This is a genomic window from Streptomyces sp. NPDC001056, from assembly GCF_053598955.1.
Window position 1 is genome coordinate 1 of record NZ_JBSFLI010000038.1, and the last position, 55,091, is coordinate 55,091.

General features: G+C 71.2%; 60 protein-coding genes (1 of these 60 running past the window's edge). 38 read left to right on the forward strand and 22 right to left on the reverse strand.

What is annotated here, in order from left to right; genetic code table 11:
• The 5 genes from ACWDD7_RS31680 to ACWDD7_RS31700 form a co-directional block, all read right to left on the reverse strand.
• Positions 1–487 (reverse strand): ATP-binding cassette domain-containing protein (locus ACWDD7_RS31680; RefSeq protein WP_351876167.1); only part of this gene is annotated, 487 nt, incomplete at its 3' end.
• 25 nt (positions 488–512) lie between these two features.
• The gene (locus ACWDD7_RS31685; RefSeq protein WP_392217517.1) at positions 513–1,550 is read right to left on the reverse strand and encodes an ABC transporter ATP-binding protein; all 1,038 of its coding nucleotides are present in this window, start codon (positions 1,548–1,550) and stop codon (positions 513–515) included.
• Between the two features lie 47 nt (positions 1,551–1,597).
• Positions 1,598–2,578 (reverse strand): ABC transporter permease, encoded by a 981-nt coding sequence (locus tag ACWDD7_RS31690; RefSeq protein ID WP_450459929.1) that lies wholly within the window; start codon positions 2,576–2,578, stop codon positions 1,598–1,600.
• A 99-nt stretch (positions 2,579–2,677) separates the two neighbouring features.
• On the reverse strand, positions 2,678–4,438 hold the full coding sequence (locus ACWDD7_RS31695; RefSeq protein WP_351876174.1) for an ABC transporter substrate-binding protein: 1,761 nt from the start codon (positions 4,436–4,438) through the stop codon (positions 2,678–2,680).
• 80 nt (positions 4,439–4,518) lie between these two features.
• Positions 4,519–5,547, reverse strand: a complete 1,029-nt coding sequence (locus tag ACWDD7_RS31700; protein ID WP_351876177.1) for an ABC transporter permease — start codon at positions 5,545–5,547, stop codon at positions 4,519–4,521.
• A gap of 473 nt (positions 5,548–6,020) precedes the next feature.
• On the opposite strand from ACWDD7_RS31700, the gene ACWDD7_RS31705 reads away from it, so the two are divergent.
• The 5 genes from ACWDD7_RS31705 to ACWDD7_RS31725 are packed head-to-tail and all read left to right on the forward strand — an operon-like array spanning position 6,021 to position 11,596.
• Entirely contained in the window at positions 6,021–7,640 is a 1,620-nt protein-coding gene (locus tag ACWDD7_RS31705) for a peptide ABC transporter substrate-binding protein (protein WP_450459930.1), read from the forward strand.
• A gap of 5 nt (positions 7,641–7,645) precedes the next feature.
• Positions 7,646–8,569 (forward strand): ABC transporter permease, encoded by a 924-nt coding sequence (locus ACWDD7_RS31710; RefSeq protein WP_351876183.1) that lies wholly within the window; start codon positions 7,646–7,648, stop codon positions 8,567–8,569.
• A complete protein-coding gene (locus ACWDD7_RS31715; protein ID WP_392217511.1) occupies positions 8,562–9,542 on the forward strand; it encodes an ABC transporter permease in 981 nt (326 codons plus the stop codon). Before ACWDD7_RS31710 ends, ACWDD7_RS31715 begins: the two co-directional genes overlap by 8 nt.
• Before the next feature lie 7 nt (positions 9,543–9,549).
• The gene (locus tag ACWDD7_RS31720) at positions 9,550–10,533 is read left to right on the forward strand and encodes an ABC transporter ATP-binding protein (RefSeq protein ID WP_450459931.1); all 984 of its coding nucleotides are present in this window, start codon (positions 9,550–9,552) and stop codon (positions 10,531–10,533) included.
• The gene (locus ACWDD7_RS31725) at positions 10,517–11,596 is read left to right on the forward strand and encodes an ABC transporter ATP-binding protein (RefSeq protein ID WP_351876192.1); all 1,080 of its coding nucleotides are present in this window, start codon (positions 10,517–10,519) and stop codon (positions 11,594–11,596) included. The genes ACWDD7_RS31720 and ACWDD7_RS31725 overlap by 17 nt, the downstream gene beginning before the upstream one ends.
• Positions 11,597–11,724: 128 nt before the next feature.
• Here the strand turns inward: ACWDD7_RS31725 and ACWDD7_RS31730 are convergent, their stop codons facing one another.
• Positions 11,725–13,839, reverse strand: a complete 2,115-nt coding sequence (locus tag ACWDD7_RS31730; RefSeq protein WP_351876194.1) for a S9 family peptidase — start codon at positions 13,837–13,839, stop codon at positions 11,725–11,727.
• Between the two features lie 177 nt (positions 13,840–14,016).
• Here ACWDD7_RS31730 and ACWDD7_RS31735 point away from each other — a divergent pair, with 177 nt between their 5' ends.
• The 4 genes from ACWDD7_RS31735 (at position 14,017) to ACWDD7_RS31750 (ending at position 15,442) form a co-directional block, all read left to right on the forward strand.
• Positions 14,017–14,211 (forward strand): hypothetical protein, encoded by a 195-nt coding sequence (locus ACWDD7_RS31735; protein ID WP_037659963.1) that lies wholly within the window; start codon positions 14,017–14,019, stop codon positions 14,209–14,211.
• Between the two features lie 89 nt (positions 14,212–14,300).
• Positions 14,301–14,669 carry a hypothetical protein gene (locus ACWDD7_RS31740; RefSeq protein WP_450459932.1) on the forward strand — a complete coding sequence of 123 codons (369 nt, stop codon included), beginning with the start codon at positions 14,301–14,303 and terminating at the stop codon, positions 14,667–14,669.
• Positions 14,666–15,190: a helicase-related protein gene (locus tag ACWDD7_RS31745; RefSeq protein ID WP_450459933.1), complete on the forward strand. Its 525-nt coding sequence runs from the start codon at positions 14,666–14,668 to the stop codon at positions 15,188–15,190. Before ACWDD7_RS31740 ends, ACWDD7_RS31745 begins: the two co-directional genes overlap by 4 nt.
• Before the next feature lie 30 nt (positions 15,191–15,220).
• The gene (locus tag ACWDD7_RS31750; protein ID WP_450459934.1) at positions 15,221–15,442 is read left to right on the forward strand and encodes a methyltransferase; all 222 of its coding nucleotides are present in this window, start codon (positions 15,221–15,223) and stop codon (positions 15,440–15,442) included.
• 13 nt (positions 15,443–15,455) lie between these two features.
• Here ACWDD7_RS31750 and ACWDD7_RS31755 read toward each other — a convergent pair whose 3' ends face one another.
• Both ACWDD7_RS31755 and ACWDD7_RS31760 read right to left on the reverse strand, forming a co-directional pair.
• Complete coding sequence (locus ACWDD7_RS31755; protein ID WP_351876209.1) at positions 15,456–15,644, reverse strand: DUF397 domain-containing protein; 189 nt, start codon at positions 15,642–15,644, stop codon at positions 15,456–15,458.
• Complete coding sequence (locus tag ACWDD7_RS31760) at positions 15,641–16,504, reverse strand: helix-turn-helix domain-containing protein (protein WP_351876212.1); 864 nt, start codon at positions 16,502–16,504, stop codon at positions 15,641–15,643. The genes ACWDD7_RS31755 and ACWDD7_RS31760 overlap by 4 nt, the downstream gene beginning before the upstream one ends.
• Before the next feature lie 106 nt (positions 16,505–16,610).
• Here ACWDD7_RS31760 and ACWDD7_RS31765 point away from each other — a divergent pair, with 106 nt between their 5' ends.
• The 11 genes from ACWDD7_RS31765 to ACWDD7_RS31815 all read left to right on the forward strand — a co-directional run bounded on the left by ACWDD7_RS31765 (position 16,611) and on the right by ACWDD7_RS31815 (position 27,056).
• Positions 16,611–17,087: an ATP-binding protein gene (locus ACWDD7_RS31765; protein ID WP_450459935.1), complete on the forward strand. Its 477-nt coding sequence runs from the start codon at positions 16,611–16,613 to the stop codon at positions 17,085–17,087.
• A 218-nt stretch (positions 17,088–17,305) separates the two neighbouring features.
• Positions 17,306–18,214 carry a helix-turn-helix domain-containing protein gene (locus ACWDD7_RS31770; protein ID WP_450459936.1) on the forward strand — a complete coding sequence of 303 codons (909 nt, stop codon included), beginning with the start codon at positions 17,306–17,308 and terminating at the stop codon, positions 18,212–18,214.
• Positions 18,215–18,835, forward strand: a complete 621-nt coding sequence (locus tag ACWDD7_RS31775) for a Uma2 family endonuclease (protein WP_450459937.1) — start codon at positions 18,215–18,217, stop codon at positions 18,833–18,835.
• A 153-nt stretch (positions 18,836–18,988) separates the two neighbouring features.
• A complete protein-coding gene (locus tag ACWDD7_RS31780; protein WP_285559603.1) occupies positions 18,989–19,684 on the forward strand; it encodes a hypothetical protein in 696 nt (231 codons plus the stop codon).
• A 10-nt stretch (positions 19,685–19,694) separates the two neighbouring features.
• Complete coding sequence (gene mshB / locus ACWDD7_RS31785; protein ID WP_450459938.1) at positions 19,695–20,555, forward strand: N-acetyl-1-D-myo-inositol-2-amino-2-deoxy-alpha-D-glucopyranoside deacetylase; 861 nt, start codon at positions 19,695–19,697, stop codon at positions 20,553–20,555.
• Complete coding sequence (locus tag ACWDD7_RS31790) at positions 20,552–20,983, forward strand: DUF6113 family protein (protein ID WP_351876227.1); 432 nt, start codon at positions 20,552–20,554, stop codon at positions 20,981–20,983. Before mshB ends, ACWDD7_RS31790 begins: the two co-directional genes overlap by 4 nt.
• 198 nt (positions 20,984–21,181) lie before the next feature.
• Positions 21,182–23,428 carry a hypothetical protein gene (locus tag ACWDD7_RS31795; RefSeq protein ID WP_450459939.1) on the forward strand — a complete coding sequence of 749 codons (2,247 nt, stop codon included), beginning with the start codon at positions 21,182–21,184 and terminating at the stop codon, positions 23,426–23,428.
• Positions 23,429–23,576: 148 nt separating this feature from the next.
• A complete protein-coding gene (locus ACWDD7_RS31800; RefSeq protein WP_351875004.1) occupies positions 23,577–24,512 on the forward strand; it encodes an ABC transporter ATP-binding protein in 936 nt (311 codons plus the stop codon).
• Entirely contained in the window at positions 24,509–25,246 is a 738-nt protein-coding gene (locus tag ACWDD7_RS31805) for an ABC transporter permease (RefSeq protein ID WP_351875001.1), read from the forward strand. Before ACWDD7_RS31800 ends, ACWDD7_RS31805 begins: the two co-directional genes overlap by 4 nt.
• A gap of 5 nt (positions 25,247–25,251) precedes the next feature.
• Positions 25,252–26,445, forward strand: a complete 1,194-nt coding sequence (locus ACWDD7_RS31810; RefSeq protein WP_450459961.1) for a sensor histidine kinase — start codon at positions 25,252–25,254, stop codon at positions 26,443–26,445.
• Positions 26,442–27,056: a response regulator transcription factor gene (locus ACWDD7_RS31815; protein ID WP_351874999.1), complete on the forward strand. Its 615-nt coding sequence runs from the start codon at positions 26,442–26,444 to the stop codon at positions 27,054–27,056. The genes ACWDD7_RS31810 and ACWDD7_RS31815 overlap by 4 nt, the downstream gene beginning before the upstream one ends.
• Positions 27,057–27,075: 19 nt before the next feature.
• Here the strand turns inward: ACWDD7_RS31815 and ACWDD7_RS31820 are convergent, their stop codons facing one another.
• Both ACWDD7_RS31820 and ACWDD7_RS31825 read right to left on the reverse strand, forming a co-directional pair.
• The gene (locus ACWDD7_RS31820) at positions 27,076–27,942 is read right to left on the reverse strand and encodes a SirB1 family protein (protein WP_450459940.1); all 867 of its coding nucleotides are present in this window, start codon (positions 27,940–27,942) and stop codon (positions 27,076–27,078) included.
• A 29-nt stretch (positions 27,943–27,971) separates the two neighbouring features.
• Positions 27,972–28,991, reverse strand: coding sequence for a GNAT family N-acetyltransferase (locus tag ACWDD7_RS31825; protein ID WP_351874993.1), 1,020 nt, complete (start codon positions 28,989–28,991; stop codon positions 27,972–27,974).
• Between the two features lie 140 nt (positions 28,992–29,131).
• Between ACWDD7_RS31825 and fdxA the strand changes: the two genes are divergently transcribed.
• Together fdxA and ACWDD7_RS31835 are read left to right on the forward strand one after the other, a co-directional pair.
• The gene (gene fdxA / locus ACWDD7_RS31830; RefSeq protein WP_014674796.1) at positions 29,132–29,452 is read left to right on the forward strand and encodes a ferredoxin; all 321 of its coding nucleotides are present in this window, start codon (positions 29,132–29,134) and stop codon (positions 29,450–29,452) included.
• 119 nt (positions 29,453–29,571) lie between these two features.
• Positions 29,572–30,666 carry a bifunctional succinyldiaminopimelate transaminase/glutamate-prephenate aminotransferase gene (locus tag ACWDD7_RS31835; RefSeq protein ID WP_351874990.1) on the forward strand — a complete coding sequence of 365 codons (1,095 nt, stop codon included), beginning with the start codon at positions 29,572–29,574 and terminating at the stop codon, positions 30,664–30,666.
• A 58-nt stretch (positions 30,667–30,724) separates the two neighbouring features.
• Here the strand turns inward: ACWDD7_RS31835 and ACWDD7_RS31840 are convergent, their stop codons facing one another.
• Positions 30,725–31,144, reverse strand: a complete 420-nt coding sequence (locus ACWDD7_RS31840; RefSeq protein ID WP_351874987.1) for an ATP-binding protein — start codon at positions 31,142–31,144, stop codon at positions 30,725–30,727.
• 290 nt (positions 31,145–31,434) lie between these two features.
• Entirely contained in the window at positions 31,435–32,424 is a 990-nt protein-coding gene (locus ACWDD7_RS31845; protein ID WP_351874984.1) for a heavy metal transporter, read from the reverse strand.
• 97 nt (positions 32,425–32,521) lie between these two features.
• On the opposite strand from ACWDD7_RS31845, the gene dapE reads away from it, so the two are divergent.
• Both dapE and ACWDD7_RS31855 read left to right on the forward strand, forming a co-directional pair.
• The gene (gene dapE, locus ACWDD7_RS31850; protein WP_351874981.1) at positions 32,522–33,601 is read left to right on the forward strand and encodes a succinyl-diaminopimelate desuccinylase; all 1,080 of its coding nucleotides are present in this window, start codon (positions 32,522–32,524) and stop codon (positions 33,599–33,601) included.
• Between the two features lie 106 nt (positions 33,602–33,707).
• Positions 33,708–34,484 carry an LOG family protein gene (locus ACWDD7_RS31855; RefSeq protein ID WP_351874978.1) on the forward strand — a complete coding sequence of 259 codons (777 nt, stop codon included), beginning with the start codon at positions 33,708–33,710 and terminating at the stop codon, positions 34,482–34,484.
• Here ACWDD7_RS31855 and folP read toward each other — a convergent pair.
• Positions 34,481–35,341 carry a dihydropteroate synthase gene (gene folP / locus ACWDD7_RS31860; RefSeq protein ID WP_450459941.1) on the reverse strand — a complete coding sequence of 287 codons (861 nt, stop codon included), beginning with the start codon at positions 35,339–35,341 and terminating at the stop codon, positions 34,481–34,483. The genes ACWDD7_RS31855 and folP overlap by 4 nt on opposite strands.
• Before the next feature lie 138 nt (positions 35,342–35,479).
• On the opposite strand from folP, the gene ACWDD7_RS31865 reads away from it, so the two are divergent.
• Both ACWDD7_RS31865 and ACWDD7_RS31870 read left to right on the forward strand, forming a co-directional pair.
• Entirely contained in the window at positions 35,480–35,836 is a 357-nt protein-coding gene (locus tag ACWDD7_RS31865; RefSeq protein WP_392217488.1) for a DivIVA domain-containing protein, read from the forward strand.
• Positions 35,833–36,456 carry a DNA-3-methyladenine glycosylase I gene (locus tag ACWDD7_RS31870; protein ID WP_392217487.1) on the forward strand — a complete coding sequence of 208 codons (624 nt, stop codon included), beginning with the start codon at positions 35,833–35,835 and terminating at the stop codon, positions 36,454–36,456. Before ACWDD7_RS31865 ends, ACWDD7_RS31870 begins: the two co-directional genes overlap by 4 nt.
• On the opposite strand, the gene chcB is transcribed toward ACWDD7_RS31870, so the two are convergent.
• Positions 36,422–37,225 (reverse strand): 2-cyclohexenylcarbonyl CoA isomerase, encoded by an 804-nt coding sequence (gene chcB, locus ACWDD7_RS31875; RefSeq protein WP_450459942.1) that lies wholly within the window; start codon positions 37,223–37,225, stop codon positions 36,422–36,424. The genes ACWDD7_RS31870 and chcB overlap by 35 nt on opposite strands.
• A 373-nt stretch (positions 37,226–37,598) precedes the next feature.
• Here chcB and ACWDD7_RS31880 point away from each other — a divergent pair, with 373 nt between their 5' ends.
• The gene (locus ACWDD7_RS31880) at positions 37,599–37,766 is read left to right on the forward strand and encodes a DUF3117 domain-containing protein (RefSeq protein WP_018544333.1); all 168 of its coding nucleotides are present in this window, start codon (positions 37,599–37,601) and stop codon (positions 37,764–37,766) included.
• Positions 37,767–37,873: 107 nt separating this feature from the next.
• Here ACWDD7_RS31880 and ACWDD7_RS31885 read toward each other — a convergent pair whose 3' ends face one another.
• Positions 37,874–38,572, reverse strand: a complete 699-nt coding sequence (locus tag ACWDD7_RS31885; RefSeq protein WP_392217534.1) for an O-methyltransferase — start codon at positions 38,570–38,572, stop codon at positions 37,874–37,876.
• A gap of 235 nt (positions 38,573–38,807) precedes the next feature.
• Between ACWDD7_RS31885 and sigE the strand changes: the two genes are divergently transcribed.
• The 5 genes from sigE (at position 38,808) to ACWDD7_RS31910 (ending at position 43,789) form a co-directional block, all read left to right on the forward strand.
• Positions 38,808–39,521: an RNA polymerase sigma factor SigE gene (gene sigE / locus ACWDD7_RS31890; RefSeq protein WP_351874963.1), complete on the forward strand. Its 714-nt coding sequence runs from the start codon at positions 38,808–38,810 to the stop codon at positions 39,519–39,521.
• Positions 39,518–40,564 (forward strand): zf-HC2 domain-containing protein, encoded by a 1,047-nt coding sequence (locus ACWDD7_RS31895; protein ID WP_450459943.1) that lies wholly within the window; start codon positions 39,518–39,520, stop codon positions 40,562–40,564. The genes sigE and ACWDD7_RS31895 overlap by 4 nt, the downstream gene beginning before the upstream one ends.
• A 91-nt stretch (positions 40,565–40,655) precedes the next feature.
• Positions 40,656–42,287: a S1C family serine protease gene (locus ACWDD7_RS31900; RefSeq protein ID WP_450459944.1), complete on the forward strand. Its 1,632-nt coding sequence runs from the start codon at positions 40,656–40,658 to the stop codon at positions 42,285–42,287.
• Between the two features lie 82 nt (positions 42,288–42,369).
• Positions 42,370–42,819: a sec-independent translocase gene (locus ACWDD7_RS31905; protein WP_351874954.1), complete on the forward strand. Its 450-nt coding sequence runs from the start codon at positions 42,370–42,372 to the stop codon at positions 42,817–42,819.
• Positions 42,820–43,123: 304 nt separating this feature from the next.
• Complete coding sequence (locus ACWDD7_RS31910; RefSeq protein ID WP_351874951.1) at positions 43,124–43,789, forward strand: hypothetical protein; 666 nt, start codon at positions 43,124–43,126, stop codon at positions 43,787–43,789.
• Between the two features lie 49 nt (positions 43,790–43,838).
• Here ACWDD7_RS31910 and ACWDD7_RS31915 read toward each other — a convergent pair whose 3' ends face one another.
• The 3 genes from ACWDD7_RS31915 to ACWDD7_RS31925 are packed head-to-tail and all read right to left on the reverse strand — an operon-like array spanning position 43,839 to position 46,909.
• Positions 43,839–44,972, reverse strand: coding sequence for an Mrp/NBP35 family ATP-binding protein (locus ACWDD7_RS31915; protein WP_351874948.1), 1,134 nt, complete (start codon positions 44,970–44,972; stop codon positions 43,839–43,841).
• Positions 44,973–45,015: 43 nt separating this feature from the next.
• Complete coding sequence (locus ACWDD7_RS31920) at positions 45,016–45,618, reverse strand: DUF1003 domain-containing protein (RefSeq protein WP_450459945.1); 603 nt, start codon at positions 45,616–45,618, stop codon at positions 45,016–45,018.
• Complete coding sequence (locus tag ACWDD7_RS31925) at positions 45,608–46,909, reverse strand: magnesium transporter MgtE N-terminal domain-containing protein (protein WP_351874942.1); 1,302 nt, start codon at positions 46,907–46,909, stop codon at positions 45,608–45,610. The genes ACWDD7_RS31920 and ACWDD7_RS31925 overlap by 11 nt, the downstream gene beginning before the upstream one ends.
• 247 nt (positions 46,910–47,156) lie before the next feature.
• Here ACWDD7_RS31925 and ACWDD7_RS31930 point away from each other — a divergent pair, with 247 nt between their 5' ends.
• Complete coding sequence (locus ACWDD7_RS31930; protein ID WP_450459946.1) at positions 47,157–47,900, forward strand: hypothetical protein; 744 nt, start codon at positions 47,157–47,159, stop codon at positions 47,898–47,900.
• A gap of 60 nt (positions 47,901–47,960) precedes the next feature.
• Here ACWDD7_RS31930 and ACWDD7_RS31935 read toward each other — a convergent pair whose 3' ends face one another.
• Positions 47,961–48,476: a hypothetical protein gene (locus tag ACWDD7_RS31935; protein WP_450459947.1), complete on the reverse strand. Its 516-nt coding sequence runs from the start codon at positions 48,474–48,476 to the stop codon at positions 47,961–47,963.
• Between the two features lie 22 nt (positions 48,477–48,498).
• On the reverse strand, positions 48,499–49,626 hold the full coding sequence (locus ACWDD7_RS31940; RefSeq protein ID WP_450459948.1) for a magnesium and cobalt transport protein CorA: 1,128 nt from the start codon (positions 49,624–49,626) through the stop codon (positions 48,499–48,501).
• A 502-nt stretch (positions 49,627–50,128) separates the two neighbouring features.
• Between ACWDD7_RS31940 and ACWDD7_RS31945 the strand changes: the two genes are divergently transcribed.
• A complete protein-coding gene (locus ACWDD7_RS31945) occupies positions 50,129–50,713 on the forward strand; it encodes a suppressor of fused domain protein (RefSeq protein ID WP_450459949.1) in 585 nt (194 codons plus the stop codon).
• A gap of 30 nt (positions 50,714–50,743) precedes the next feature.
• Here ACWDD7_RS31945 and ACWDD7_RS31950 read toward each other — a convergent pair whose 3' ends face one another.
• Complete coding sequence (locus ACWDD7_RS31950) at positions 50,744–52,021, reverse strand: MFS transporter (RefSeq protein ID WP_450459950.1); 1,278 nt, start codon at positions 52,019–52,021, stop codon at positions 50,744–50,746.
• A 191-nt stretch (positions 52,022–52,212) separates the two neighbouring features.
• On the opposite strand from ACWDD7_RS31950, the gene ACWDD7_RS31955 reads away from it, so the two are divergent.
• The 3 genes from ACWDD7_RS31955 to ACWDD7_RS31965 all read left to right on the forward strand — a co-directional run bounded on the left by ACWDD7_RS31955 (position 52,213) and on the right by ACWDD7_RS31965 (position 54,508).
• On the forward strand, positions 52,213–52,854 hold the full coding sequence (locus ACWDD7_RS31955; protein WP_351874925.1) for a DUF6758 family protein: 642 nt from the start codon (positions 52,213–52,215) through the stop codon (positions 52,852–52,854).
• A 116-nt stretch (positions 52,855–52,970) separates the two neighbouring features.
• Entirely contained in the window at positions 52,971–53,828 is an 858-nt protein-coding gene (locus tag ACWDD7_RS31960) for a PHP domain-containing protein (protein WP_450459951.1), read from the forward strand.
• 74 nt (positions 53,829–53,902) lie between these two features.
• A complete protein-coding gene (locus ACWDD7_RS31965) occupies positions 53,903–54,508 on the forward strand; it encodes a MarC family protein (protein WP_351874919.1) in 606 nt (201 codons plus the stop codon).
• A 100-nt stretch (positions 54,509–54,608) separates the two neighbouring features.
• On the opposite strand, the gene ACWDD7_RS31970 is transcribed toward ACWDD7_RS31965, so the two are convergent.
• Positions 54,609–54,761 carry a hypothetical protein gene (locus ACWDD7_RS31970; RefSeq protein WP_086805833.1) on the reverse strand — a complete coding sequence of 51 codons (153 nt, stop codon included), beginning with the start codon at positions 54,759–54,761 and terminating at the stop codon, positions 54,609–54,611.
• Positions 54,762–54,988: 227 nt separating this feature from the next.
• On the opposite strand from ACWDD7_RS31970, the gene ACWDD7_RS31975 reads away from it, so the two are divergent.
• Positions 54,989–55,091, forward strand: the beginning of a protein-coding gene (locus ACWDD7_RS31975; RefSeq protein WP_285559675.1) for an NYN domain-containing protein. 803 nt of this gene lie beyond the right edge of the window; only the first 103 of its 906 coding nucleotides appear in the window; its start codon is at positions 54,989–54,991; its stop codon lies beyond the right edge, outside the window.

A 55,091-nucleotide genomic window follows, 5' to 3' on the forward strand; every position in this document is an offset into this window, starting at 1 on the left:
GGCCGCCGGAGAACTCGTGCGGGAAGCGGTTGTAGTGCTCGGGGTTGAGACCGACGATCTCCAGCAGCTCGCGCACGCGCTTCTCGCGGCCGCCCGCCGGGTTGATGTCGTTGATCTCCATCGGACCCGAGACGATCTTGCCGACCGTCTGCCGCGGGTTCAGCGAGGCGTACGGGTCCTGGAAGATCATCTGGATCTCGGAGCGGATCGGCGCCAGTTCCCTGCGGCCCGCGTGCGTGATGTCCTGGCCCCGGTACGAGATCTTGCCGGCGGTCGGCTCCATGAGCCGGGTGATCAGCCGGCCCGTGGTGGACTTGCCGCAGCCCGACTCGCCGACCAGGCCAAGGCTCTCGCCCTCGGAGACCTGGAAGTCCAGACCGTCCACGGCCTGCACCGCGCCGACGGTCCGCCGGATGGGGAAGCCGCCCTTGATCGGGAAGTGCTTCGTCAGCCCGGAGACGTCCAGGAGGGGGTTCGTGTTGCTCATGATCGTGAAGTCCCGTCTGCGTCCGTCAGTTGTGCCGGGTCGCGGCGAAGTCGGCGAAGAGTTCCTGCTTCTGCTCGGCGGTGAGGTGGCAGGCCGAACCACGGCCGTCCACGATCTCCAGCAGAGGGCTCTCGCTGGAGCACCTGCCGCCCGAGACCTTCTCGGTGAAGGCGCAGCGCGGGTGGAACCGGCAGCCGGTCGGCGGGTTGAGCAGCGAGGGCGGCGCACCCGGGATCGGCGTCAGCGGCACGTCGACCGGGCCGTACAGGCTCGGCATCGAGTTCAGCAGGCCCAGCGTGTAGGGGTGCTGCGGGTCCCGCAGGACCTCCTCCTTGGTGCCGCGCTCCACGCACCGGCCGCCGTACATCACCAGCACGTCGTCGGCGATGTCGGCGATCACACCCAGGTCGTGGGTGATGAAGATGATCGCGGTGCCGAACTCCTGCTGGAGGTCCTTGAGCAGGTCCATGATCTGGGCCTGCACGGTCACGTCGAGGGCCGTGGTCGGCTCGTCGGCGATCAGCAGCTCGGGGTCGCAGACCAGCGCCATGGCGATCATCGCGCGCTGGCGCATACCACCGGAGAACTGGTGCGGGTAGTCGTCCACCCGCATGTCCGGCTGCGGGATCCCGACCCGGCGCAGCATCTCGATGGCGCGCTTTCGGGCCTCGGTCTTGGAGCAGCCCGTGTGCTTGCGGTAGGTCTCGGCGATCTGCGTGCCGACCGTGTGGTACGGCGACAGCGAGGCCAGCGCGTCCTGGAAGATCATGGACATCTTGTTGCCGCGCAGCCGCTCCAGCTCGCGCTCGGAGGCGGTGAGCAGCTCCTGGCCGTCGAGGAGGATCTCGCCCTCGATCGACGTACGGGCGGGGTCGTGCAGGCCGAGGATGGTCAGGTTGGTGACCGACTTGCCGGAGCCCGACTCGCCCACGATGCCGAGCGTCTGACCCTTGGCCAGGTCGAAGCTGAGACCGTCGACGGCCTTGACGACGCCGTCCTCGGTCGAGAAGTGGACCTTTAGGTCCTTGATCGAGAGGAACGGCTGCTGATCGGTGCTCGTCACGGGGACGCTCCTGGGGGTGATGCGAGGGGTCGGGAATGGGGCGGAGGTCAGGCGAGCCGGATCCGCGGGTCGATGAGGGCGTAGACGGCGTCGACGACGATGTTGAAGACCACGATCGCGCCGGCCGACAGCAGGGTCACACCCAGGACCATGGGCAGGTCGCTCTTGTTGACGGCGTCCAGCGCGAGCCGGCCGACGCCCTGGAGGCTGAAGACGGACTCGGTGATGATCGCGCCGCCGATGAGCGTGGCGAGGTCGATGCCGAAGATGGTGACGATCGGACCCATCGCGCCGCGCCAGGCGAACCGGAAGAAGACGGTGCGGCGGGACAGACCCTTGGCGCGGGCCGTGCGCACGTAGTCCTCGCTCAGCGTCTCGACCAGCTGGGAGCGCGACATACGCGTGTAGTTGGCGGTCCAGATCAGCGCCAGCACCAGCCACGGCAGCAGCAGGCCGGAGGCCCACTCGGCCGGGTTGTCGGTGAGCGGGGTGTACGACGGGTTGTCGAGGATGCCGAGCTTCGCGACGAGGAAGTACATCGCGATGTAGCCGACGAAGTAGATCTGCAGCGAGGAGGCGATCAGCGAGCCGGAGCTGGCCACCTTGTCCTGCCACTTGCCCTGCTTGACGGCGGCGATCATGCCCGCGCCGACACCGAAGATGATGAAGACGACGGCGGAGCCGAAGGCGAGCGAGAGCGTCAGCGGCAGCCGGTCCAGGATGGTGCCGAGGACGGGCTGGCGGTTGGCGAACGAGTAGCCGAGGCAGGGCGCGGCGCAGTCGCCGAAGTCGCCGTAGCTGCGGCCGACGAAGATGCCCTTCAGCCAGTACCAGTACTGGACCGGGACCGGGTGGTCGATGCCCAGGTTGTGCCGGACCTGCTTGAGCATGTCGGGCGTGCAGTTCTTGCCGCACGACATCATGGCGGGGTCACGCGGAATGGCGTAGAAGAGCCAGAAGGTGACGGCGCTGATGACCAGCAGGATGACCAGCGCGCCGAGGACTCGGCGAACAAGGAAGCGGAGCATGGGGCGTGACTTTCCGGACGGGGCGCCGTCGCCGGGATAGGGGAGTGGGCCGTAGGGGGGCGGCCAGATCGTGGCCGCCCCCCGGTGGGTACTACGCGGTTACTTCATCGCGTACAGCTTGGTGAGCGCGACGCAGGTGTTGCCCGGGTCGTACACGACGTTGCCGACCTTGGAGCCGTGCATCCAGTTGCGGATGGCGTGGTAGTCCGGGACCACCGGCGCGATCTCCATGATCTGGCGGTCGACCTCGCCCCAGGCCTTGTTGGCCTGCGTGACGTCCGCGATCTTGGAGGCGGCGTCGATCGCCTTGTTGACGCCCGGGTCGTTCAGCTGGGCGTAGTTGCTGCGGCCGTCGCCGATGTTCTTGCCGTCCCAGCAGGGGTAGAACACGGAGTAACCGTTCGGCCAGTCCGGGCTCCAACCGGCCGCGAACAGGTCGTAGGTGTTGTCGATCTTGCCGATCTGGGTGTAGAAGGTCGACTTGTCGACCTGCTTGTTGACGACCTGGAAGCCCGCCGCCTCCAGCGCGTTCTTGATGGCCACAGCGGTCTTCACCGCCGTGTCCGAGGCCTGGTAGGCGATGACCAGCTTCTGGCCGACCTTGCCGGCCTCCTTCAGCAGGGCCTTCGCCTTGACCGGGTCGCCACCGGGCTTCTTCTCGGTGCCGTAGAGGTCGAACTTCTCGTAGCCGGGGGTGACCGGGCTGAGGATCGTGGTCGCGATCGCGGTGCTGGCCGCGCCGCCGCGGATGGTCTGCAGCTGCTGGTGCGGCCACGCGTAGTTGATGGCCTGGCGGACCTTGACGTCCTTGATCCGGGTCATGTTGATCGGCCAGTAGTAGGTGACCGTGTCCACCTGGGTCAGGACGCGCTTCTTCAGCGTGGCGTTGGTCATGACCTGCGCGATGCGCTCGGGCGCGACCTCGTTGAAGATCGACATCGCGTACTGGTCGTTGCCCTTGTCCGCGATGTAGCGGTCGGTGGAGGCGACCAGCTCGAAGCCGAACTGGAAGACGTACTTGTCCGGGTACGCGTTGCGGATCGGGTCCGTCTTCGGGTCCCAGTGGTCGTTGCGCACGTAGGTCAGCGACTTGCCGATGTCACGGCTGCCGATCCGGTAGGGGCCGAGCGCGAACGGCTGCTTGTCGTACTTCTCCTTGGTGTCGTGCTTCTTGTTCACGAGACCGTAGCCCGGCATGGCGAGCGTGTAGTTGAAGTCCGTGCGGGCCTCGGTCAGGTTGAAGGTGACCGTGTTGCCCGAGATCTCGAGCGAGTCGAGGTGCTTGCCGTCGTACGGGCCCTTGTACTTGTCGCCGCCGACCATCCACTGCTGCACGTAGCGCGGGCCCTCGGTCACGAAGGACGCGAAGAGGCGCTCGAACGTGTGGCGGACGTCGTCCATGGAGAGGGCGGAGCCGTCCTCCCACTTGATGCCGTCCTTGATGGTGAACGTCCAGGTCTTGCCGCCGTTCTTCATGGTGCCGGCGTCCGTGGCGACGTCACCGACGAGGATGGCGCCACCCTTGTCGTCCACCTTGTAGCCGGTCAGACCGCGCAGGATCGGGCGGGTGATGGCACCCTCGGTCGCGACGTAGACCTGCGCCGGGTCCAGGTGGTCCATGTCGAACTGGTCGAGCGAGTAGATCGTCCCGCCCTTGACCGCGCCCGGGACCTCGGGGGCCGGACCCGTCGAGTCGGCCTTGGTGCCGACCGGGATGTTCATGGTCTTGGCGTCGCCGACCGACGGCACGTTCTTGTCGGTGCCGGAGTCGCTCTTCCCGCTGCTGCAAGCGCTCAGCACAGTCGTGGAGGCCGCGGCCACACCGGTGGCGATCAGGAAGTTTCTACGTGAAAAAGACATGCTGAGCCTGCCTATAGGGGTCGATTCGGACGGTCGTAACCAGCCGGACGCCATCGAGCCGGACCGGGTGGAAGGAAGTGCTACCGCTTGGACTTGGGGTCGAGCGCGTCACGCACGGAGTCGCCGAGCAGGTTGAAGGCGACCACGAAGAGCACCATCGAGATGCCCGGGAAGAGCATGAAGGTGAGGTCCTGGGAGTAGAACGTGGATCCTCGCGCGATCATCACGCCCCAGTCCGGGGTCGGGTCGATGATGCCGACACCGAGGAAGGACAGGCCGGCCTCCGTGGTCACGAGCGTCGGCAGCAGCAGAGTGCCCTGGATGATGATCGGTGTCCACAGGTTGGGCAGCAGCTCCTTGAACACGATGCGCATCGGAGACGCGCCCGTGACCTTCGCCGCCTCCACGAACTCGCGCTCACGCAGGGCGAGTACCTGGCCGCGCAGCAGACGCGCGATGGTGGCCCAGCCGAACGCGGTCAGCACCACGATCAGGGCGACGGCGCGCAGCCACGTCGGGATGTTGTCGTCGGGAGCGACGAAGATGCCGTACACGACCGGCATGAACGCGATGAAGAACAGGGTGGACGGGAACGACAGCAGGATGTCGATGACCCGGCTGACGAGGTAGTCGGTCTTGCCGCCCAGGTAGCCCGCCGTGATGCCGACCACGACGCCCAGCGTGACGGTGAGGATCGTGGTGGCCACCGCGATGCCCAGCGACGTCCGGATGGCGTACAGCAGGAACGTGAACACGTCCCGGCCGAGCTGCGGCTCGACGCCGAACCAGAACTGCGAGCTCATGCCGCCGTTCGGGCCCGCGGGGTACGCGAACGCGTCCAGCAGGCTCGGGTCCTGGCTGGCGTACGTCGTGTACGGGTTCTTGCCGTACAGCTTGGCTATCAACGGCGCCGCGATCGCGATCACGAAGAAGAAGATCACGACATAGGCGGATATGACGCCCGTCTTGTCGCGCTTGAAGCGCTTCCAAGCGAGCCGCCCCGGAGAACGGCTCTCACTGCCCTTCGGACCGCTCGAAGTGGTCGACTTCGCGACGGTCTCGTCGGTCACCTCAAGCGGGGTGGCCGCGGATGGAGTTGGGGAGGTCATGGTGCTCCTGGCCCAAGGGAGGGTCTGATGACTCCGCAGGGCGCTCCCCTACGGGCTACGCCGGACTTTTTCAACGCAATTCATTCAAGGTCAATAAATTCTCGGCCGACTTGGGTCTGTCTTTACCTTCTTTGCCTCTGCTTGGTGAAACTGTAGCTACGCGGGTAGCGCGATGTAATCAATCCGTGCTTCACATCGGACCAACCGGGCTAATCGGGCAAGAAGTTCGTTATGCGGACGGTCGAGTGTCGAAATACGTACATCGGCCGATCCGAATCCAACGTTTCGGCAACGTTACGCGGAGATCTGTTGCGTGGTCCCTACAAGATCATCGGGTGCCCGGGGGAGGGTGCCTGCATTCGGCCGACGTGTCCCTCTAAAGGTCCCTCGATCCGGTAATGCGCATGCGGTATGTGTCATATAGCCCGATATTGACCGGTAGTGAATTCGGTGATCGCCACGAGGAGGCGCCCATGCGGGGAGTGACGCGCGTCGGACGGGCCGCCTGCGCGATCGCCACCGGGCTGATGATGGCCGGATGCGGTGGTGGCGGAGGCTTCGGCGGGGCCGGGGTGCTCACCTCCTCCTGGGGTGATCCGCAGAACCCGCTGGAGCCGGCCAACACCAACGAGGTCCAGGGCGGCAAGGTACTCGACATGGTCTTCCGGGGCCTGAAGAAGTACGACCCCCGTACCGGCCGGGCCGTGAACATGCTCGCCGAGCGCATCAGCACCCCCGACTCGCGCACCTTCACCGTCACCGTCAAGGGTGGCTGGCGGTTCAGCAACGGGGAGCCGGTCACCGCCCGCTCCTTCGTGGACGCCTGGAACTACGGCGCGAGCCTGAGGAACAACCAGAAGGACGCGTACTTCTTCGGCTACATCGACGGCTACGACAAGGTCCATCCCGACAGCGGCCGGCAGCGCGCCGACACCCTGTCGGGGCTCACGGTGACCGGGCCGAGGACCTTCACCGTCCGCCTGAACCAGAAGTTCGCCGGCTTCCCCGACACCCTCGGCTACGCCGCCTACGCGCCCCTGCCGCGCGTCTTCTTCACCGACCACGCGGGCTGGCTGCGCAAGCCGGTCGGCAACGGGCCCTACCGGATCGCGTCCTACACCAAGGGCTCCGCGATGACGCTGAAGAAGTGGAACGGTTACCCGGGCCCCGATCCGGCCCGCAACGAGGGCGTGACCCTGCTCGTCTACACCGACAGCAACACCGCGTACACCGACGTGCTGGCCGGCAACCTGGACCTCGTCGACGACGTGCCCGCCACCCAGCTCAAGAACGTGCGCACCGACCTGGACGGCCGCTACATCAACACCCCGGCCGGCATCCTGCAGACCCTCGCCTTCCCCTACTACGACCCGAAGTGGAACACCGAGGGGGCGCGCAAGGTCCGCACCGGGCTGTCCATGGCGATCAACCGCGCGCAGATCACCGGGACCATCTTCCGCCGCACCCGCACCCCGGCCACCGACTGGACCTCCCCGGTCCTCGGCACGGCCGGCGGCTTCCAGGACGGGTTGTGCGGACACGCCTGCGACTACGACCCGGCGGGGGCCCGCAGGCTCATCCGGGAGGGCGGCGGCATCCCCGGCGGCAGGCTGAAGATCACCTACAACGCGGACACCGGCTCGCACAAGCAGTGGGTGGACGCCGTGTGCAACTCCATCAACAACGCCCTCGGCGACGACAAGGCATGCGTCGGCAATCCCGTCGGCACCTTCGCCGACTTCCGCAACCAGATCGGGCAGCACCGGATGACCGGACCCTTCCGGGCCGGCTGGCAGATGGACTACCCGTTGATCCAGAACTTCCTCCAGCCGCTCTACTACACCGGCGCCTCCTCCAACGACGGCCGCTGGTCCGACCGGCGGTTCGACCGGCTGGTGGACCGGGCCAACGCCGAGACCGACCGGGCGGCCTCCGTGCGGCTGTTCCAGGAGGCCGAGAAGGTCGTCCGCGACAACATGGCGGCCATCCCGCTCTGGTACCAGAACGGCAGCGCGGGCTACACCGCCCGGCTCTCCCGGGTGACGCTCAACCCGTTCAGCGTGCCGGTCTACAACGAGATCAAGGTCGGCTGAGCCGCGTGGGCCGCTACGTCGCGAGGCGACTGCTCCAGATGGTCCCGGTCTTCGTCGGGGCCACCCTGCTGATCTTCCTCATGGTCAACGTGATGGGCGATCCGATCGCGGGCCTGTGCGGCGAGCGCGCCTGCGACCCGGCGACCGCCGCCCAGCTCAAGCGCGAGTTCGGCCTCGACCAGCCGCTGTGGCGCCAGTACGCCACCTACATGGGCAACGTCTTCACCGGCGACTTCGGTACGGCGTTCAACGGCCAGCCGGTCACCGAGCTGATGGCGGCGGCGTTCCCGGTCACCATCCGGCTCACCGTCGTGGCCGTCCTCTTCGAGATCGTCATCGGCATCGCGCTCGGCGTCGTCACCGGCCTGCGGCGCGGCCGGCCCGTCGACACGGGCGTGCTGCTGGCCACCCTGGTCGTCATCTCCGTGCCCACCTTCGTCACCGGCCTGCTGCTGCAACTGCTGCTCGGTGTCGCCTGGGGCTGGATCAGACCGTCCGTCTCGCCGGCCGCGACCTTCGGGGAACTGATCGTGCCGGGGCTGGTCCTCGCCTCGGTCTCGCTCGCCTACGTCACCCGGCTCACCCGCACCTCCATCGCGGAGAACAGGCGCTCCGACTACGTGCGCACGGCGACCGCCAAGGGCCTGCCCCGACGCCGCGTCATCGCCCGCCACCTGCTGCGCAACTCGCTGATCCCGGTGGTCACCTTCATCGGCACCGACATCGGGGCGCTGATGGGCGGCGCGATCGTCACCGAGCGGATCTTCAACATCCACGGCGTCGGCTACCAGCTCTACCAGGGCATCCTGCGCCAGAACACCCAGACGGTCGTCGGCTTCGTGACCGTCCTGGTGCTGGTGTTCCTGCTCGCCAACCTCCTCGTCGACCTCCTGTACGCCGTACTCGACCCGAGGATCCGCTATGCCTGAACAGCCCTACGAGCCCGAGGGCGCCATCGCCGGGACCGGCATGGGCGGTGCCATGGACCTGGGCGCGAGCGAGGCGACCACGCTGGAGCGGGCGCCGGGCGGGCCGCCGGGCGCCGGGCCCGAGGGCAAGCCCCGCTCGCTGTGGTCCGACGCCTGGCGGGACCTGCGCCGCAACCCCGTCTTCCTGCTGTCCGCCCTGGTCATCCTCTTCCTGGTGTTCGTCTCCCTGTGGCCCTCGGCGATCGCCTCCGGCAGCCCGCTCGGCTGCGACCTGGCCAAGTCCCAGGACGGCCCCGGACCCGGCGCGCCCTTCGGGTACGACGGGCAGGGCTGCAACGTCTACACACGCACCGTCTACGGCGCCCGTACGTCCGTCACGGTCGGCGTCCTGGCCACCCTGGGGGTCGCCGTGCTCGGCTCCGTCCTCGGCGGTCTGGCGGGCTATTTCGGCGGCTGGTGGGACGCGCTGCTGTCCCGGGTCACCGACATCTTCTTCGCCGTCCCCGTCGTCCTCGGCGGGCTGGTGCTGCTGTCCGTGGTCACCAGCAACACGGTCTGGCCGGTGATCGGCTTCATGGTGCTGCTCGGCTGGCCGCAGATCTCCCGCATCGCGCGCGGCTCGGTCATCACCGCCCGCCAGCACGACTACGTCCAGGCGGCCCGCGCCCTCGGCGCCTCCGACTCCCGCATCCTGCTGCGCCACATCGCCCCGAACGCGGTCGCCCCGGTCATCGTCGTCGCGACCATCGCGCTCGGCACGTACATCTCCCTGGAGGCGACCCTGTCCTACCTGGGGGTGGGCCTGAAGCCGCCCAGCGTCTCCTGGGGGATCGACATCTCGGCCGCCTCCCCCTACATCCGCAACGCCCCGCACGCCCTGCTGTGGCCCTCGGGCGCCCTCGCCGTCACCGTCCTGGCCTTCATCATGCTCGGCGACGCGGTGCGCGACGCCCTCGACCCCAAGCTGAGGTGACGGCGCCGTGCTGCTCGACGTCCGCGATCTGCACGTGGAGTTCAGGACCCGGGACGGGATCTCCCGGGCCGTCAACGGGGTGTCGTACGGCGTGGACGCGGGGGAGACCCTCGCGGTGCTCGGTGAGTCCGGGTCGGGCAAGTCGGTGACCGCACAGGCCGTGATGGGGATCCTCGACATGCCGCCGGGGCGGATCACCGGCGGGGAGATCCTTTTCCGGGGCCGGGACCTGCTGCGGATGAAGGAGGAGGAACGGCGGCGACTGCGGGGCGCCGGGATGGCGATGATCTTCCAGGACGCGCTGTCGGCCCTCAACCCGGTGCTGTCCGTGGGCGACCAGCTCGGCGAGCTGTTCGTGGTGCACCGGGGGATGTCGCGGAAGGCCGCGCGGGCGAAGGCGGTCGAACTGATGGACCGGGTGCGCATCCCGGGCGCCGCCCAGCGGGTGCGCGACTACCCCCACCAGTTCTCCGGCGGTATGCGCCAGCGCATCATGATCGCCATGGCGCTGGCCCTGGAGCCCGCGCTGGTCATCGCCGACGAGCCGACCACCGCCCTCGACGTCACGGTGCAGGCCCAGGTCATGGACCTGCTCGCGGAGTTGCGGCGCGAGTACCGGATGGGGCTCGTCCTCATCACCCACGACCTGGGCGTGGTGGCGGACGTCGCCGACCGGATCGCGGTGATGTACGCCGGGCGGATCGTGGAGTCGGCGCCGGTGCGCGACATCTACAAGGCGCCCGCCCACCCCTACACGCGCGGCCTGCTGGACTCCGTCCCGCGCCTGGACCTCAAGGGACGGGAGCTGTACGCCATCAAGGGCCTGCCGCCGAACCTGGCGCGCGTCCCCCCGGGCTGCTCCTTCCATCCGCGCTGCCCGATGGCCCGGGACGTCTGCCGCACCGACGTGCCCCCGCTCTACGAGGTGTCCGGGGACCGCGGCAGCGCCTGCCACTTCTGGAGGGAGTGCCTGGATGGCGGCGAGCAGTGAACCGATCCTGGAGGTCAGCGGGCTCGTCAAGCACTACCCGCTCACCCGGGGCGTCGTGTTCAGGAAGCAGATCGGCGCGGTCAGGGCGGTCGACGGCGTCGACTTCACCCTCGGCCGGGGCGAGACCCTGGGCATCGTCGGCGAGTCGGGGTGCGGCAAGTCGACGGTCGCCAGGCTGCTGTGCAACCTGGAGCGGCCGACCGCCGGGTCCGTCCGGTTCAAGGGCGAGGACATCACCCGGCTGTCCGGGCGCGCCCTGAAGGCCGTGCGCCGCAACATCCAGATGGTCTTCCAGGACCCCTACACCTCCCTCAACCCCCGGATGACGGTGGGGGACATCGTCGGGGAGCCGTACGAGATCCACCCCGAGGCCGCCCCCAAGGGGGACCGGCGCCGCAGGGTCCGGGAACTGCTGGACGTGGTGGGGCTCGACCCGGAGTACGTCAACCGCTATCCGCACCAGTTCTCCGGCGGCCAGCGCCAGCGCATCGGCATCGCGCGGGGGCTCGCGCTGCGCCCGGAGGTCATCGTCGCCGACGAGCCGGTGTCCGCGCTGGACGTGTCGGTGCAGGCCCAGGTGATCAACCTGCTGGACCGGCTCCAGGCGGAGTTCGACCTCTCCTATGTGTTCATCGCCCACGACCTGTCGATCGTGCGGCACATCTCGGACCGGATCGGGGTCATGTACCTGGGCCGGATCGTGGAGACCGGCCGGGAGGAGGAGATCTACGAGCATCCGACGCACCCCTACACCCAGGCGCTGCTGTCGGCGGTGCCGGTCCCGGACCCGGAGGCCAGGGAGCACCGCGAGCGGATCATCCTCGGCGGGGAGGTGCCCTCGCCCACGGACATCCCGTCCGGGTGCCGCTTCCGCACCCGGTGCTGGAAGGCGCGGGAGCGGTGCGCGGTGGAGGTGCCGGCGCTCGCGGTGCCGGCCGTCTTCCGCCAGGGGCCGGCCGCCCACGACTCGGCGTGCCACTTCGCGGAGGAGAGGCGGGTGGTGCCGCCGGAGGGGCCGGGGAAGCCCGAAGCCACCGGAGTGAACGGCAACGGGCCGGGGTGACATCGTGCACCCCGGCCCGTTCACGGCACCCGCACGGCCGTACGCTGTGCAGCCTGCCGCGTCCGTATATCGGAGCTGCTTCCGTCAAGTTGCCTGTTCGTTAACGCATTTGACGGCTGCCGTCCGCGTCACGCCAGGGACCGCCGCAGGAAGTCCAGCTGGAGGTTGAGCAGGTTCTCCGCGACCGTCTCCTGCGGGGTCATGTGGGTCACCCCGGACAGCGGCAGCACCTCGTGCGGCCGGCCCGCGGCCAGCAGCGCGGAGGACAGCCGCAGCGAGTGCGCGACCACCACGTTGTCGTCCGCCAGGCCGTGGATGACCATCATCGGGCGGTGCGGCTCGACCGCGTCGACCAGGCCGGCGTCGTCGATCAGCGAGTTGCGGCGGTAGACCTCCGGCTGCTCGTTCGGGTCGCCCAGGTAGCGCTCCTGGTAGTGGGTGTCGTACAGCCGCAGATCGGTGACGGGCGCGCCGACCACCGCCGCGTGGAAGACGTCCGGGCGGCGCAGCACCGCCATCGCGGACAGGTAGCCGCCGAAGGACCAGCCCCGGATCGCCACCCGGCCCAGGTCCAGCGGGAACCGCTCGGCGAGCGACTGGAGCGCGTCGACCTGGTCCTGGAGCACGACCTCGGCCAGGTCGTCCTTGATCTCCTTCTCCCAGGCGGGCGAGCGCCCCGGGGTGCCCCGGCCGTCGGCGACCACGACGGCGAAGCCCTGGTCGGCGAACCACTGCGAGGTGAGATGGGCGTTGTGCGCGGCGACCACCCGCTGGCCGTGCGGACCACCGTAGGGGTCCAGCAAAACCGGCAGGGGAGTGTCACCGGGGTAGTCCCGTGGCATAAGCACGGCGCACGGAATTCGGCGTGCGCCCCCCTCGGTGAGAGTGAGCCGGGGGGACAAACCGGGGTCTTCGGCGTACGACCGGACAGTCGCCGTCACTTTTCCGTCACGCAGCACCTGGACACGGGCGCCCGGCCTGTCCAGCGTCGTGGACACCAGCACCGTCACGTCGCCGGCGCGCACCGCCGAGTGCACACCGGGTTCCCGGGACACGCGCTCCACGCCCAGCTCGTTCACCCGGTACACATGGATCTCGCCGATCTCGGGCGCCTCGGCGTCGGCTCCGGCGGAGGCGGAGACGAGCACGTCCTCCGTGCCCACGTCCAGCACGGCACGGATGTGCAACTGGCCGCTGGTCAGCGGACGTTCTCCGACGGCCAGCACGCGGGCCCCGCCCTCGTCGGCGATCCTGACCAGCTGTCCGGAGGGGCTCCAGCAGGGCACCCCGGCGAACAGTTCCAGCCAAATTGGGTCCTCGTCGGCGTGCACCATCCGGGTGGTCCCGGTGTCCGGGTCCACCGCCAGGTACAGCAGTCCGCGCTGGTCCCGGGACTGCACCAGAACCAGCGGCGCCCCCGCCTCTGACCAGTGCACTCGGGCCAGATACGGGTAGCGGGCGCGGTCCCAGAGCACCTCCGTGCGCGACCCGTCGAGGCCGAGCACGAACAGCCGTACGTCCGCGTTGGGAGTGCCGGCCGCGGGGTAGGCGACGTTACTTGGCTCACGCTCGGGGTGTGCCGGATCGGAGATCCACCACCTGGTCACCGGCGTGTCGTCCGCGCGGGCCACCAGCAGCCGGTCCGCCTCCGGAGCCCACCAGAAGCCCCGGGTGCGGCTCATCTCCTCGGCCGCGATGAACTCCGCGAGGCCGTAGGTGACCTGCTCGGTCTCCGGCTCGGCGAGCGCGCGGTCGCCCTCGCCGTCGGCGCCCACCACGCGCAGGGCACCCCGCGCGACGTAGGCGATGTGCCGGCCGTCGGGCGCCGGACGCGGGTCGATCACCGGTCCCGGGACGGGGAGTTCACGGGTCTCGCCGGTCGTCAGGCGCGTCGTGAAAAGCCGCCCTGACAAGGTGAAAGACGCCAACTCGACGGTGGCGTCGGTGGCGTAGCCGACGATGCCGGCCCCGCCCTCCCTGGTGCGCTCCCGACGGGCCCGTTCCTCGGGCGAGAGCTGTTCGGAGGCGCCCTTGAGCAGGGCGCCCGGGTCGGCGGCGAGCCGCTCGGTGCCGTCCGGAAGGTCCATCACCCAAAGGGAGTTGGCCCGGTCGGTACCGGAGCTCGAACGCAGGAACGCGACACGGGCGCCGTCGGGTGCCACGGTGAACCCGCGCGGCGCGCCGAGGGTGAACCGCTGGGTCCTGGCGTGCCTGCGGGGAAAGGAGTCGGACTCGGTCGTCATACCCCGACCATATTGGCCATGCGCCCCCTTGTGCGGCCGTGCGCCGAGCGATGCGCGAGTACGGATAGTTATGATCACTACCGCTGTGTGGGTATGAACCTGCCGGTGTCCGCATGGACTTGCTCTACCGATCTTTCCGAACAGCCGTGTCCCTGGGATCTTTGGAGGTGAGCCGCCGTGGCACTCTCGATTTCGGCGGTGGTGCTGCTGGCGATCATCGTCTTCCTGCTGATGAAGAAGTCGGGGCTGAAGGGCGGCCACGCGGTGGTCTGCATGCTGCTCGGCTTCTATCTCGCCTCCTCGACCATCGCGCCCACGATCAGTCAGCTGACGACGAACGTGGCGAGCATGATCGGCAGCATCAAGTTCTGACCTGTTCTGCTTCGGCCCGCTGCCTGACTTCGTAAGCTTGACCGTCCTGGGACGAGTGAGGCTGGGGGCAGCGGGTGGACGAGCAGGGCGTGGACCGGAGACTGAGGGAACTGGCGAAGGCGTCACCCAACTTCGGGCGGCTGTACGGGTACCAGCCTCTCCTGGCGATCTACGGCTCGCAGGCCGAACTCACCGTTCTGACCAACCCGAACGCGGCCTACGTCAGCGCCGGTCAGTTCGGTGAGGTCCTGGCCGAGGAGTTCGTCACCCGTACGGGCACCCGGGTCGAAGGCACCCGCCAGGTCGACCGCTTGAACGCACTCACGCGCGCCGGCGTGCTCGTGGGCTGGAGCCGTGCGGCTTTCGACAAGCTGCGCCGAGGCCGGAACGACGCCGCGCACAACCACCTCTGGACGAGGACTTCGCCTACACCACCTCGCAGCTGGGTCGCTCGGTGATCACCGAGGACGAGATCCGCGCCGTGCTGACGACGTACAAGAACAACTGGCAGCGCTGGTTCCCATGCCGGGCAGATCTTCCCAAGACGCTGGTCTTCGCGGCGGGCGACGACCACGCCGAGGAGGTGCTGAAGCAGGTCAAGGAGGTCTTCGGGCGGGGCGATGAGTTCGCGAAGAAGATCACCTACCGGTCGCGGGCGAACGGTGACGACCCCGACTCCCTCATCAACGACCTGCGGAACGCGCCCCGCCTGCGGGTCGCGGTGACCGTCGACATGATCGCCACGGGCACGGACGTGAAGCCGCTGGAGTGCGTGATCTTCCTGCGCTCGGTGAAGAGCCCGGTCCTCTTCGAGCAGATGAAGGGCCGGGGGGCCCGCTCCATCGACCCGGACGACCTGAAGAAGGTGACTCCGGAGGCGGCTTCCGACCTGACGAAGGACCGTTTCGTCCTCATCGACGCGGTGGGCGTCACCGATTCGCCTCTGGTGGACGCCCGCCCCCTGATCCCGGCCGGGTAGGCGGCTACGAAGTCGTCCAGGTGCGCGCGGGTGAGCGGCACCGCGGCTCGCCGGGCGATCGCGCGTGACAAGGTCAACCTCGACATCACGTGGATGAAGGACCCGGCCCTCGACGACGCCGACAGCGGTCTGCCGCCCGAGGTGATCGCCGAGGAGATCGTCCGCGACCTCCAGTCCGCCCTGAACGAGTTCACGGCCATCGCCCGCTCCCTGGGCGGCGAGGTGGACGTACCGGAGGTCGAGGTCGAGTAATCGGCCGGTCGGGTCAGTCTTCGGAGGCGTACGACACGAAGCGAGCCCAGGCCCCCGGCGCCAGCGTGAGCCGGGGGCCCTCGACGTTCTTGGAGTCGCGGACGTGGATGGTGCGGGGCGCTATGGCGATCTCGACGCAGGAGTCGCCGTCGGGGCCGTCGCTGTAGCTGCTCTTGAACCACGTCAGCGTGCGGGTGGTCAATTTACTTCTCCCAGCAGTTGCTCGATGAGGGTCAGTGACTCCCCGGGCGGCAGAGCCTGAGCCCGGATGGTCCCGTACCGCAGTTCAAGAACGCGTAGTTCCTTGAGGTTCGAGACCGGACGTCCGTTGAAAGCGCCGTCCGCGCGTCCCACCGCCGTGCCGTCCTCGAACTTCAGCAACTCGATCCTGCCGCTCATGCCAGGGTGTGGCGGGCTGTCCAGCGGCATCACCTGAAGCGTGACATTGTTCAACCGCCCCGCTTCCAGCAGGCGTTCGAACTGCTGTCGCCGCACCATTGTGCCTCCGACACTGCGGCGCAGAGTCGACTCCTCCAGGACGAACCCGAGGGCCGGTGCGGGTGACCGCTCGAAGATGGACTGCCTGGCCATGCGGGCGGCCACACGCCGTTCCAAGTCCTCCGGCGTGTAGGCGGGCAGCCAGCACTCCAGCAAGGCTCGCGCGTGCTCGGGCGTCTGTAACAGGCCGGGGATGCTGCTGCACACGTACACGCCGATTTCGACCGCCTTCGCCTCCGATTCCGCCATGTCCCGCACCTTCTTGGGATACCGGACCTTGGCCACGTCCTCCTTCATCGCCGAGATCAGCCCACCCGCCCTCAACACCCTGTCGGCGTTGTCCAGGTACCCGGGCTGGGGGATCCGCTTCCCGCCCTCGACCTTGTAGATCAGGTCCTCGCCGTAGCCGATGGCCTTGCCGAACTCGCCGGCCCTCATCCCCGCCGCCTCCCGGCGCAGCTTCAACTGTCGTCCCACCGTGGCGATGACCGCGACGCCCCACTCGTCATCCGGATCCACCTCCCAACCCGGCTCGTCCGACTCGCCCTTGAGTTCGTCCGTCATCACCCCTCCTGACACGTGCCGACGCTCCGGACAACCACCGGACAGTCACCGTACGCAACGGCGTAATCACTCATCACGGTAGGCGTAGTCGGCCACTCTGAGTGACGTGAATCAGAAATTCGCCGACCCCAGCGCCCGAAACGTCGAACTCGGCAGCGCCGTCCCCTACTTCACCGTCCTGCTGTCCTCCACCCCACGCGGAGCCCGCCTGGCCCGGCTGCTCGCGGCCGACCAGCTCCGAAGCTGGGGAATTCCATCGGAGTCCGCGACGCACATCGTGGCGGAGCTGGCCGCCAACGCCGCCACCCACGGCCGTCTGCCCGGCCGCAGCTTCCGCCTCACGCTCTACGTGGTCGGCCACACTCTGCGCATCGAAGTCGCCGACACGCGCGGTGACCGTCTGCCCGAGCTTCAAGTACCGGACGCGCACGCCGGGTCCGGTCGTGGCCTGCTGATCGTGGACGCGCTCGCCGACCGCTGGGATGTCGCCGAGGGCCCTTTCCCGCGCAAGACCATCTGGGCCGAACTGTGCCTTCAGACACCGGAACCCGCCCCCACGGGTTCCGGTGACACCGGCGGCTGAAAGCCAAGAACGGACGGGGAAAAGAACCCACCAAACCCCACCCCTCCCGCCCGAGCCGGTCGCTCACTCGGCCGGGTGAATATGCCTGCGTCAGCTGGATTTCACCGCCCCAGCTACCCATACGCTCAGCGCAACACCACCGCAGACATGCGACGGCCCTCGCCGGGAAGGCAATCCCAGTGCGAGGGCCTGACCACCGAGGAAGAGGCAACTTCCCGATGGATACCCAGGACCCTAGCGCGCCCCCGCGCGCCCAGTCCGGCATTGGCGGCAACAAGCACCCGAACCGGGGCCCTCAAGCCGCCGCACGCTCCGGCTCCGGCGGGCTCACCCACGACAACACCCGCCACACCACCCGCTTCACGGTGATCGGCAACCACCTGGTCCAGCACCCCGACCTCTCTCTCCTCGCGATCGGTCTGGCCTGCCACATCCAGTCGCTGCCGAAGGGCGCCCGCGTCGACATCAAGACCCTTTCCGCCCGTTTCCCCGAGGGCGCCACCCGGATCGCCGCCGCCCTGCGTGAGTTGGAGACCCACGGCTACCTGCGCCGCGAACGCTCCCGCGTCCCCGGCGGCCGTATCGTCACGCGGACCATTTCCTGCAATCAGCCGACAGCCCAGCGCCACCATCCCGACAGGCCCGGCTGCCCCACCCGGCGGCCGGCACGACCGGCGGCGGCACCGGCACAGCGCCCTCCCCGTGCCGCCCCCAAGCCCCTCCCTGCCGTACCCCAGCCGGCCTGCACCGCCCCCGCCGCCCTCCAGGCCGCCGCCGACCTCCTCGTCGATCTGCGCCGCCACGACCCGGGCCTGCTCCTCTCGGAGAAGGACACGGCACATCTGGCCCCCGGCGTCGCCGCCTGGCTGGAGCGCGACGTCAGCCCCGCGGCCGTGCGCGGGGCACTGACCGCCGATCTGCCACCTGAGGGGCTACGACGCCCCGCCGCCCTTCTGGCCCACCGCCTCGCCGCCCAGCTGCCACCCCCACCGCCGTTCCGGGCTCCGGCCGCCCCACAGCCCGTACGGCACCCTTTCCAGACCTGCGACGGTTGCGACCGTCCCTTCCGCGCACCCGCCCCTGGCCGCTGCCGCGACTGCCGAACCGATTCCCCGGAGGCCACCTGAATGAACGGGCTCCCGGAGAACGCGCAGCAGGGCGCCTCCCACCTCTACCGGGCCATGCGTGACTTCGTGGAGTCCACGGACGGCACCCTCCCCGGCAAGTTCGAGATCACGAAGGAGGGGATCGTCCTCGACACGAGCGCGCGTGTCCGGCCGCACGAGCTCACCGCGCTGCGTCTCCGGAAACGCCTGGAGAAGGTCATGCCCGAGGAGATCGTGGCCCACACGGGCGAACCCGATGTGGAGGTGGAGCCGGAAGGCATCATGCGCCGCCCTGACATCATGGTGATCGCCGAGGCGGACATGGAAGGAGAGGGGTCCTTCGACCCTCGTACGCTCATCGCCGCCATCGAGATCGTCTCCCGGTCCAACCCGGACAACGACTGGGTCACCAAGATGCGCGACTATCCCCTGATCGGCATCCCGGCCTACGCGATCTTCGACCCGCGCACCGGCACCGGTGCCGTCTTCGCGGACATCCACCCGACCCCCGGCGGCCCCCGTTACGCCACCCGCAAGGACTTCGTCTACGGCGAGGACGTCACCATTGCCGACTGGACCATCTCGACGGACGGCCTGCCGCGCTACAAGGACGAGGGCGCCGAGCCGGAGCCCCGGTCCTGAAGCCGAAGAGCGTCTTTCCGGATACGGATGAGCCGGTTTCGGCCACCTTGATCCGAGGTGGCAGGCCCTGGCTTGACTGACCCCCCTACGTCAGGGGAATCGTTCTCGTAAAGATCGTCAAGATCGTCGCGAAGATTTCTCCCGGGGTAGCACATGGCCATTTCCAGACCGCAGACACGGCAGTTCGAGGCGTTCATGACGAACCTGTCCTACGCCCGGCGCATGGTCAAAGCGGGTGCCATGCTCACGCCCTTCAGGTCTCCGACGATCGACATCGACGACTTCTACCGGGCGGCCTGGGTTCAGGCGGTCGCGGCCATCGATCACTGGCTGCACGAGGAGGTCCTGCGCCGGGTCGCCGAGCTGGCGGCCAAGGACAGTCCTGAGATGCCGTACCAGCTCCGGGTCTACGAGCTGCCTTTGCACACGGTCGAGGCTGTGCGGCGTGGCGATGTGGCCCTGTCCGAAGCCGTGGTCGAGCACCTGAGGGAAAAGCTGTCGGGACAGGCGCTCCAGCATCCCGGAAAGATTTCCGAAGTACTCAAACTCGTAACGGAAAAGAAAGTCTGGTATGAGGCGGCGGGATGCGTCAACAAGGAATTCTTCCAGGGGCGCACCACATTCAACGAGAAGAAGCTCCGCAGCCGCTATCTGGAGATCACCCGGCGACGTAACAAAATCGCGCATGACGCCGACCTGATCGACGGCGACCTGAAACAGCGGCGCCCCATGGACGAGGCGGAGGTGACGGACGCCATCGACTGGATCGAGCGCATCGCACTGGCCATCGCTCACGTTCTCGACAGCAAAGACCAGGAGGTGACCGAAGGAGGCCCGGCCGCCTCGTAGGCTGGTCCCCATGACGGAACTGCCAGCCCGGCGTCTTCTCCTGGTGCACGCGCACCCGGACGACGAGTCGATCAACAACGGCGCCACCATGGCCAAGTACGTGGCCGAGGGTGCCCAGGTGACCCTGGTCACCTGCACCCTGGGGGAGCGGGGGGAGTCCATCCCGCCCGAGCTGCGGCATCTGACCGGCGCGGCGCTCGGCGCGTACCGGCGCGGTGAGCTGGCCGCCGCCCTCGCCGAGCTGGGGGTCACCGACGCCCGGCTGCTCGGCGGCGCGGGCCGCTACGGCGACTCCGGGATGATGGGCATCGCCGACAACGAGGACCCCGGCTGCTTCTGGCAGGCCGACGTGGACGAGGCCGCGGGGCACCTCGTCGAGGTCATCCTGGAGGTCCGCCCCCAGGTCCTCGTCACCTACGACGACAACGGCGGGTACGGCCACCCGGACCACATCCAGGCCCACCGCGTCGCCATGCGCGCCGTCGACCTCGCGGCCGAGCGCGGGCACGACATCGACAAGGTCTACTGGATCCGCACCCCGCGCTCCGTCGCCGAGGACGCCTTCGCCCGGCTCCAGGACGAGCTGCCGTCCCTGCCCTTCGAGAAGAGCGCGGCCCTCGACGACGTACCCGGCGTGGTGGACGACGCCCGTGTCACCACCGCCGTCGACGGCGCCGCGCACGCCGCCGCCAAGACCGCCGCGATGCGCGCCCACGCCACCCAGGTCGAGGTGGCCGGGTCCTGCTTCGCCCTGTCGAACGAGCTGGCCCAGCCGCTGTTCACCACCGAATACTACGAGTTGGTGCGCGGCACCGCCGTTCCCGGTGAGACCGACCTGTTCGCCGGTATCGCCGTCGAGGAAGCCCCGTGAGCGGCGCCGGAGGCGGCACCGGGACCCCGGGCCCCCTGCTCGCCCAGCCGCTGCGCCCGCCGACCCCCGGGCGGGCGGCGGCGTACGTCGGCCTCTTCCTGCTCGGCGCGGTCGTCGCGGCCGCCGGGGCCCTGGTGCAGGCCGCCTGGTTCCCCGGCGGGCTGCTGCTCGCCCTCGCGGGCGCCGTCGGGACGTTCCTCGGCGGGGCGTACGCCACCCGGTCCCGGGGTGGCGCGATGGCCCCGGCCGCGGGCTGGATCGTCACCGTCATCCTGCTCACCGCCTCCCGCCCCGAGGGCGACTTCCTCTTCGGCGCGGGCGGCGGCTCCTATCTCTTCCTGTTCGGCGGTATGGCCCTCGCTGTGATCTGTGCCACGCTCGGCGCGGGATGGCAACCGCGCGGCGGCTCCGCCCGACTTGGCAAGTGACGTACCGCTTTCCGGTGCGGCCCACGTGCGAGTTGGGTGTGGGTTTCCTCAGCGGTCAGGGGATGGACGCCAGAAGCGGCCAGTATGGTGGTGCGCGCCGCCGAGCCTCCCTCACGCGCTCGACCTCGTTCGAGCTGGGGGGACCGTCCAAGCAGTGAGGTCGGTGTCGGGCGGCGGAGCCAACTGGGAGAACCTGCCTTGAGTCGTGAAACTGACACTCCGTCCTCCGGGCCCAACGGGCGCGGCGGAGCCGCGTATCCGTCCGGTACCCCGCCGTACGGGACCCCCATGGCTTCCGGCGACGGTACGGACGGGGGCCGTTCGGGCACGCAGTCCGAGGAACGCAAGACCGAGACCACGCTGACGACCCGGATCCGGATCAACATCCCCGGGTCCCGGCCCATCCCGCCGGTCGTGGTGCGCAAGCCCGTCGGGGACGGCGAGTCCGCCGACGGCGCCCGGGACGAGAAGCCGGCCGCCGAGGCGCGCACCCCGGCCGCCCCGGCGCCCGCCCCCGAGGCCCCCGCCGAGCCCGCGGCCCAGGCCGGGGAGAAGACCAGCGACTGGTTCGCGCCCCGCAAGGCGGGTGCGCCCGCCAAGGGCGGCGCGGGCGCGAAGGGCCCCGCGGGTGCCAACGGGGCCAAGAACGCCGGGGGTTCCGGCGCTCCCGCCGGCGCTCCGGGCGCCCGTGCGGGTGCTCAGGGGGCGAACGGCGCGGCCGGTCGTCCCGGCGGCGGCCGCCCCGGCGGTGTGGTCGGCTCCATGAGCGTGCCCGGCCGCACCTCCGGCAGGACGAGCGGCTCGGGCCTGCCCGGCGCCACCGGCGGCCCCGTGGCCCCCGGACACGGCGGCGGCACCGGCTCCTTCGACGTCACCGAGGCGCTGGCCGCGGGCCCGCTGGGCGGCGGCTCCCGCGCCTCGGACGCGGGCGGCGGCGAGCCGCGCCGCGACGATCTGCCGTACTTCTCGGAGCACGGTCCCGCGGGCGGCCAGGACCCCTTCGGGGGCACCGCGGGCGCGGGCGGCGCGAACGGCGCGGGCGGTCAGGGCGGTCAGGGCGGCCCGCAGGGGCCCGCCGGGCCGACCGGCGGTCCGGTCACCGGGGACAGCCCGCTGCGGCCGGGCGCCGAGGGCCCCTACGGCCATCAGGGCGCGCCGCGCGGCGCCCTCGCGGACATCGCCGACCTCGAAGGACCGGCCGGTGCCCCGGCGGGTGTCCCGGGCGGCGGGCTCGGTCCCGGTGGCGGGCTCAGCGACGACACCGCGATCCTCACTCCGCAGAAGCCGGCCCCCGAACCGGGCACGCCCGGTTACCGGGCCCCGGACAACGTCTCCGGCCACACCGTCACCAGCGGCATTCCGGTCGTCCCGGGCGCGAACGGCGCCCCCTTCGGCGCCGGCGCCCCGGGCGGTCCCGCGGGCGGCCCGGCCGCCCCGGCGGCGCCCAAGCCCGAACCGGCCGCGGCCGCGCCCAAGGCGGCGGCCAAGCCGAAGAAGAAGGGCCGCAGCAAGCTGGTGCTGCTCTGCGTCGGCCTGGTCGTGGTCGCGGGCGGTGTCTACGGCGCCGGGCTGCTGATGAACCACACCGACGTGCCCAAGGGCACCACCGTGCTCGGTGTCGACATCGGCGGCGGCACCCGCGACGACGCCGTCAAGAAGCTCGACGACGCGTTCGGCGACCGGGTGGCCAAGCCGCTGAAGCTGTCCGTGGGCGGCCGTACGGTCATGCTCACCCCGGCCAACGCCGGTCTCCAGTTCGACTTCCAGGCCACCGCGAGCGCGGCCGCCCGAAGCGACTACAACCCGGCCTCCGTGGTCGGCACGCTCTTCGGCCGGCAGCGTGTGGTCGAGCCGGTCATGCCGGTGGACGAGGAGAAGCTCCAGGCCGCGCTCCAGCAGGCGGGCGGCGGCTCCGGCTCCGGCGCGGTGGTCGAGGGCGGCATCGAGTTCAAGGCCGGCAAGGCCGTCGCCGTCTACGGCAAGGCGGGTACGGCGATCGACGCGGCCCGCTCGACCCAGGCGATCGAACAGGCGTACCGCGCCGAGGTGGAGACGGGCGACCCGACCCCGGTCACCGTGCCCACCGCCAACCGGCAGCCGGCGGTCTCCAACGCCGAGGTCGACCGCGAGCTGAAGGAGTTCGCGAAGCCGGCCATGTCGGCGCCGGTGGTCGTGCGCACCGACGCGGCACACTCGGTCATGTTCAGCCCGCAGAAGTCGCTGTGGAAGTTCCTCGGCGTGGCCGCGGTCGGCGGCAAGCTGACCGACAAGCCCGACTACCCGGCCCTGAAGCAGCTCTACGGCCAGACCTTCGACGGCGTCCTGATCACCCGGGGCAACGGCAAGAAGACGCCGGTCACGCCCCAGGACGTCTACCTGGCCATGCGCCAGGCGCTGACCAGCACGACCAACCGTGTCGCGGTGATCAGCACGAACCCGAACTAGGGGCGCCGGTACGGCTTTCGAGGGGCGCCCGGCATGCCGCCGGGCGCCCCTCGCGGGTATGTCACCCCATCCCCATGACATCTGTCATCCGGCACCCAGGACCCCCGACACTGCCGGGCGCCACCCCCGCCCCGCCACCATGGACGCCATGACGACGACAGCGGTACCGGCCACCTCCACCTCCGCAGGGGTGGTCGGGTTCGACCAGGTGACCAAGACGTACGGGACGGTGCGGGCCGTCGACGGGCTCTCGCTGCGACTGCACCCCGGGGAGACCGTCGCCCTGCTCGGCCCCAACGGCGCGGGCAAGTCCACCACCCTCGACCTGCTCCTCGGCCTCAAGCAGCCCGACGCCGGCACGGTGTCCGTGTTCGGCACCACCCCGCGCGAGGCGATCGTGGCCGGGCGGGTCGGGGCCATGCTGCAGAGCGGCGGCCTGATGGACGACGTCACCGTCGCCGAACTGGTCAAGCTGTCCTGCTCCCTGCACCCGCGCCCGTACAAGCCGTCCGACGTGATGGCCCGCGCGGGCATCGCGCAGATCGCCGACCGCAAGGTCAACAAGCTCTCCGGCGGCCAGGCCCAGCGCGTCCGCTTCGCCCTCGCCACCGCGGGCGACAGCGACCTGATCATCCTGGACGAGCCCACCACCGGCATGGACGTCTCCGCCCGCCAGGCCTTCTGGGCCACCATGCGCGAGCAGGCCGACCAGGGCCGTACGGTCCTGTTCGCCACCCACTACCTCGAAGAGGCCGATGCCATCGCCGACCGGGTCCTGGTGCTGCACCGCGGCCGCCTGCTCGCCGACGGCACCGCCGCCGAGATCAAGGCGCGCGCGGGTGCCCGGCGGATCTCCTTCGACCTGGAGGGCACCGTCGACGCGGACGCCCTGCGCGCCCTGCCGTTCCTGACCGCCCTCGACGTGTCGGGCCAGACCGTGCGCATCCAGTCCGCCGACGCCGACGCCACCGTGCACGCCCTCTACGGCCTCGGCGTCTACCCCCGCAACCTGGAGGTCGCCGGTCTCGGCCTGGAGCAGGCGTTCGTCGCGATCACGGAGGCCGAGGAGGCCAAGCAGTCATGAACAGTCTCATCAAGCTCGAACTGACCCGCGCCCTGCGCAACAAGAAGTTCCTGTTCTTCTCGGTGCTCTACCCGGCGGTCCTCTTCCTGATCATCGCGGGCAACGCCGACGACACCAGGATGGACGGCACCGGCCTGACCCTGGCGACGTACATGATGGTGTCCATGGCCTCCTTCGGCGCCCTGACCGCCGTGCTGATGGGCAACAGCGAGCGCATCGCCAAGGAACGCGAGAGCGGCTGGGTGCGGCAGCTGCGGCTGACCGCGCTGCCCGGTCGCGGCTACGTCCTCGCCAAGACCGCCGGCGCCGCCGTGGTGAGCCTGCCGTCCATCGTGGTGGTCTTCCTGGCCGCCGCCGTGATCAAGCACGTACGCCTGGACGCGTGGCAGTGGCTCGCGCTCACCGGGGTCATCTGGGCCGGCAGCCTGGTCTTCGCCGCGCTCGGCGTGGCCATCGGCTACCTCGCCTCCGGGGACGCGGTCCGCCCGATCACGATGATCGTCTACTTCGGCCTGTCGATCCTCGGCGGCCTGTGGATGCCGTCGACCACCTTCCCGCAGTTCCTGCAGGACATCGCCGAGTGGCTGCCCACCCACGCGTACGCCGCGCTGGGCCGGGCCATCGAGCAGAGCCAGGCCCCGCACACGACGGACATCGCCGTCCTCGCCGTGTACTTCGTCCTCTTCGCGGGCGGCGCGGCCTGGCTGTACCGGAAGGACACGCTGAAGGCGTGAGCACCATGACGGAAGACCCGACGGCGGCCGGGGCGCGGCCAAAGACGCAGGTCCGGATCGGACAGGGCCCGCACGGCCGGCGCGAGCTGCTGGTCAAGGTGCTGTGGATCGGCGTCTGGCTGGTCTTCCTCAGCTCCCCGGTCGGCGACCTGGCCGGCGGCCGGCACACCCCGGCCGGCACCGTGGCGGGCGCGATCGGCCTCACCGCCTTCGTGGCCACGTACCTGGCGCTGGTCTTCCGGCAGATGGGGCAGCCCTTCTCGCCGCGGGCCGTGGCCTCGCTGCTCGCGGTCCTCGCCGTCCTCGCGCCCGTCCTGATGTACTGCCTCGGCCTCGAATGGAGCGGACTGTTCGTCTACCTCTCGGTGGCCTGCGGGGCGACCCTGCCGCTGCGGGCGGCGTGCTGGGCGATCCCGGGCTGCGGCCTCGTGATGTACCTCGTCGGGCTGCGCTGGGGGGCGTACGCGGTCGACGACCTGCTGCCGCTGGTCGTGCTGATCGGGTTCGCGATGGTCGGTGTGGGGCAACTGGTGCGGACCACCGTGGAGTTGCGCAAGGCGCGGGCCACCGTCGCCCAGCTCGCCGCCAACGAGGAGCGGCTGCGCCTCGCCCGCGACCTGCACGACCTGCTGGGCCACTCGCTCTCCCTGATCACGCTGAAGAGCGAGCTGGCGGGCCGGATGCTGCCCGGGCACCCCGACAAGGCGGCCCAGCAGGTCGCCGACATCGAACAGGTCAGCCGGCAGGCCCTGGTGGACGTCCGGGAGGCCGTCACCGGCTACCGGCGCCCCCGGCTCGCCGTCGAGCTGGCGGGCACCCAGGTGGCCCTCACGGCCGCGGGCGTGGCCGCCGAGATGCCGGCCGAGCCCGACCTCGCGGACGTGCCCGGGGAGGCCGAGTCCGCGCTCGCCTGGGCGCTGCGCGAGGCGGTCACCAACGTGGTGCGGCACAGCGGCGCCGACCGGTGCGCCGTACGGCTCGCGCGCCGCCAGACGCTGGACGGGCCGATGCTCGAACTCGCCGTCGAGGACAATGGGTCGGGCGGTGGCAGCGGAGGCTTCGGCAACGGTCTGACCGGGCTGACCGAGCGCCTGGAGAAGGCCGGCGGCACCCTGGAGGCGGGCCGGGTCAAGCACGGATTCCGGCTGGTCGCCCGCGTGCCGGTGGCCCCCGCCGGGGACGTAGGATCCGGGGCATGACGCGCACGATCAGGGTCCTGCTGGCCGAGGACCAGTCCATGGTCCGCGAGGCGCTGGCCGCGCTGCTCGGCCTGGAGGACGACATCGAGGTCGTCGCGCAGGTCGCGCGCGGGGACGAGGTGCTCGGGGCGGTCGGGGCGCACGACGTGGACGTGGCGCTGCTGGACATCGAGATGCCGGGCTGCACCGGCATCGAGGCCGCGGCACGGGTCCACCGGGACTTCCCCGGGGTCAAGTTGGTCGTCCTCACCACCTTCGGGCGGCCCGGCTATCTGCGCAGCGCCATGGAGGCCGGCGCCGACGCCTTCCTCGTCAAGGACGCGCCCGCGGCCCAGCTCGCCGCCGCCGTGCGCAAGGTGCTCGCCGGGGAGCGGGTCATCGACCCCACGCTGGCCGCCGCCGCGCTCGCCGAGGGTGCCAACCCGCTCACCGAGCGCGAGCGCGAGGTGCTGCGCGCCGCGGCCGACGGCTCCACCAACGCCGAACTGGCCAAGGTCCTGCACCTGTCCCAGGGCACGGTCCGCAACTACCTCTCCACGGCCATCCAGAAACTCGCCGTCCGCAACCGGGCGGAGGCGGTGCGCACCGCGCGGGAGAAGGGCTGGCTCTAGGACTTCTCGGTACGGGGGGTCAGTTGAGCTTGGCGCGGGCCGTGCGGGCCTGTTGCCGTACCCGTTCGGCGGCAGGTTCGTCGACGACCTCGATCAGCTCGGCGTACGCGTCCAGTTCGTCCGCTCCCGCCGTGAACTGCCCGCGTTGCACCAGTAGTTGCCCGCGCTCGTAACGCAGCCGGGCCGGGTGCGCGGGGATCAGCAGCGCGAGTTCCACCGCGCGCAGCGCCACGTCCGAGCGTTCGGGGCGGGCCGCGGCCCATGCCCGGATGTTGTTCAGGATGCGCTGCACGACCTCCAGCGGCGGCGCGGGCTCCAGCATCCCGGGGTCCAGCGGCGCGCCGGTCGCGCCGACCACGAGCAGCTCGGCGTCCGGCCCGGTCAGCACCCGCCCGCCCTCGAACGGATCGGCCAGCACCTGCTCCCCGGTGGCCCCGAACCCGACCACGAAGTGCCCCGGCAGCGCGACCCCGTACACCGGAGCCCCGGCCCGCCGGGCGACCTCCAGCCACACCACCGACAGCAGGATCGGCAGCCCGCGCCGGCGCCGCAGCACCTCGTGCAGCAGCGAGGACTCCAGACGCTGGTAGTCGCCGGGGGTGCCGTGGAACCCGTAGCGCCCGCCGAGCAGCCGCCGCACCGCCTCCGCCCAGGCGCGCGGCCCGCCGGGCCGGTACGGCAGCTCGCCCGCGAGCCGGTCCAGCTCCGCCTGCGCGGTGTCGATCCCGGCCTCGTCCAGCGCGCCGTCCGCCTCCGCGGCGATCAGCAGGCACAGCGCCGCCAGGTCCGGCCGCTCGGACCGCGCCTCCTCGGCGAACCGCGCCCGCACCTCGGCGGACCGCTCGGGCGGGGGCGGGTACGGGGGCGGCAGGTATGGATGCTGCATGGCAGGCTCCTGCCCTTCCGTAGGGGTTCTTACGACTGGTCGTGGGCGGATCGTTCCTCCGGCTCACGGAAGTAGTGGTACGCGTGGTGCCGGGCGAAGCCCAGCCCGGCGTACATGGCCTGCGCGGGTTCGTTGCCGGTCTCCACCTGGAGCCAGGCGGCCGAGGCGCCCTCGGCCAGGGCGCGCCGGGCGAGGGCGGCCATCACCTCGGTGGCGAGGCCCTGCCGCCGGCGCTCGGGGGCCACCTCGACGGCGGCGAAGCCGGCCCACCGCCCGTCCACGACACACCGCCCGATCGCCGCCGGGGCCGTGCCCGCCGCGCCGGGTACGGAGGCGAACCACACCGAGGGCCCGCCGGCGAGCACCCGCAGGGCCACCTCGCTCACCCCCTTGCGCTGGTACCGCGTGAGCCATGCCTCGTCCGCCTCGCGGGCGAGGACCACATCCGCGCCCTCGGCCCGGTCCGCGAGCGGGGCCAGGGCGCCCGTCCACACCTCGGCGGTCACCTCCCGCACCCAGCCGCGCCGCTCCAGCTCCGCGCACAGCAGCTCCTGCGTGCCCTCGGCGCCGGTCGAGGCCTGGACGTACGCGGGCAGCCCGCGCTCGCCGTACCAGCGTCGTACGGCCGCCAGGGCCGCGTCGAGCGGGCACCCGGGATCGCCCAGCGCCAGCACGCTGTTGGCCCGCCGTGTGTACCCTCCGGCGGCCCTCAGCTCCCACTCGCCGAGCAACTCGCTCTCCACCGGACGCCACCCGCGCGAGGCGACCCGCGACAGCTCCTCGTAGCCCGCCGCGGGACCCCGGCGGCGCGCCGGGGCGGCCGGTACGACCTTGCCCGCCACGAGCGAGGTTTCCGGAAACCGGACACCTGTGCCGTCTCGTTGTGTGATCATGAGCACGCCATGATCCCAAAATGTGAGAACGCCCACCGTGTCGGTGAACTTCTCCCGCGCCGCACCGGGTTCGCCCAACCGTCGTACGGAGACGCGTTTCCCCACGTCAGCGGGGGTGATTCGGACTTCCAGGCGTCCCCTTGCCGAGATTTCCACTGGTCAGTTCACCCCTCCTGTTCGGATCATGCTCCGGAACGGAGATACTAGGGGCGGGCATCGACGACGCCGCGCTCCCGCGCGCCAGGCGGCGGAGCCTGAGGAGGCCCGCCAGCGCCCTATCGAGGAGGAACGACAGCGTGACCTACGTCATCGCGCAGCCTTGTGTCGACGTCAAGGACAAGGCGTGCATCGAGGAGTGCCCGGTCGACTGCATCTACGAGGGCCAGCGGTCCTTGTACATCCACCCGGACGAATGCGTCGACTGTGGTGCCTGTGAGCCGGTCTGCCCGGTCGAGGCGATCTTCTACGAGGACGACGTCCCGGAGGAGTGGAAGGACTACTACAAGGCGAACGTCGAGTTCTTCGACGAGCTGGGCTCGCCCGGCGGCGCCAGCAAGCTGGGGCTGATCGAGCGCGACCACCCCTTCGTCGCCGCGCTGCCGCCGCAGGGCGAGTGACCGTTTAGCGCCAAGCGGCCGGCACCGCGCCGCCTCGGTCCCGTACGGCCCCGATCGCCTGATCACCGCCGCACGGGACCGAGGCGTTTGCCGCACCAGACGAAAGTGAGCCACTGATCGTGTCCGCAGTCTCCGACCGGCTTCCCACCTTCCCCTGGGACAAGCTGGAGCCGTACAAGAAGACGGCCGCGGCCCATCCGGACGGCATCGTCGACCTCTCCGTCGGCACCCCGGTCGACCCGGTCCCCGAGCTGGTCCAGAAGGCCCTGGTCGACGCGGCCGACTCGCCGGGCTATCCGACGGTCTGGGGCACGCCCGCGCTGCGGGACGCGATCTGCGGCTGGCTGGAGCGGCGCCTGGGCGCGCGCGAGGTGACCCACCGGCACGTCCTGCCGGTCGTCGGCTCCAAGGAGCTGGTGGCCTGGCTGCCGACCCAGCTGGGCCTCGGCCCCGGCGACAAGGTCGCCTACCCGCGCCTGGCGTACCCGACGTACGAGGTGGGCGCCCGGCTCGCCCGCGCCGAGTACGAGACGTACGACGATCCCCGCGACCTCGACCCGGCCGGTCTGAAGCTGCTCTGGCTGAACTCCCCGTCCAACCCGACGGGCAGGGTCCTCTCCCCGCGGGAGCTGACCGACATCGTCGCCTGGGCCCGCGCCCACGGCGTCCTGGTCGTCTCCGACGAGTGCTACCTGGAGCTGGGCTGGGAGGCCGACCCGGTCTCGGTGCTGCACCCTGACGTCAACGGCGGCTCGTACGAGGGTCTCGTGGCCGTCCACTCCCTCTCCAAGCGCTCCAACCTGGCCGGCTACCGCGCCGCCTTCATCGCGGGCGACCCGGCCGTCCTGGGCCCGCTGCTGGAGATCCGCAAGCACGGCGGCATGATGACCTCCGCCCCGACCCAGGCCGCCGTGGTGGCCGCGCTCGGCGACGACACCCACGTCCACGAACAGCGCGCCCGCTACGCCGCCCGCCGCGAGGTGCTGCGCTCGGCCCTGCTGTCCCACGGCTTCCGGATCGAGCACAGCGAGGCCAGCCTCTACCTCTGGGCCACCCGCGACGAACCCTGCTGGACCACCGTCGCCCACCTCGCCGACCTGGGCATCCTGGTCGCGCCCGGCGACTTCTACGGCACGGCGGGCGAGCACTTCGTCCGCGTGGCCCTGACGGCGACCGACGAACGCGTCCAGGCGGCCGTCTCGCGCCTGCGCTAGAACGCCGAACGGGGCCCAGGGGGCGACCCCCGGACCCCGCTCACACGGCCGATCCGGCTCAGGTGAGCGGCAGGCCCTGCATCGGCAGGCTGGAGGTCGGCAGGCCGCCCTTCGTCGTGCCGGCCGCCGCGTCCCCGAGGGCGCTGCCCGCGGCCGCGGCCGCACCCCCGGCGGCCTGCTGCGCCGCCGGGGCCGCCTTCTTCACGGCGCCGCCGGCCGTCTTGCCCGCGGCCGGCACGGCCGTCTTCACGGCGTTGCCGCCCGCGTCGCCCGCCAGCGTGGTGACGTGCTCCGCGGCACCGTCGACGGTGTCACCGACGTGCGCCGCGTCCAGCGCGGTCAGGCCGCTCAGGTTCGGAGTGGCCGCCGGCAGGCTCGTGGCCGCACCGGCGGAGCCGGCCGCACCGACCCCGGCGGCCGCTCCCGCTGCGACGAGCAGCGCGGCACGGGCGATCCGGCGGGTCAGGGGGAGGGACATGATGCTCCATTCGACGGGAGAAGAACGATCTCTGTCGTCCGGACCCGGCACCGGGCTCGGACGCCATGACTACCGCTCGAAGCCCTCGAAGGTTGCGGACGCCCCAGGTAAAGAACAGATAACGCATCGCATTATCAGGTGTGGATAAAAACGGGCAAAGGGCGTCCGTGGGAACGCCCAGCAGAATCCTTCCATCCCTTGGGCCCCAAGGGATTTCGGCCGAGGTCCGCCACTCGCCCGTATGGCCGCGCATGAAACGCCTGCGCCACCCGTCGGCGTGATCCGCCGTACTACTGTCCGGTCACGATACGGACAACGCCCACGGACTGCTCCGCGCCCGCGGCCCCCTGCGAGCGCACCGGCTGCCACGCCCCGCCGTCGCTCCCCGCGGTCCACACCCGCCCCGCGTACGTCACGCGCTGGATGTGCAGCGCCGCGGAGTTGGCGACCGCCCACTGCGCGAGCTGCCACCCCCGCTCCCGTTCGTCGCGCCCGCTCGCGTCCGTCCGCGTGCCGAGCGGCACCGGCACCGACACGGTCCGCCCGCTCGCCGTCGCGGTCACGCTCGGCGAGGGCGACGGCGAGGGCACCGGCGCCCCGCCCACCTCCGCGCCGGTCTCCTGGAGCGCGTCCCGCCCGAAGTCGCGTACCAGCGCCGCCCGTACGGCGTCCGGACCGATCGCCTCGGCCGTCGTGTCGAAGCGCCCGTCGCAGGTCAGCGTGGCCGCCGCCTGCCCGGTCAGCGCCGCCGACAGCAGCTCGGCGTCCGGCTCGTGCTTGGCGTACGCCTCCGGGTAGCCGCTGCGCTGCACCCGCTGCGCGGCCACCGTGAGCGGCAGATCGGTGTAGTCGGGCACCCTGGCCAGATGGGCGTAGAAGATCCCGGCCGCGTACGTGGGGTCCATGATCTGCCGCTCGGTGCCCCAGCCCTGCGAGGGCCGCTGCTGGAACAGGCCGAGCGAGTCCCGGTCGCCGTGCTCGATGTTGCGCAGCCCCGACTCCTGGAGCGCGGTGGCGAGCGCGATGGTCACCGCCCGTACGGGCATGTTCCGGCCGGTGCCGACGGCCGCGATCGTCGCCGCGTTCGCCGCCTGCTCGGGCGTGAACTCGTACGACGGGCCGTCGCCGGTGGCCGAGACCACCTTGCAGCCGTGCGATCCGCCGCCGCCGGTGACGTACTGCACCACGAGGTAGGCGGCGACACCGCACAGGACCAACAGGGCCGCGCAGAACCGGAGAAGACGGCCGCGGCGCTTGGGACGGGTGGGGGGCTGTGACACGCGTACAAGGTACTGGAGCGATCACCGTCCCTCACCAGTGGTCCGCTGCCGCGCGCGCGAACCGGGCGGCCCGCGGCGGCGCGCTAGGGTCGGGGCCATGGCCGACACCTCGCTTGACCTCACGCTGGACGCCGCCGCGCTCACCGCGCGGCTCGTGGACTTCGCCTCCGAGAGCGGCGCCGAGAAGCCCCTCGCCGACGCGATCGAGACCGCGCTGCGCGCCCTGCCGCACCTGACGGTGGACCGCCACGGCAACAACGTGGTCGCCCGCACGAACCTGGGCCGCGCCGAGCGGGTGGTGCTGGCCGGGCACATCGACACCGTGCCGATCGCCGACAACGTGCCCTCGCGCCTCGACGAGGACGGCGTGCTGTGGGGCTGCGGCACCTGCGACATGAAGTCGGGCGTGGCGGTCCAGCTGCGCCTCGCGGCCACCGTCCCGGCCCCCAACCGCGACCTGACCTTCGTGTTCTACGACAACGAGGAGGTCGCCGCCGACCTCAACGGGCTGCGGCACGTCGCGCAGGCGCACCCGGAGTGGCTGGAGGGCGACTTCGCGGTGCTCCTGGAGCCCTCCGACGGCGAGGTCGAGGGCGGCTGCCAGGGCACCCTGCGGATGCTGCTGCGGACCGAGGGCGAGCGGGCGCACTCGGCGCGCTCCTGGATGGGCGCCAACGCCATCCACGCGGCCGCGCCGATCCTCGCCCGCCTGGCGGCCTACGAGCCCCGCTACCCGGTGATCGACGGCCTGGAGTACCGCGAGGGCCTGAACGCCGTGCGCATCGGCGGCGGCGTCGCGGGCAACGTCATCCCCGACGAGTGCGTGGTCACGGTCAACTTCCGCTACGCCCCCGACCGCACCGAGGAGGAGGCGATCGCGCACGTCCGCGAGGTGTTCGCGGACTGCGGGGTGGCCGAGTTCGTGATCGACGACCACAGCGGCGGCGCGCTGCCCGGCCTCTCGCACCCGGCCGCGGCGGCCTTCATCGAGGCGGTCGGCGGCGTCCCGCGCCCCAAGTACGGCTGGACGGACGTCTCCCGCTTCGCCGCGCTCGGCATCCCCGCGGTCAACTACGGTCCCGGCAACCCGCACCTGGCCCACAAGCGGGACGAGCGCGTGGAGACCGCCAAGATCCTCAAGGCCGAGGAGCGGCTGCGCAGCTGGCTCACGGCGTGATCCCGGAACGCGTGGCGCACGCCTGGCGGACATGCGTATGTCCCCCCTGCGTAACCCGCGTAGATCTAGGCTGAGGACGAACCACCGGCAAGCGGAGGGAGCGCACATGCCTACCGGGAACCCCGAAGGGAAGAAGCAGCCGCCGGACGAGCAGCGGCTCGGGCCGGTCCTCCGGCGGCGGGGCCAGGTGACGCGGAGCACCACCGACCAGCGGCTGCTGGACGCGGGCGGCCCCTCCGACTGGGTCCACACCGATCCCTGGCGGGTGCTGCGCATCCAGTCGGAGTTCATCGAGGGTTTCGGCACGCTGGCCGAACTCCCGCCCGCGATCAGCGTGTTCGGCTCGGCCCGCACCCCGGTGGACTCGCCGGAGTACGACGCCGGGGTCCGGCTCGGCCGGCGCCTGGTGCAGGCCGGCTGGGCGGTGATCACCGGCGGCGGCCCCGGCGCGATGGAGGCCGCCAACAAGGGCGCCTGCGAGGCCGGCGGCGTCTCGGTCGGGCTCGGCATCGAGCTGCCCTTCGAGCAGGGGCTGAACCCCTACGTCGACATCGGTCTGAACTTCCGCTACTTCTTCGTCCGCAAGATGATGTTCGTGAAGTACGCGCAGGGCTTCGTGGTGCTGCCCGGCGGCCTCGGCACCCTGGACGAGTTCTTCGAGGCGCTGACCCTGGTGCAGACCCAGAAGGTCACCCGCTTCCCGATCGTCCTCTTCGGCAGCGAGTACTGGGGCGGCCTGGTCGACTGGCTCAAGAACACCCTGGTCGCCACCGGAAAGGCCATGGAGAAGGACCTCCTGCTCTTCCACGTCACCGACGACGTGGAAGAGGCGGTGGCCCTGGTCTCCAAGGAGGCCGCCCGAGACCGGGGGCCCACGCCCTAGGCCAGACCGCGCCGGGCCACCGCAGGGGGGCGGTGGCCCGCGATGGACGAGACCATGTCGAGCACCTGGCGGGTCTCGGCGACCTCGTGGACGCGGTAGACCATCGCCCCGAGCCACGAGGACACCGCCGTCGTCGCCAGCGTGCCGATCAGCCGCTCCTTGACCGGCCGGTCCAGGGTCTCCCCGACGAAGTCCTTGTTGGACAGCGACACCAGCACCGGCCACCCCGTGGCGACCATCTCGTCCAGCCGCCGCGTCGCCTCCAGGCTGTGCCGCGTGTTCTTGCCGAAGTCGTGCCCGGGATCGATCAGCACCGACTCCCGCGGGACCCCGAGCGCCACCGCGCGCTCCGCGAGCCCCACGGTCACGTCCAGGACGTCGGCCATGACGTCGTCGTACGTCACCCGGTGCGGGCGGGTGCGCGGCTCCGCGCCGCCCGCGTGCGTGCACACCAGGCCCACCCCGTGGCGCGCCGCGACCTCGGCGAGGCCCGGGTCCGCGCCGCCCCACGCGTCGTTCAGCAGGTCCGCGCCCGCCTCGCAGACCGCCTCGCCCACCTCGGCCCGCCAGGTGTCCACGCTGATCACCACGTCCGGGAACCGGCGCCGCACCTCCGCCACGAAGCCGACCGTGCGCCGCGCCTCCTCCTCGGCCGAGACCTCCTCGCCGGGGCCCGCCTTCACCCCGCCGATGTCGATGATCGCGGCGCCCTCGGCCACCGCCTGCTCGACGCGCGCCAGGGCCGGCTCGTCGCGGAACGTCGCCCCCCGGTCGTAGAAGGAGTCGGGGGTCCGGTTCACGATCGCCATGATCACTCGTTCGTGCGGTCCGAATTCCCGCCTGCCCAGCCTGAGCATCCGCTGTGACCTCTTCCTCGTACGTCCGGTACTGCGACCGCCAGTGACCCTAACTGTCGGACTCGCATGGCACGATCGGAGCTGACAGATTCCGCGTCCGGCACAGTGCCGGCACCCGAGCGTGGGGGCCCTGAGACGATGGTGATGTTCCTGTTCCTGGTCGTCGCACTGGCCGTCGTGGTCGCCGCGGTGACCCTCGCCGTGGTGGGCGGGGGCGAGAGCGCCCCGCTGCCCGAGGCCGCGCCCGAGCGGCTCCAGGACCCGATGCCCCAGGACCGGCCGGTGGGCCGCGAGGACGTGGAGAGCCTGCGCTTCCCGCTCGCCCCGCGCGGCTACCGGATGTCCGACGTCGACGACGCCCTCGGCCGCCTCGGCGCCGAACTCGCCGAGCGCGACGCCCGTATCGCGGGCCTGGAGTCCGCGCTGGCCGGGGCCCGGGCCGCAGCCGCGCGCCCCGTCCTGGACAAGAACGAAGACCCGGAGGGCCGGCAGTGACCGCCGCGATCGCGGGCCCGGACGGCGCGCTGCGCTGCCCGTGGGCCCTGTCCACCGACGACTACGTGTCGTACCACGACGAGGAGTGGGGCCGCCCGGTCCACGGCGACGACGCCCTCTTCGAGCGGCTCAGCCTGGAGGCCTTCCAGTCGGGCCTGTCCTGGATCACCATCCTGCGCCGCAGACCGGGCTTCCGCGCCGCCTTCGCGGGCTTCCGCATCGAGAAGGTCGCCGCCTTCACCGACGAGGACCGCGAGCGCCTGCTGGCCGACCCGGGCATCATCCGCAACCGCGCCAAGGTCGACGCCACCCTCGCCAACGCACGCGTCCTGGCCGACTGGCCGGCGGGCGACCTGGACGACCTGATCTGGTCCCACGCCCCCGACCCGAAGACCCGCCCGGCCCCGAAGACCCTCTCCGACGTCCCGGCGATCACGCCGCAGTCGACGGCCCTGTCCAGGGAACTGAAGAAGCGGGGCCTGAAGTTCGTGGGGCCGACGACGGCGTACGCGTTGATGCAGGCGTGTGGTCTGGTGAACGACCACCTGGAGACGTGCGTGGCGAGGAGCGCTCGCCAGGGACGCGTCACCGCCCCAGGTAGTTCGGCTTCTCCTTGTTGACGAACGCCTGTACGGCGATCGTGTGGTCCTCCGACTGTCCCGCGCGGGTCTGGAGTTCGTCCTCCTTGTCCAGGGTCTCCTCCAGGGAATGCGTCAGCCCGAAGGCCACCGCCTCCTTGATCGCCGCATAGGCGACCGTCGGCCCCGAGGCCAGCTTCCGCGCGACCTTCTCGGCCTCGTCCCGCACCTCCACGGCGGGCACGACCCTGTTGGCGATCCCCAGCTCCAGCGCGTCCTGCGCGCTGATGCTGCGGGGGAAGAGCAGCAGGTCGGCCGCCCGGCTGGGCCCGACCACCCGCGGCAGGGTCCAGGAGATGCCGGAGTCCCCGGTCAGGGCGACGCCGGCGAACGAGGTGTTGAAGGACGCGGTGTCGGCGACGACCCGGTAGTCCGCCGCGAGGGCGAACCCGAACCCCGCGCCCGCCGCGACCCCGTTCACCGCCGCGACCACCGGCTTCGCCGCCCCCGCGAGCGCCCGCACGATCGGGTTGTAGTGCTCCCTGACGGTGCTCATCGTCTGCCCGGACCCGGTCTCCCGGTCCTGCGCCAGCAGCCCGATGTGCTCCTTGAGGTCCTGGCCGACGCAGAACGCCCGCTCCCCGGCGGCGGTCAGCAGGACCGCCCGTACGGCCGTGTCCCGGGCCGCCTCCTCGGCCGCCTCCCGCAGGGCGACCTTGGTCGCCACGTTCAGCGCGTTCATCGCCTCGGGGCGGTTCAGCGTGATCGTCGCGAGCCCGTCGCTCACCTCGTAGAGCACGGTGTCGGCCATGGCGCATCCCCTCCGGTTCGCGGTGGTGACGTACCACTCGGTACGCCCCTGTCCGATCACAGCATGGCGGAGATCATCGGCCGGCGGCCCGCCCGCGGGTGTGAGCTGCGTCAAAGAAAACCGGGCCGGGGGCGTCCGAAAGGTGTCCGCGCGGTGGCGCAGTATCGCAGCCACATCGCCGAATTGAGTGGTTTTGCTCGCGCGCGTTGCCCAAGCGATGCGGACCGATGTTGGTCATCGGGTCCTGAGATGCGGGATAATGGCTTAGAAGCAATGTGTTCGATGCCGGTGTCGCGTGTCCGATCCGGTCCCGCGCGTGCCCGCCCGGGTGCCATCGGCAGACGATGAGCTGGTTTCAGGAAGGGGAACGAGCATGGCGGCCATGAAGCCGCGGACGGGCGATGGCCCGCTCGAGGTGACCAAGGAGGGGCGGGGCATCGTCATGCGCGTTCCGCTCGAAGGCGGCGGTCGACTCGTCGTCGAGCTGACCCCTGACGAGGCCGAGGCGCTCGGCGACGCCCTCAAGAAGGTCGTCGTCTGACACGCGCGCGAGTCAGTCCTCATGGCTGCCCCGGCATCGTACGCGGTGCCGGGGCAGCCGTGTCCCGGGGGCCGGTCCGTCCGCCGTGGTGAGCCCCGGCGGCGCCGTCACCGCTTGACGGCGCACAGCAGCCCGTCGCCGACCGGCAGCAGCGAGGGGACCAGCTCCTGGCTCTCGCGCACCGTGCGCAGCAGCTCCCGCAGCCGCAGCACCTCCGACGGCTGCGGCCCCGAGTCGACCGTGCGGCCGCTCGCGAAGACCCCCTCGAAGACCACCAGACCGCCCGAGCGCAGCAGCCGCAGCGACTCGGCGAGATACTCCGGGTACTCCTGCCGGTCCCCGTCGCAGAACACGAGGTCGTAGCCCGCGTCCGCGAGCCGGGGCAGCACCTCCAGGGCGCGGCCGGGGATGAAGCGGGCCCGGTTGCTGGCGAAGCCGCAGGCGCGGAACGCCTGCCGGGCGAACTGCTGGTGCTCCGGCTCCGGATCGACCGTGGTCAGCACCCCGTCCGGGCGCATGCCGCGCAGCAGATGGATTCCGGACACCCCGCAGCCCGTGCCGATCTCCGCGACCGCCTTCGCGTCCACGGAGGCGGCGAGCAGGCGCAGCGCGGAGCCCGTGCCGGGCGACACCGAGCGCAGCCCTGCGTCGCGGGCGCGGTCGCGGGCCCAGAACAGCGCTTCGTCCTCGGCGGCAAAGGCGTCGGCGAATGCCGAGCTCGTCTGCCGGTTGCCGGTAATGACCCTCTCCTGTCCCCATGGATGCCTCGGCGTGACTGTATCCGTTGGCGTCGGGAACCCGCAGATGGGACCGGGCGTTTACAAGGAAGAGACAGGGGTGGGGAACGCATGGGGGGGGCGAGAGGTGGAGCAGGGCACCGCACAACTGCTGACGCAGCGGCACGAGCCGCGCCAGCGAGTATCAAATTCTTGTAAAACCGCTTATCCGGAGCTAACGGGCGAGGTGGCTATGGTAGGGGCTCCACTGGACACCACCAGAGCCGACAGGGGAGGTGCGGCTGCGCCCGGGGATCGGGGCGGAGTGCTGCGGCGCTTCCTCGGGTCGGCGGGCAGGCCGAAATCCGTGACCGACACCGCTGCTGACAGCCACGCCACCGGCATCGCCGGGGGCGACGCCCAGACCGCGACCTTCACCAGTGACGCGGACGGGCAGGCGTGGACTCCGCCCACCTGGGACGAGATCGTCAGCACCCACAGCGCCCGCGTCTACCGCCTCGCCTACCGCCTCACCGGCAATCAGCACGACGCCGAGGACCTCACCCAGGAGGTCTTCGTCCGCGTCTTCCGCTCCCTGTCGACGTACTCGCCGGGCACCTTCGAGGGCTGGCTGCACCGCATCACCACGAACCTGTTCCTGGACATGGTCCGGCGCAAGCAGCGCATCCGCTTCGACGCCCTCGGCGAGGACGCGGCCGAGCGCCTGGCCAGCCGCGAACCCACCCCGCAGCAGCTCTTCAACGACGCGCACTTCGACGCCGACGTCCAGCAGGCCCTGGACACCCTCGCGCCCGAGTTCCGCGCCGCCGTCGTCCTGTGCGACATCGAGGGGCTGTCGTACGAGGAGATCGCCGCGACCCTCGGCGTGAAGCTCGGCACCGTCCGCTCGCGCATCCACCGCGGCCGCTCCCAGCTCCGCAAGGCCCTCGCGCACCGCTCCCCGGAGGCCCGCGCGGCCGAGCGGCGCTCGTTCATGGCCCGGGTCCCCGCACTGGGGGGAGGGGGCGCGACGGCGTGAGCGGATCACGGCAGAAACCCGAGGTGGCACACCTCGCCGAGCAGCATCTGGGAGACCGGCTCTCCGCCCTGGTGGACGGAGAGCTCGGTCATGACACGCGCGAACGCGTCCTCGCCCACCTGGCCACCTGCGCCCGCTGCAAGGCGGAGGCGGACGCCCAGCGCGCGCTGAAGAGCGTGTTCGCGACCGCGGCCCCGCCCCCGCCCTCCGCGAGCCTGCTGGCCCGCCTCCAGGGCCTTCCCGGCGGCGACACGGACGGCGGCACCCCGCCCGGCGGACTGCCCGGCGGCGGCAGCGAGGACCGGGCCCCCGGCGACCACGGCGTGTTCGGACCGCGTAGCGGCTTCTCCTTCGGCTATGTCCCGGCGCGCCCCCACGGACCGGGCCGCGAGCGGACCCGTTTCCACGAGGGGGGCGGCCCGCTCCTGGACGGCGGCTTCCGCATCCACCCGGTCGGCCGTCCGGACGACGGCCGCCCCGCCTCGCGCGGGCTGCGCTTCGCCTTCGCCGCCGCCGGCGCGGTGTCGCTGGCCGCGGTCGCCCTCGGCGGCGTCACCACCGCCATCCCGGGCTACCCGGCCGCGGACGTCCGCGGCCCCGGCAGCAAGGTGATCCCGGCCCGCACCACGGGAACCCAGGGCACGGGCGGGACTTCGGGCGCGTCGGCGTCCGAGGCCCAGCGCCGCCGTCAGGGGCCGCTGCTCGCCCGGGGCGGCGGGGGTGCGACCCCGCGGCCGACCACCGTGACAGCGCCCCTGGTGCCGGGCACGCCGGACCCCACGGCCGGGCCGGACCTGGCCACCGCGGGCCGGGCGACCGGGCCGCTGACGGCGGGCGCCAACGCGGTGACCCCGCTGATAGGCCCGCTGGACAAGGCCACGGACCTGCCGCTGGACAAGTGGTCCAAGGCGCCCATGGTCCCGGGCCTGCTCTCCGACACCGGCCCCGCGCCCGCCCCGCACAACGTCGTCCGCTCCTCGGCGTACTCGCCCTCGGCGGCGTCACGGCTGCCGGCTCCGGCCGTACCGCACCGGGAGCACTGACTCGGGAGCCCTGACCAGGAAGCCCCGGCCCGGGTGTTCGACCGATCCTGCGCCATGGCCCGCGACCTGGTTGAATCCGGGCACGTAGCCGATGTTCGTTCCGCGGCCGCCGCCCGAGCGCGGGGCCGCGGCCAGCCGTGGGGAGAGCATGAACGAGGGGAACCGCGTTCCGTCGGGGGCGGAGCCGGAGGAAGCGGCGGGGGCCGAGCCGACGCCGGACGGCGACTTCGAACTGGCCAGGCCGGAGCGGCCCACGCCGTTGCACGAACCGGACCCCTACAGCACCCCGCCCTACGGCGAACCGGGCCCCTGGGCCCCCGCCCCGCCGGTCCAGCACCCCATGGCGACCCCGGCGCACGGGACGGTCGTCGCGCCCCCGGCGACCGCGGCCGTACCGGCACCCGCGTCGGCCCCCACCGCGCCCGCGCCCGTACACGGCCCCACCGCGCCCGCGCCGGCCCCCACCGCGGCCGTACCACCGGCCTTCGCGCCCACCGCGTCCGCGTCCGCGTCCCTGCCCCCGGAACGGCCCCCAGGCGACCCCTGGGGGCGCTACGACCCCTGGGCGGCGGGACCGCTCCAGCGGACCGGGCCCGCGGTGGGCGGGCGGCGGTCCGGGCGGCGGCGCTTCATGGTCGTGTGGACCCTCGCCGTCGCCCTGGTGGCGGCCGGGATCGGCGGGCTCGCCGGCGGCTATGTCGAGCGCGAGGGGCTCGGGAGCGAGGTGACCCTGCCGCAGGCCGGGGGCGTACCCGCCGGGCGCGCGCCGGACAGCGTGGCCGGGATCGCCGCCCGCGCCCTGCCCAGCGTCGTCACCCTGCACGTCTCCGGCTCGGGCGAGGAGGGCACCGGCACCGGCTTCGTGCTGGACGACCGCGGACACATCCTCACCAACAACCATGTCGTCGCGCCCGCCGCGTCCGGCGGCAAGATATCCGCGACGTTCAGCAACGGCGACTCCGTCAAGGCCACCGTCGTCGGCCGGGACAGCGGCTACGACCTCGCCGTCGTCCAGGTCGCCGGCGTGCACGGGCTCACCCCGCTGGCCCTCGGCGACTCCGACGACGTCCGGGTCGGCGACCCCGTCGTCGCCATCGGCGCCCCCTTCGACCTGGCCAACACCGTCACCGCCGGGATCATCAGCGCCAAGGAGCGGCCCATCACCGCGGGCGGCGAGGAGGGCGACGGCAGCGACGTGTCGTACGTGGACGCGCTGCAGACGGACGCGCCGATCAACCCGGGCAACTCCGGAGGACCGCTGCTGGACTCCCGGGCCCGGGTCATCGGCATCAACTCCGCGATCCGCTCCGCCGACGGCGGCTCGGACACCGAGGGCGGCCAGGCCGGCTCCATCGGCCTCGGTTTCGCCATCCCGGTCAACCAGGCCAAGCGCGTCGCCGAGGAACTGATCAACGACGGCCACGCCACCCACCCGGTCATCGGCGTCACCCTCGACATGGGCTACACCGGCGACGGCGCCCGTGTCGACGACCGCAGCGCGGACGGCGGCCCCGCCGTGGTCAAGAGCGGCCCCGGCGAGCGGGCCGGTCTCAGGGCGGGCGATCTGATCACCCAGGTCGACGGGGAGCGGGTGCACACCGGGGAGGAGCTGATCGTCAAGATCCGCGCCCATCGGCCCGGCGACCGGCTGCGGCTGACGGTCGAACGCGGCGGCGCCGAGCGGCAGGTCTCACTCGTGCTGGGCGCCTCCGGGCAGAACTGACACAAGTCTCACCTCGCGACGGTACCGGTCGGACCAGAACGGCGGGTACCGTTGAGCGACCGAGGACATCGCAAGGAGCGTCATGTTCAATGACATAGGGCCAATGGAGCTACTGACGATCATCGTCATCGCGGTGCTCGTGTTCGGTCCGGACAAGCTCCCCAAGGTCATCCAGGACGTCACCCGGACGATCCGCAAGATCCGCGAGTTCTCGGAGAGCGCGAAGCAGGACATCCGCAGCGAACTGGGCCCCGAGTTCAAGGACTTCGACTTCGAGGACCTCAACCCCAAGACGTTCCTGCGCAAGCAGCTCGGCAATGACGAACTGGGGCTCCAGGAGATCCGCAACGGCTTCGACCTGAAGAAGGAGATGGCCGAGATCACCGACGCGGTGAACGGCCATGACACCGGGTCCTCCGCCGCCTCCTCGGACTCCGCGCAAGCGTCCTCCGGCGGGCGGGTCGACATGACCAAGAAGCCCGAGGAGTCCGAGAAGGACGACCGGCCGCCGTTCGACTTCGACGCCACGTGAGCCGTGCCGCCGCCGCGTGAGCCCCGCCGCCGCGTGCGCCCTGCTGACGCCGTGTGAGCCGCGCCGCCCCGCTCGCGCGCGCCACGCCTGGCGTGTCGACACGCGCACGTGACGCGTGTCATAGCGCGCGCCCGTGCCGACCGGCCTGAACAGGTCGTTCGAGAGACCCGCGGGTCCAGCGCCTGCCCGGTGGGTCTCAGCGGTGTGGATATGCTGCCGAGTTGTTGTGCGGACCGGACGAGTACGCCCGAAGGGGGGCGGGCCGCCGCTTCGGTCCGACGAGCGCGAGGAGGCGTCCGGGCAGATGGAGACGACGAGTCGGGTGGGCGCGACGGCGCCGGCCACGGAGGGCGGACAGGGTCTCGCCTCCGACCGCGGCACGGTCGACGGTTACCTGCGGGCGCCCTTCCCCTGGTACGGGCTCGACGAGGCGTTCACGGGGCCGCGCTGGCTGATGCAGGTCGGCATGGCGTCCGACGGGGCCGTGGAGCACGGGTCGATCGGCCACGGTGACACGCCCTCCGTCCTGCACGAGGGCGCCCCCGGAGCCGAGCCCCGGGAGAAGTTCGCGGTGGTGGTGACCGTCGCGGCGCATCCGTCCCGGCGGGTGGCCGACGGTTCGGGGCTGCTGGAGGCGACGTCCGTGTCCTCGGCGGCGTGGCTCGCGGGGGTGGGGCTGCTGTCCTTCACCTGGCCGGGGCAGATGGACCACGGCCTGCGCGACGACTGGCTGGAGCAGCAGACCGAGACGGCGTGGGCACTGGCCGACGATCTCGGCGGGCCCGAGTGGTCCACGCTCTCGCTTCCGGTGGACGGGGTCGCGGCGCCGTTCCACTACCGGGAGTCGGAGTTCGGCTGGGTGCTGGCCGGTTCCACCGAGGCGGGTGTGCATCTCGGTGCGTACGGGCGGGGCATGAGCGCGTACGGGCTCGGGTTCGCCGTGGTGAAGGACGTCGCCGCCCACGCATGAGTGAGGGGCGCCGGATGTTCTCGGCGCCCCCCGTCCTGTGCTGTGCGGCTCAGAACTTGTTCTTCGGCGTCAGGCCCAGGGACATGCCCGACAGGCCCCGCTGCCGGCCGCCCAGCTTGCCCGCGATGGAGCGCAGGGCGCTGCCCGCGGGGGAGTCGGGGTCGGTCAGGACGACCGGCTTGCCCTCGTCGCCGCCCTCGCGGAGGCGGACGTCGATGGGGATGGAGCCGAGGACCGGCACCGTCGTACCCGTCGTACGGGTCAGGCCGTCGGCGACCAGCTGGCCGCCGCCGGTGCCGAAGACGTCGACCATCTCGCCGCAGTGCGGGCAGGGCAGGCCGGACATGTTCTCGACCACGCCGACGATCTTCTGGTGGGTCTGGACGGCGATGGAGCCCGCGCGCTCGGCCACCTCGGCGGCCGCCTGCTGCGGGGTCGTGACGACCAGGATCTCGGCGTTCGGGACCAGCTGGGCCACGGAGATCGCGATGTCACCGGTGCCGGGCGGCAGGTCCAGGAGCAGGACGTCCAGGTCGCCCCAGTACACGTCCGCCAGGAACTGCTGGAGGGCGCGGTGCAGCATGGGGCCGCGCCAGACCACCGGCGCGTTGCCCGGGGTGAACATGCCGATGGAGATGACCTTCACGCCGTTCGCCGACGGCGGCATGATCATGTTCTCGACCTGGGTGGGACGGCCCTCCGCGCCCAGCATGCGGGGCACCGAGTGGCCGTAGATGTCGGCGTCCACGACGCCCACCTTGAGGCCGTCGGCCGCCATCGCCGCCGCGAGGTTCACGGTGACCGAGGACTTGCCGACGCCGCCCTTGCCGGAGGCGACCGCGTAGACCCGGGTGAGGTTGCCCGGCTTGGCGAACGGCACCTCGCGCTCGGCCTGGCCGCCGCGCAGGGCCTCGGCCAGCTCACGCCGCTGCTCGTCGCTCATCACGTCCAGCGTGACGTCCACGCGGGTGACGCCCTCGACGCGCGAGACCGCCTCGGTGACCCGCTGGGTGATGGTGTCGCGCATGGGGCAGCCGGAGACCGTCAGGTACACGGTGACCGCGACCGCGCCGTCCTCCCCGATCTCCACCGATTTGACCATCCCCAGTTCGGTGATGGGGCGGTTGATCTCGGGGTCGTTCACCGTCGCCAGTGCCTCGCGCACCGCGTCTTCCGTAGCCATAAGGACGATGGTACGGCGCCCCGAGGGCCCACCGGGTAGCCCCTCAGCGGTCGTCTGCGTCACGTCCGGGCGGGCGCTCCGTCCGTTCCGCCGGGAATACGACCGGACCGCTGTGACCGCGCCGCTCCTCCATCTCCTTGAGCATGTCCTGAAGCTCCGAGCGGATCCAGTCACGGGTGGCGACCTCGCCGAGGCCCATGCGCAGCGCGGCGATCTCCCGGGTCAGGTACTCGGTGTCCGCGATCGACCGCTCGTTCTGCTTGCGGTCCTGCTCCAGGTTGACCCGGTCGCGGTCGTCCTGCCGGTTCTGCGCGAGCAGGATCAGCGGGGCGGCGTAGGACGCCTGGAGGGACAGCGCCAGGGTCAGGAAGATGAACGGGTACTCGTCGAACCGCAGTTGCCGGGGCGCGGCCACGTTCCACAGCACCCAGACGATGATGACCACCGTCATCCAGACGATGAAGCGTCCCGTGCCGAGGAACCGGGCGATCCGCTCCGACAGCCGGCCGAAGGCCTCCGGGTCCCACTCGGGCAGGAACCGGCGACGGGGCGGCCTCGGCTGGTCGAGCCGGAGCGTGCGCGGGCGGGTGGCCGCCGTGGCGCCCGCGGGCGTGCGCTCGCGGGCGATTTCGCGCTCAGGAGGCATGGTCACCCGCCCCCTTGTCCCCTTCGGGGTTCTCCTCCAGGTGGAACTCGGTCTCGCGCCAGTCGTCGGGCAGCATGTGGTCCAGTACGTCGTCCACGGTCACCGCGCCGAGCAGCGACCCGGCCTCGTCCACCACGGGCGCGGCCACCATGTCGTAGGTGGCGAAGAACCCGGCGATGACCGGCAGCGCGTCGTCCGGGGACAGCGGCTGGAGATCGTCGTCCAGGAGCGAGCTGACCAGGGTGTACGGGGGGTCGCGCAGCAGCCGCTGGAAGTGGGCGGTGCCCAGGTACTTGCCGGTCGGTGTCTCGTCCGGCGGGCGGCAGACGTAGACCTGGGCGGCGAGCGCGGGGGAGAGGTCGGGGTTGCGGACCCGGGCGAGCGCGTCGGCGACGGTGGCGTCCGGACGCAGCACGATCGGCTCGGTGGTCATGAGGCCGCCGGCGGTGTGCTCCTCGTACGACATCAGGCGCCGCATGTCGGCCGCGTCGCCGGGCTGCATCAGGCTCAGCAGCCGCTCCTTGTCCTCCTCCGGCAGTTCGGAGAGCAGGTCGGCCGCGTCGTCCGGGTCCATGGCCTCCAGGACGTCGGCCGCGCGCTCCTCCTGGAGCTTGCCGAGGATCTCGATCTGGTCGTCCTCCGGCAGCTCCTCCAGGACGTCCGCGAGCCGGTCGTCGTCCAGGGCGGCGGCGACCTCGGCGCGCCGTTTGGCGGAGAGGTGGTGCAGCACGTTGGCGAGGTCGGCGGGGCGCAGCTGTTCGAAGGTGGCGAGCAGGTTCTCGGCGCCCTGCCCGTGCTCCTCCAGGGAGAAGCCGGAGACGCCGGCCCAGTCCACGGTCAGCGTCTCGCCCTTGACCCGGCGGAACGCGCCGCCCTTCCTGCCCTTGCGGACGAAGACGCGGTCGATCTCCCAGTCCCGGCGCGCGGGCAGGTGCTGCACGGACATGTCGAGGACGGTGGCCTCCTCGCCGGTCTCCACCAGGGTGACCCGCCGGTCCAGCAGCTCGCCGAAGACCAGGCGCTCGGTGGGCCGCTGCTCGAAGCGGCGGACGTTCATGACGCCGGTGCTGATGACCTGCCCGGACTCGATGCCGGTGATCCGGGTCATGGGCAGGAAGATGCGGCGCCGGGTGGACAGTTCGACGACGAGGCCGAGGACGCGCGGGGGTCTCCTGCCCACGCGCAGCATCACGACGAGGTCGCGCACGCGGCCCACCTGGTCGCCGTTCGGATCGAAGACGGGGACCCCGGCGAGGTGCGAGACGAAGATCCGGGGGGCGCCGGCTGCCATGGTTCTGCTTCCTTGTCAGGGACGTGCTTCGGAGAGGTGCGTCGAGGGGTGTGGAGGGGTTTGCCGCGACGATTGCTTTTGTTGGGGAATTGCTCGGATTTGCCCGCACGGTTGCGCTTCAGGCTAGCCCGTACCGATCGGATACGCCCTGGTGGGGGGTCCGGACGGACTGGCTCCGCCGGACCGCCGGGGCACCGGTACGCTGCGGTACGCCGCTGAAGGAACCGTCGGAAAGGCGACCTCACCTGTGACTGCGATTCCCCCCGGCCGTACCCGCCTGGTGACCGCGCTGTGCGCCCTGGCCGTGACGGGCGCGGCGGTGCTGACCGGGTGCGGCGGCGACGATCCGGACGCGGGGACGAACGGGGTGGGCAAGCTGCCCGCCGACAGCATCCAGGCGCGGACGCGGTCGGCGGCGCAGGGGGCGTCGGCGGTACGGGTGTCCGGGACCGTGGTGACCAGCGGCCGTACGTACCGGCTCGACATGCAGCTGAAGGACGACGGCGCAACGGGGTCCGTGACCTCGGGTGCCGCCACGTTCAAGCTGCTGCGGGTCGGCACGCAGCTGTTCCTGAAGGCCGACGCGGACTTCTGGGCGCAGGCGGACGGCAAGGGCGGCGACGGCAGCGGCGCGGCGGCCAAGCTCGACGGCAAGTACGTGAAGGTGCCGCAGGGGGACCCCGCGTACAAGAAGTTCAGCGGCTTCACGGACAAGGACGTCCTCCTCTCGGGTCTCCTGACACTGCACGGCTCCCTGGCGACCGACGGTCATCACGCCCAGGCGAGTACCCCGACCATCCGCATCACCGGCGACCACGGCTCGGGCGGCACCCTGGACGTCTCCCTGAAGGGCACCCCCTACCCCCTCGCCCTCACGCGCGCGGGCAACGCGGGCACACTTCGCTTCTCCGACTGGGGCAAGCCGTTCACGCTCACCGAGCCGGCCAGGTCCGAGACGGTGGACTACGGGCAGCAGCTGCCGACGTCCTGAGCGGGACGGCACCGGGGGCGCGCCGGCACCGGGTCGTATGCCCGGGCCTCGTGTCCGGGACTACCGGCCCTTGCGGCGCCTGGCCAGGAGCTTCGGCAGGGCCGCCGGTACCGGCCGGCGCGTCGTCGCCGGCGTCGTCACCGGTCTCTCGGCCAGACTGCCGTCGGGCAAGGCGGCCACCGCGCCCGTCGGCGTCAGGCGCAGCACCCTGCACTCGCGCGCCCAGCGCTCCGGCATCCGCTCGGCGTCGGGGGCGTTCAGGCGCTTGGACCTGAGGTCGGCGACCGCCGCTTCCCACTCCGGCGTGCCGGCGGGCAGCTCCGTCACCGCGGCCGGGAAGGAGACCAGCCGGCCGCCCTTGTCCTTGCTGCGGACGGTCACCTCGGCGGAGCCGCCGTCGGCCAGTCCCGTCAGCGGCTGCTCGCCGGGCCCGTCGCCGACCACGCACACCGCGCCCTCGTGCCACACATGCCACACCGCGCGCGCGGCGGACGCGTCCGCGCCCCGCACCCACAGGAGGCCGGACTTCTTCGCGGCCTCCTCGATGAGGGCCCTCTCGCGCAGCTCGCCTGTCATACGTCCACCCTATCCACGCCGCTCACAGCCAGCCGTTGCGCTTCAGCGTCCGGTGGATGCCCAGACACAGCACGACGGTGATGCCCATGATCACCGGGTACCCGTACTTCCAGTGCAGCTCGGGCATGTACGTGAAGTTCATCCCGTACACCCCGCACACCATCGTCGGCACGGCGATGATCGCGGCCCACGCGGTGATCTTCCGCATGTCCTCGTTCTGCGCGACGGACGCCTGCGCGAGGTTGGCCTGGAGGATGGAGTTGAGCAGTTCGTCGAAGCCGACGACCTGCTCGTGGACGCGGGCGACGTGGTCGGCGACGTCCCGGAAGTACTTCTGGATGTCCGGGTCGATCAGCCGCATCGGCCGCTCGCTGAGCAGCTGCATCGGCCGCAGCAGCGGCGCCACCGCGCGCTTGAACTCCATGACCTCACGCTTGAGTTGGTAGATCCGCGCGGAGTCCACACCCCGCGAGACCCCGCCCCGCCCCGGAGAGAAGACCTCGGTCTCCACCTCGTCGATGTCGTCCTGCACCGCGTCGGCCACCGCGATGTACCCGTCCACCACGTGGTCGGCGATCGCGTGCAGCACCGCCGAGGGGCCCTTCGCCAGCAGCTCCGGGTCGTCCTGCAGCCGGTGCCGCAGGGCCCGCAGCGAGCCCTGGCCGCCGTGCCGCACGGTGATGAAGAAGTCCCGGCCGGTGAAGCACATCACCTCGCCGGTCTCCACGACCTCGCTGGTCGCGGTGAGCTGGTCGTGCTCAAGGTAGTGGATGGTCTTGAAGACGGTGAACAGCGAGTCGTCGTACCGCTCCAGCTTCGGCCGCTGGTGCGCCTGCACCGCGTCCTCGACGGCGAGCGGGTGCAGCCCGAACTCGCCCGCGATACCGGCGAACTCGGCCTCGGTCGGCTCGTGCAGCCCGATCCACACGAAGCCGCCGTCGCGCCGTACCTGCCGCATCGCCTCCTGCGGGGTCAGCGGCTTCGCGCTCGCGAGGCGCCTGCCGTCGCGGTAGACGGCGCAGTCGACCACGGCCGACGGGGTGCCGGGGTCACGCGTGGTGTCGTACGACGCGGACGGCGCGCTCGTGGCCTTGCGCGGCGAGACACGGGAGGGACGGACCACGGCGCGCAGGTCGCGGATCATCGACATGGGCAGGCTCCTTCGCGACAGGCAACGAAAGACCGCCGAAGACGGGTGGAACTACCCGGAATGGGGACGTCCTGCAGGGATTTCCCCGGCCGGGGCAGGGGAAGGTGTTTGGCTCGTCCACAAAGCGGGGAGCACCGCACCGTTGCGGTGGCGATTTCGCTGCTGATGCAGAACTGACGCAGATCAGGCAAAGCGATACGAAGTGCTCTTCCGGACAGTGACGCGCACGGGAAGGCGGCAGCAAGCCAGAGCGGAAACCAGCCAGTGGCTACGACGGCCAGCGACTACATCAGCGGGCGGAAGAGCGAGTGGTACTACCAGGTCGACTTCGATCCATGACAGCCCCACCTCCTCCGGCCGGTCCCTCGTAAGGGAGTTCCCAGGGTTCCGGGACTTGACAGCACGCTTGGCGCGCCGTCCCGAACCACCGGCTCAGAGTACCAGCCGCCCTTGCTGTCAAGGTGCCGCTTTGCCCGCTGCTGACGAGTTCTATGCTCACGGCATGGTTGATGTTCTTCCTCTGGTCGAGGCACGGTTGACGACCGCGCTGGGCGAAGCGGACGCGCGCGCCGCCGTCACCTTCCTCGGCACGGACCGCATCGAGGTGCTCCGCTTCACCGAGGGGGACGTCGTCCGGTACGCGACCCTCGGCATGTCCGCGCACCCCATGAGCGACCCCACCGCGCTGGTCGCCGACCCCGTCAAGGGCCCCCGCGCCGAGCTGGTCCTGTCGGTGCGCGCGGGCGTCGCCGACACCGACAAGGTGCTCCGTCCGCTCGCCGTGCTCGCCGCTTCCCCGCAGGTCGAGGGGCTGATCGTGACCCCCGGCGCCTCCCTGGACGTGGGCGACCCGCTGTGGCCCGGCGCCCCCTTCAGCTCGGTCCTGGTGGGCGAGGGCGGCGGTCTGGTGGAGGATCTGGAGCTGGACGATCCGATGGATCCCGTACGGTTCCTGCCGCTGCTGCCGATGACGGCGAACGAGGCCGCCTTCAAGCGCGTGCACGGCGCCCAGGCGCTCCAAGAACGCTGGCTGACACACGGAACGGACCTGCGGGATCCCGTCCGCAGGTCCGTTCCGCTGGAGTGAGCAAGCTCACCAAGGTCCGGCCGGTGCCGGTCAGTTGGCGAAGACCGTGACCCCGTCCTCGGTGGCGTGCTTCGGCGCCAGCTCCTCCGCCTCGTGGGTGAGGGCCCGCCGCCGTACGACGACCACCAGGGCGCCCAGCAGCGCGGTGACCGCCGCCACCACGAACGGGACGTGGATGTCCGTCCACTCCTCGACCTTCGGGGCGAAGTAGGGCGCGGCCGCCGCCGCGAACCAGCGGACGAAGTTGTAGCCCGCGCTCGCCACCGGGCGCGGGGCGCTGGAGACCCCGAGGGCCAGCTCGGTGTAGACGGTGTTGTTCACGCCGATGAAGGCGCCGGACAGGACGGTGCAGACGATCGCGGTGGTGTGGTTGCCGTAACCGAGCACCAGGACGTCGGCCGCGAGCAGCACCAGCGAGGCGCCGAGCACCTTCAGCGAGCCGAAGCGCTCCTGCATGCGCGGGGCCACGATCACCGAGAAGACCGCGAGCAGCGCGCCCCAGCCGAAGAACACGGCGCCCGAGCGGTACGGGGTCATGTTCAGCACGAACGGCGTGAAGGCCAGCACGGTGAAGAACGTGTAGTTGTAGAAGAACGCCGAGATCGCCGCCGAGGCCAGACCGCCGTGGCCGAGCGCCCTGATCGGGTCCAGGACCGAGGTCTTCCTGGCCGGCTTCGGCTGCTCCTTCAGGAACGCCGTGATGCACAGGAAGCCGACCGCCATCAGCGTGGCGGTGCCGAAGAACGGGTAGCGCCAGCTCATGTTGCCCAGGATCGCGCCGAGCAGCGGGCCGCAGGCCAGGCCGAGGCCGAGCGCGGACTCGTAGAGCAGGATCGCCGCCGCGCTGCCTCCCGCCCGTCGCCCGCCACCACCCTTGTCCGACGCGCTTCGCGCGACCCCTGTCGGATTCGCGGCGCCGACGATGACGGCGAGCGCGGTGGAGACGAACAGCGCGTTGCCGAGGCCCCAGCCCGCCCGGAAGCCGACCAGCTGGCCGACGCTGCCCGAGGTGCCGGCGAGCGCGGCGAAGACGACCACGAAGGCGAGGCCGAGCAGGAGCGTCTTCCTGCCGCCGATGCGGCTGGAGACGAAGCCGGTCAGCAGCATCGCGACGGCGGTGATCAGGAAGTACGAGGTGAAGAGCAGGGACACCTGGCTGGGGGTGGCGTCCAGGCCCTGCGCGATCGACGGCAGGATCGGGTCGACCAGGCCGATGCCCATGAAGGCGACGACGGAGGCGCCGGCCGTGGCCCAGACCGCCTTCGGCTGCCGCAGGATGCCGCCGGCACCCGCGTCCAGGGGATCCATGTGCTACTCCCGTTCCTGGTTAGTTGGCTTATACACATACTAAGTTAGCTCTGCTAATTAATGCAAGATGCACCTAATCTGGCCGGTCAGGGGCGGTGGAGGGGTCCGTCAGGGTGGCGGGTGCCGGTCCTGCCGTCCGGACGGGTGATCGTCCTTGACGTGGACGGGCCGGGGTAGGACCGTGGGGCCCTATGAGGGGCGAACCCAGTTGCCCGCGGTGTGGTGGCCGGGTCAGGGCTCCCGGTCTCTTCGCCGACACGTGGCAGTGCGATGTGCACGGGGCGGTGTTTCCGTTGCAGCCCGTGATCCCGCCCAGCGTCGAGGCCCTCGGTGCCGTGGTGCACCGCACGCATGTTCCGCTGTGGATGCCGTGGCCGCTGCCGGTCGGCTGGCTCTTCACCGGGGCGGCCTACGCGGGAGACGACCGCAGCGGCGGCCGTGCGACCGCCGTCGCCTGCTCCGGGCCCGGCCCGCTCGGCGGCCCCGGGGAGCTGATCCTGGTCGCCGAGGAGCTGGGCGTCGGCCTCGGCGCGCGCTACGCGGGCCTCGACGGCCCGGACCCGGGGCCGTACATGAACGTCGAGAAGCCGCCGCAGACCAAGGTGCTCGCCGCCGGCCGCCCCACCCCGCTCTGGCACGTCTACCGAACCCCCGACGACCGTGCCGTCTTCGCCGGCGAGGCCCTCGGCATGTGGCTGTGGGCGGTGATCTGGCCCGAGCGGGCGGGCCTGCTGCTGTACGACGAGCTGGTCCTGACCGACCTGCGCGACGCGGGCGCGGAACTGGACCTGGTCCCTTACGGGGCGCTGTCGCCCCGGCTGCTGCGGCCCTGAGGGGCGCTCGGGAGGTCGTGTAGGGGGCGTACCCGGGGAGCGGTCGTGACAAAGAGGGTGTCCGGGCCGGTTATCCTGAGGTGTCCTCTTCCGTCCCGGGCCCGTCTGGAGTCACCGTGCGCATCGATCTGCACTGTCACTCCACGGCGTCCGACGGCACGGACACCCCGGCCGAGCTGATGCGCAACGCCGCCGCGGCCGGCCTGGACGTCGTCGCGCTGACCGACCACGACACCACCCGCGGATACGCCGAGGCCATCGCCGCGCTGCCCGCCGGGCTCACCCTGGTCCCCGGCGCCGAGCTGTCCTGCCGTATCGACGGTGTCTCGATGCACATGCTGGCCTACCTCTTCGACCCCGAGGAGCCCGCCCTGCTCGCCGAGCGCGAGCTGGTCCGGGACGACCGGGTGCCGCGGGCCAAGGCCATGGTCGCCAAGCTGAACGAGCTGGGCGTGCCGGTCACCTGGGAACAGGTCGAGCGGATCGCCGCCGGCGGCTCCGTGGGGCGCCCGCACGTCGCCTCCGCGCTGGTCGAGCTGGGCGTGGTGGAGACGGTGGGCGACGCGTTCACCGAGGAGTGGCTCGCCGACGGCGGCCGCGCCTACGTGGCGAAGCACGAGACCGACCCCTTCGAGGCGATCCGGCTGGTCAAGGCCGCGGGCGGGGTCTGCGTGTTCGCGCACCCGGCCGCCGCCAAGCGGGGTCGTACGGTCCCCGGGTCCGCGATCGCCGAGATGGCCGCGGCCGGCCTGGACGGCATCGAGGTCGACCACATGGACCACGACGCCGAGGCCAAGGAGCGGCTGCGCGGCCTGGCGAAGGACCTCGGACTGCTGGTCACCGGCTCCTCGGACTACCACGGCAGCCGCAAGACCGTCGCGCTCGGTGCCTACACCACCGACCCCGAGGTGTACGGGGAGATCACCCGCCGGGCGACCGGCGCGTTCCCGGTCCCGGGGGCCGGCGGAGCCTGAGGCCGCCCCTGCCGCGGCCGACGCGCGCTCACACCCTCAGTTCTTCTTCTTTCAGCAAGGCCAGTACTTCCCCCATGTTCGACATCGCCGTCTTCGGCTCTCTGTTCCTGACCCTTTTTGTCATCATGGATCCCCCTGGGATCACCCCGATCTTCCTCGCCCTGACCGCGGGCCGGCCGGCGAAGGTGCAGAAGCGGATGGCCTTCCAGGCCGTCTGCGTCGCGTTCGGGGTCATCGCCGTCTTCGGCGTCCTCGGGCACCAGATCCTCGACTACCTGCACGTGTCCGTGCCCGCCCTGATGATCGCGGGCGGTCTGCTGCTCCTGCTCATCGCGCTCGACCTGCTCACCGGCAAGAACGACGAGCCGAAGGCCACCAAGGACGTCAACGTGGCCCTCGTGCCGCTCGGCATGCCGCTGCTCGCGGGGCCCGGCGCGATCGTGTCCGTCATCCTGGCCGTGCAGAGGGCGGGCAGCGCGAGCACGCAGATATCCGTGTGGATCGCGATCCTCGCGATCCACGTGGTGCTGTGGCTGGTGATGCGCTACTCGCTGCTGATCATCCGGATCATCAAGGACGGCGGCGTGGTCCTGGTGACGCGGCTCGCGGGCATGATGCTCTCCGCGATCGCGGTGCAGCAGATCATCAACGGGATCAGCCAGGTGATCCGGGGGAGCTGAGGCTCCCGTGCCCCGTAGGGGCGGACGCTCAGATGATCCAGGGGAGTCGGACCGCTTCGGTGCGGTCCGGCTCCCCTGGAAAGTGTGAGCGGGAACCCCGTTACGAGGCCGGGGTCTCGGCCGGGCGGATCCACAGGCGCTGCCCCACGGCGGCGGCCTGCTGCACGATCCGATTGACGGAGGCGGCGTCCACGACGGTGCTGTCCACGGTGGTGCCGTCGACCTCGTCGAGTCGCATGATCTCGAAGCGCACAGGCTTCTCCCTTCGTCTGGTCATCCTCCTGCGGAGAACTACTTGGTGAGCCGGATGTGTATCCGGCGTCGTACTGAGTCAACGTGCCGCGTGTTACAAACATTCCCTACGCTAAAGAAATTTTTCGAACACCTAATTACTTACCAGTAAGTAACCATCGGTATACCGAGAGAGATCACCTGAGACTGACCGGGACCGGTTGTGTTCGCAGTGTGACGGCGAGGAGAATGGAGGTGATGAACGACGACCTGGCGCACCTCGCCACCCGCATCGACCGTACGAACGAGCTGCTCGAACGCATGCTCGCCGAGGTGGCGAAGACACCCTCGA

Bases quoted from the DNA above. Each gene is read 5' to 3' on its own strand.
- ACWDD7_RS31690 (WP_450459929.1), bottom strand. From the start codon at position 2,578: ATGCTCCGCTTCCTTGTTCGCCGAGTCCTCGGCGCGCTGGTCATCCTG.
- ACWDD7_RS31695 (WP_351876174.1), bottom strand. From the start codon at position 4,438: ATGTCTTTTTCACGTAGAAACTTCCTGATCGCCACCGGTGTGGCCGCG.
- ACWDD7_RS31700 (WP_351876177.1), bottom strand. From the start codon at position 5,547: ATGACCTCCCCAACTCCATCCGCGGCCACCCCGCTTGAGGTGACCGAC.
- ACWDD7_RS31705 (WP_450459930.1), top strand. From the start codon at position 6,021: ATGCGGGGAGTGACGCGCGTCGGACGGGCCGCCTGCGCGATCGCCACC.
- ACWDD7_RS31715 (WP_392217511.1), top strand. From the start codon at position 8,562: ATGCCTGAACAGCCCTACGAGCCCGAGGGCGCCATCGCCGGGACCGGC.
- ACWDD7_RS31725 (WP_351876192.1), top strand. From the start codon at position 10,517: ATGGCGGCGAGCAGTGAACCGATCCTGGAGGTCAGCGGGCTCGTCAAG.
- ACWDD7_RS31730 (WP_351876194.1), bottom strand. From the start codon at position 13,839: ATGACGACCGAGTCCGACTCCTTTCCCCGCAGGCACGCCAGGACCCAG.
- ACWDD7_RS31760 (WP_351876212.1), bottom strand. From the start codon at position 16,504: ATGACGGACGAACTCAAGGGCGAGTCGGACGAGCCGGGTTGGGAGGTG.
- ACWDD7_RS31770 (WP_450459936.1), top strand. From the start codon at position 17,306: ATGGATACCCAGGACCCTAGCGCGCCCCCGCGCGCCCAGTCCGGCATT.
- ACWDD7_RS31775 (WP_450459937.1), top strand. From the start codon at position 18,215: ATGAACGGGCTCCCGGAGAACGCGCAGCAGGGCGCCTCCCACCTCTAC.
- ACWDD7_RS31780 (WP_285559603.1), top strand. From the start codon at position 18,989: ATGGCCATTTCCAGACCGCAGACACGGCAGTTCGAGGCGTTCATGACG.
- mshB (WP_450459938.1), top strand. From the start codon at position 19,695: ATGACGGAACTGCCAGCCCGGCGTCTTCTCCTGGTGCACGCGCACCCG.
- ACWDD7_RS31800 (WP_351875004.1), top strand. From the start codon at position 23,577: ATGACGACGACAGCGGTACCGGCCACCTCCACCTCCGCAGGGGTGGTC.
- ACWDD7_RS31805 (WP_351875001.1), top strand. From the start codon at position 24,509: ATGAACAGTCTCATCAAGCTCGAACTGACCCGCGCCCTGCGCAACAAG.
- ACWDD7_RS31810 (WP_450459961.1), top strand. From the start codon at position 25,252: ATGACGGAAGACCCGACGGCGGCCGGGGCGCGGCCAAAGACGCAGGTC.
- ACWDD7_RS31815 (WP_351874999.1), top strand. From the start codon at position 26,442: ATGACGCGCACGATCAGGGTCCTGCTGGCCGAGGACCAGTCCATGGTC.
- ACWDD7_RS31820 (WP_450459940.1), bottom strand. From the start codon at position 27,942: ATGCAGCATCCATACCTGCCGCCCCCGTACCCGCCCCCGCCCGAGCGG.
- ACWDD7_RS31840 (WP_351874987.1), bottom strand. From the start codon at position 31,144: ATGTCCCTCCCCCTGACCCGCCGGATCGCCCGTGCCGCGCTGCTCGTC.
- dapE (WP_351874981.1), top strand. From the start codon at position 32,522: ATGGCCGACACCTCGCTTGACCTCACGCTGGACGCCGCCGCGCTCACC.
- ACWDD7_RS31855 (WP_351874978.1), top strand. From the start codon at position 33,708: ATGCCTACCGGGAACCCCGAAGGGAAGAAGCAGCCGCCGGACGAGCAG.
- folP (WP_450459941.1), bottom strand. From the start codon at position 35,341: ATGCTCAGGCTGGGCAGGCGGGAATTCGGACCGCACGAACGAGTGATC.
- ACWDD7_RS31865 (WP_392217488.1), top strand. From the start codon at position 35,480: ATGGTGATGTTCCTGTTCCTGGTCGTCGCACTGGCCGTCGTGGTCGCC.
- chcB (WP_450459942.1), bottom strand. From the start codon at position 37,225: ATGGCCGACACCGTGCTCTACGAGGTGAGCGACGGGCTCGCGACGATC.
- ACWDD7_RS31880 (WP_018544333.1), top strand. From the start codon at position 37,599: ATGGCGGCCATGAAGCCGCGGACGGGCGATGGCCCGCTCGAGGTGACC.
- ACWDD7_RS31900 (WP_450459944.1), top strand. From the start codon at position 40,656: ATGTTCGTTCCGCGGCCGCCGCCCGAGCGCGGGGCCGCGGCCAGCCGT.
- ACWDD7_RS31905 (WP_351874954.1), top strand. From the start codon at position 42,370: ATGTTCAATGACATAGGGCCAATGGAGCTACTGACGATCATCGTCATC.
- ACWDD7_RS31910 (WP_351874951.1), top strand. From the start codon at position 43,124: ATGGAGACGACGAGTCGGGTGGGCGCGACGGCGCCGGCCACGGAGGGC.
- ACWDD7_RS31915 (WP_351874948.1), bottom strand. From the start codon at position 44,972: ATGGCTACGGAAGACGCGGTGCGCGAGGCACTGGCGACGGTGAACGAC.
- ACWDD7_RS31920 (WP_450459945.1), bottom strand. From the start codon at position 45,618: ATGCCTCCTGAGCGCGAAATCGCCCGCGAGCGCACGCCCGCGGGCGCC.
- ACWDD7_RS31925 (WP_351874942.1), bottom strand. From the start codon at position 46,909: ATGGCAGCCGGCGCCCCCCGGATCTTCGTCTCGCACCTCGCCGGGGTC.
- ACWDD7_RS31935 (WP_450459947.1), bottom strand. From the start codon at position 48,476: ATGACAGGCGAGCTGCGCGAGAGGGCCCTCATCGAGGAGGCCGCGAAG.
- ACWDD7_RS31940 (WP_450459948.1), bottom strand. From the start codon at position 49,626: ATGTCGATGATCCGCGACCTGCGCGCCGTGGTCCGTCCCTCCCGTGTC.
- ACWDD7_RS31945 (WP_450459949.1), top strand. From the start codon at position 50,129: ATGGTTGATGTTCTTCCTCTGGTCGAGGCACGGTTGACGACCGCGCTG.
- ACWDD7_RS31950 (WP_450459950.1), bottom strand. From the start codon at position 52,021: ATGGATCCCCTGGACGCGGGTGCCGGCGGCATCCTGCGGCAGCCGAAG.
- ACWDD7_RS31955 (WP_351874925.1), top strand. From the start codon at position 52,213: ATGAGGGGCGAACCCAGTTGCCCGCGGTGTGGTGGCCGGGTCAGGGCT.
- ACWDD7_RS31965 (WP_351874919.1), top strand. From the start codon at position 53,903: ATGTTCGACATCGCCGTCTTCGGCTCTCTGTTCCTGACCCTTTTTGTC.